Raw genomic sequence first — 57,671 nt, 5'->3', positions numbered from 1 at the left:
TGGCGGAAGGTTTCGCCCGCGCCCACGACGCGCGGGAGGACACGCCGGGCGGGGCCCCGGAGGAGCGGGCGACGAGCTGGGACGTACGGAGAGTGCGGGCCGCGGCCCGGCTCATCGAGGACCGGGGCGGGGCGATCCTCACCTCGGCCGTGCTCGACACGACGGCGGGGGACGCCGTGGTCGGCTACACGGAACTGGTCCTGCGGGACCCGGCGGCCACCCGCGCCGTCCAGTACGACACGGTGGTCGTGCCCTCCCACCGCGGCCGGGGACTGGGCCGCGCGGTCAAGCGCCACCTCCTCGGGACGCTGCACGAACTGCACCCCGGCATACGGGAGATCAGCACGACGGTCGCCGACGGCAACACGTCGATGATCGCGGTGAACGAGGGGCTGGGCTACCGCAGGGAGCGGCCGGTGGGTCTCTTCCAGGCCAAGCTGTAGGCAAGGTACGGCTGTTCAGCCGCAGCCGTTGGACCGGGGCAGCCGGTACGCCGACCCCAGCCGGTACTCACCGGCCTCCGGGACCGTCAGCCGGGTCCAGTCGCCCGCCCGCTCCACACACGCGCCCGGCGCCCTGAGCCAGGGCGAGTAGGCGATCCGTACCGTCACCGAGCCCGCGGCGGGCATCCGCAGCACGAGATCCGCGTCGCCGCCGCGCACCACGGTCGCGGGGGAGGACACCAGCGGCACGGCGTTCCGTACCCGGTAGACCACCCATCCGCTGTCGTGCCACACCGGCTCCAGCCAGTCCGGGAGGTCGTTCCGCAGGAGCGCGGCCTCGGCGGCGGCGGGGCTGTCGGGGCGTGCGGCGGGCAGGACGACGAGCCCCACCGCCCAGCGGTCGAGCCAGGCGCGGTACGTGGCGGGGGAGAAGGTGCCGTCGTAGAAGAGCCGGCCGCGCTCGACGTCGAGCTGTCGGTTCCAGCCGCGGGCCATGGTGACGTACGGGGCGAGGACGTCGGCCTCGCGGTGGTTGCGGGCGGGGACGACCTCGACGCGGGTGCGGTCCGCGCCGAGCCGGTCCAGCGCGGCGATCACGCCTTCGGGATGGGCGGCCCAGGACGGCACGGAGTTGGAGACCCCGAGGTCGTCGTCGGTCTTGTCGATCACCCAGCCGGTGTTCAGGACCACGGCGGCGGCGAGGACGAGGTGGGGGACTAGACGACTCCCGCGTACGAGACCCCTCAGCCGGGACGGTTCGAGGCCGCGGGTCAGCAGCGCCGCGAGGAGCACCGGGGGTCCGCCGATCCCTATCAGCCGCTCCACGTTGGTGCCGATCGGCGAGGCGATCGAGTAGGTCAGGAGCACGCCGGCGGCGTAGACGGCGGCGCCGTACCGCACGGTGCGCCAGCCGCGCGAGCCGCGCGGCGCGGCGAGCCAGACGGCCGCGCAGGCGGTGAGCGGCATGTACAACTTCTCTGTGGCCATGGGCTGTTCGCCGTGGAACGGGAAGAGCAGCGTGACCACGCCGACGGTCAGGAAGGGCGGGACGATCAGCGCGGCGGCCTTCCCCCACTGCCGGTCGAGCAGGTACGCGGCGCCCGCCACGACGAGGAACAGGGCGGCGACGGGGCTGGCGAGCGCGGTGAGAGCGGACAGCGCGCAGGCGAGCCCGACGGTCCGCCGCGTCGTTCCTCCCGGCGACCGGAGGAGCACGAACAGCGCCAGCAGCCCGACGGCGGCACCCCACGCGAAGGTGGTCCGTCCGGACGCCACGTTGCACCAGAGGACGAGCGCGCCCAGGAGCGCGGGCCACACGGCGTGGGGCACTCTCGCCCGTACGAACAGGGCGGCCATGGCCCACGTCCCGGCGAGCCCCGCCAGCACGGAGGTGGTCCTGACGCCGAGGAGCGCCATCAGCGGGGGAGCGAGGACGCTGTAGTTGGCGGTGTGCGTACCGCCGTACCACGAGAGGTTGTACGCGGACCCGGGGTGCCGCGCCATGAACCCGGCCCAGGCGAGCTGGGCGGCGAGGTCGCCCCCACCGGTGGCGAGGACGACGGCCCAGAACACATAGAAGGGAAGGGCAACCCCGACGACGAACAACGGCACCCGCCACGGCGAGTCGGCGCGCGCACCGCCCCCACGACCCGCACGGGCGCCCGGCCCGACGGCCGGGCTCCCGCCCCCACCTCCACGAGCCCCCGAGACGACCCCCACCCCCTCGCCCGAACGCCCGGCGGCCCCGGCGTCCCCGCCCCGGCCGACGGCCTCGGTCCCGCCCGCCGTCCCGGTCCGGGGTGGGGCTCCCGTCGGGCCCGTTGTCCTGGCCCGGAGTGCGGCCGGGCTGGGGTCCTCGGCCGGGGGCACGGACCCAGTCCCGATCCGGCCTGGGGCCTCGGCCCGGCCCGTTGCCCCCGCCCGGAAGGCGGCCGGGGCCGGGTCCTCGACCCGAGATACAGGCCCCGTCTCCGCCCGGGATGCGGGCTCCGTCCTCCTGGCGCGGCGTGGGGCGCGGCTCGGGTCATCGGTCTGGGGGGTGGTTCCTGTCCGGGGCTTGGCCCCGGGACCGGGCCGGGATGTCGTCCTGGCCGGACGTGCGGGATCGGAGCCACGTGCGGCATCGGTTCGGGGTGTCTCGGATTCCGTCCTCCTGCCGGTGGTCCGGGACCCCCCTCCCCTCCCGGACCGGGGCCCCCTCCCGGTCGCGGAAGCCGGTCCCTCCCCCGCCCCGGGCGTCGGTTCCTCTTCCGCCGTCTCCTCGCTCATGCGCACGGCTCTCACCCTAGGGGGTGTGTTGCCGATCATGCCGGGCTCGCGGGGCGGGGTGCCGCACGTACAGACGGGACGGGGGTACGTCCAGCACACGCTCATCACTCCCTCCCCAGGAACCAACAGCGCGCCACCCCGCAGGGCACGAGGTTCTGGCAGCAACCACAGAAAGCCGGCCACGACGGCGGGTGAGCCGACCGATCACCCGCCACGTGTGCCTCGCTCAGCCCCGCACCGGCACCAGCCAAGAAATCTCTGTTCCCACCACCCCGGCCACGTACAGGCCGAGCATGACCCACCCCCGCTCAGTCACCCGCCGACTCCCCCTCAGTCACCCGCCCACCCTCCCTCTGTCGCCCGCCCGCGCCGTCTCCGCCACGCGCCCCGCGCGCAGCTCCAGGTGCGTACCCTCGAAGGACTCGCGGAAGCGGCGGTCGTGCGAGACCACCACCACCGCGCCCGCGTACGGCACCAACGCCTCTTCCAGCTCCTCCACCAGGCTCAGAGCCACATGGTTGGTCGGCTCGTCCAGGATCAGCAGCTCAGCGGGGCTGGCAACCAGGCGGGCCAGTTCCAGGCGCCGCCGCTGGCCGATCGAGAGCGCGGCGACCGGGACCCGTAGATCCGCCTCGCGGAACAGCCCCAGAGAGAGCAATTCGGCCTCGTATTCGTCCGGCGGCCCCGGGCGTCCCGCCGCGAACGCGGACAGCAGCGGCAGCGGAGACGCTGCGGCGGGCAACTCCTGCGGCAGGTAACCGATCCCGCCCCTGCGCACCCGGCCCGACCTGAGCACCGTCCCGGAGTCGTGCCGCAGCTCACCCGCCAGGACCCGCAGCAGCGTGGTCTTCCCCGCCCCGTTCGGACCGGTCACCAACAACCGTGCGCCCGCGCCGATCCGCAGCGCGTCCACCCGCAGCCGGTCGCCGACCGTCACTCGTTCGAGCGAGACGAGTGTCTCGCCGACCACCGCCGGGTCGGGCCCCGCCCGCAGGCCCGCCGTGAACCGCAGCGGTTCCGGCGGCGCGGGCACCGCCTGCCTGCGCAGCCGCCCCAGCCGCTCCCTGGCCGCCCTCACCTGCCCCGACAGCTTCGTCTCGTGCGAGCGGCGGTGCTTGCCGAAGCCCTGGCCCGGGTCCTTGCCGGTGCCCGCGAGCCGCTGTCCCGCGGCGGCCACCTCTTCTTCCGTACGGGACACCTCGGCGACCCACTCGGCGTGGTCCTGGACCCGGCGGCGCCGCTCGGCGGCCTTCGCCGTGCGGTAGCCGGCCCAGCCGTCGCCGTACCGCGTCACGGCCCTGGTGTCGCGGTCGACCTCCAGGATCGTGGTCGCGATCCGCTCCAGGAACACCCGGTCGTGCGTGACGGCCAGGACCGTACCCCTATGCGATCTGAGCCGGTCCTCCAGCCAGGTCGTGGCCCGGACGTCCAGGTGGTTGGTGGGCTCGTCCAGGAGCAGCAGTTCCGGCGCGGGCGCCAGGACACAGGCCAGCGCCAGCCGGGACCGCTCGCCGCCGGACAGCGAGTCCAGGGGGCGGTCGCGGGTCACGTGGGCGAGCCCCAGCGCGTACAGGGCGCTGTCGAGGCGGGCCTCGGCCCGGTAGCCGTCGCGTTCCTCGTACGTCGTCAACAGGTCGCCGTACGCGGCCAGTTCGGAGGGTCCGGCCGACCCGAGGGCCGCCTCGGCGGCGCGCAGCCGCCGTTCCAGGTCGCGCAGGCCGGCGAGGGCGGCGTCGACGGCGTCCTGCACGACACGGTCCCGGCCCACGGGCCGGGAGAGGTCGAGGCTCTGGGTGAGATCCAGGGTCTGGGTGAGATGGCCCACCCCGCCCGGGAAACGGACCGTGATCTCCCCGTCGTCCGGCCGCTCGACCCCGGCGAGCAGCCGGAGCAGCGTGGACTTCCCGGAGCCGTTCTCCCCGATGATCCCGGCCCTCTCGCCGGGCCGTACGGTCAGCGACACCTGGTCGAGGACCGGCCGGTCGCCGTACCCCTTCGAGACGTCCTTCATCGCGAGTTGGGCGCGTTCGCGCATGCTTCTTCATCCCCTGATGGCGGGTGGATTCTTCGGACCTGGAGTGCGGGTCCGGAATCAGACGAAGAAGTAGGGCGCGAACATGACACCGATGCTAACGGCGTCGCCCGGCCGCGCCCAGTGAATTGGACGCGGCCGGGCGGCGCGGGCCAAGCTGTGTGCCGGGCCGGCCGGGGATGGTCCGGCCGGCCCGACCTTTTCGGGACGAGCCCCCGACCGGTTACGGGGAGACCCCGGACCGGCTGCGGGACGAGCCCCGAGCGGTGAGGGGACGAGCCCCGACCGGCTACGGGCAGAGCCCCCACCGGCCACGGGACGAGCCCCGACCGGTCGCCGGACGAGCCCCGACCCGCTACGGGACCAGAGCCGGCGCCGCCGCCTCCGCCGGGTTGCCCACCAGCTGGACCGGCCCGTTCAGGGCGTTCGCGGTGCAGCCGGGGCCCGACAGCGTCAGCCGGTCCTTCGTGTTCACGACGGAGAGCGGCCCGGTCAGCCGCGTACCGCACAGGCTGACCGTACGGGCACCCACCGCCTGGACCGGACCGGTGATGTCCGCGCCCCTGGACACCAGTGAGGCGCCCGCGCGGACCACGACGGGACCGGTCAGTCGGGTGCGGTCGAGGCAGGTGACGCCGGAGGCGACCACCAGCGGTCCGGTGTACGTGCCGGTCAGCGTCTTCGTGCAGGCCGGCGGGACGGCGACCTTGGCCCGGTAGTCCAGCGCGAAGGCGAGCTTGCCGGGCTTCTTGTCCGAGATCGGGAGGCCCAGTTTCGCGAACTCCCCGCCGGTCGGCTTCTTCCCGTCGTTCCACTCGGCCATCCGGCCCGCCTGGTCGGCGGTCAGCCCCGGGGTGATCTCGGTGTCGCCCGGGGTCGCGGACATGGCCTCGGAGGCGGTCCGGACGGCGGAGAGGTACGACGCGGGGTCGCGGAGGTCGTACGAGGCGAGGTCCAGGCGCCCGCGCAGCCAGGTGCCCCAGGAGAACTCCAGGTACTCGGCCGCCTCGGCCGGGGCCTGGTAGCCGATGTCACGGGTGAGGTAGACGAGACTCCGGTACGGGTCGTCGTGGAAGGACGCCAGGCCGAGGCGGGTGGGGAGCTGGTCCACGGTGATCGGGTCGTTCTTCTCGTCCCGCAGCCAGACCCATTTGTTGTCCTGCATGGTCTTCCAGAACGCGGCGGTGGGCAGCGCGCTCAGGTTGCCCGTGACCAGCAGCCGGATGTGCGTCTTGGGTCCGCCGTCGGGCGTCTCCAGGAAGGACGTCAGGGTGTGGTGTCCGTCGGTGAGGTACAGCGCGCCGCCGGGGCCGACCACGACCGTCTTCATCTGGGAGAGCGTGTCGGGCGTCTCGTCGCCGACCGCGACCGTGCAGGTGAAGCTCGACGGGTCGGAGATCCGGGCGCCGGGCTGCGCGGACGCGGCCTCTTCCTGGCCGTTGGTCTCGCACCAGTCGTCGAAGCGCTTGTTGAGGTCGCCGGCCTGCTCGTCCTTGGGGCTGCTGTAGCGGCCGAGCTTGTAGTAGATCTGGTCGAAGCCGATGGCCGGCTGGGTGGGGTGCAGCTGATCCAGCGTCACGTCAAGGAGGTCGCCAGGCCGGGCGCAGAGGGCGGCCGCGTTCGGGCCGGCGCAGCGGGCCGCGTTCGCCGCCGTGGTCGTGCTCGTGGCCCCGGCCGGCCCGCTGGCCGCGAGGGCGGGGCCGCCGCCGGCGAGGACGGTGCCCAGCACCAGGGCTCCGGCCGCCAGACCGCCGCTGAGGCCTCTCGCTCCGTGGGGCTTGGACGGCGTACGGGACGAGCCGCTCATACGGTCTCCACTTGTCTCGGCGTGAGCGCGCACCCGCACGGGAGCGGCGCTGCGGGGGGCGCGGACATCCACTCATCCCTCCGGGCCCGCGGGGTGACGTGAACCTGTCGGGCGGGCGACGGGCGGGTGAACGGTCGCGTCGGGCGCGGCCAAATGCCCTTCAGCGTAGAGCAGTTGCCGCCGCGTCGGCCGGGGAACGGCTGAGGCCGCCACGACGGCGGGGCCCGGGTTCGCGGGGGATATGTCCGGGGTGCGGTTACATCTCCGGAGTGGAACGACGTCCTCGTCCCGGGAGGTGGCGCCTTGTCCGACCCCGTCAGTGCCCCCGAGAGCGCCTCCGATCCTCCGGGCCGGCGCGACGAACCGCTCCAGCGGCTGCTGTTCGGCGGTGTGTACGGAACGGTCCTGGCCAGCGCGCTTGCTGCCGCGCTCGACCACGACACGGGACCCGACGACCCGGGCTACGACGCCCTGTGGATCATGGTGGCGGCGCTGGTCTCGGCGACCGGGCACGGGTACGCGCACGCGATCGCGCACCGTACGGCCGACGAGAAACCCGTCACCGCGAGCACGGTCCGCTCGGTGCTGACGGAGTGGCCCCTGGTCGCGGCGGCCCTCCCGACCGGGGCGGTGCTGCTGGGCTCGTACTGGGGCTGGTGGGGGGAGAACGCGGCGATTGACGCGGCGCTGACGATCAATACGGCGGCGTTGTTCGGCTGGGGGCTTTGGGCTGCGCGGACGGCGGGGCGGGGGTGGGGGTCTGCGTGTCGGGTGGGGGTGGTGGATGTGTTGATCGGTCTGGTGATCGTGGCGGCAAATGTTCTGACGAAGTGAGGGGACGCGGGGGCGGGTGCGGTAGCTGCGTGTCCTGCCTCGCCGGACGGGCGTCTGCGCCCGGGTGGTGGGCGCGGCCCACTGCTTGTCCTCAATCGCCGGACGGGCTCCGTTTGTGGCGCCCGCCCGGGGCGCGGGCGCGACTCAGGGATGTCCTCAAACGCCGGACGGGCTGGGGGTGCCTCCGCCCGGTGCGCGGGCGCGGGTTACTGCGTCCTCAAACGCCGGACAGGCTGGATGCGGCCCCTGGCCATTGTCGAGTGCGGGTCACGGATGTCCTCAATCGCCGGACGGGCTTAAAGACCCGGGGTGGGCCGGGTAGTGACGCGGGCCTGGAAGGGGGACGGGCAGGGGTCGTGTCCGGAACGTAAAGCGTGTTTTGTGTCGCATGGCGATCGTCAATCAATACGACCGGTCGCACGCGACGTAAAACATGCAGTGCAGGACACGACCCCTGACCGGCCCCCGGCAACCGGCCCGCACCCGGGACACCGGGCCGCAGCGGGCAAAATCAAGCCCGTCCGGCGATTGAGGACAATCAGTAGGCCGCGCCCGCGCCCCGGGCAGACGCCACAAACAGAGCCCGTCCGGCGTTTGAGGACATCAGTGAGGCGCGCTCACCGGCGCAGGGTCAGCTCGTCGTCCGGGCCACGCCGATCGGGCACGAGACGCCCGTGCCGCCGATCCCGCAGTAACCCGACGGGTTCTTGTCCAGGTACTGCTGGTGATACCCCTCCGCCGGATAGAACTCGCGGCCCTCCGACCGCTCGATCTCCGTCGTGATCTCCCCGTACCCGGAGTCCGTCAGCACCCGCTGGTACGACGTGCGCGACTCCGCCGCCGCCGCGGCCTGCGCGGGGGAGTGGGTGTAGATCGCCGAGCGGTACTGGCTGCCCACGTCGTTGCCCTGGCGGAAGCCCTGCGTCGGGTTGTGCGACTCCCAGAAGAGCTTCAGCAGCTCCGCGTACGACACGATCTTCGGGTCGAAGACGACCCGCACCGCCTCCGTGTGACCGGTGAGGCCCGAGCAGACCTCTTCGTACGAGGGATTCGGCGTGAAACCGCCCTGGTAGCCGACGAGCGTCGTCCAGACGCCCTCCGTCTGCCAGAAATTGCGCTCGGCGCCCCAGAAGCAGCCGAGGCCGAAGTCGGCGACCTCCAGGCCCTCCGGGTAGGGGCCGGTCAAGGGGTTGCCGAGGACCGTGTGGCGGGCCGGCACCGAGTACTCGGGCTCGGGGCGGCCGGGCAGGGCCTGCTCGGGGGTGGGGAGTACGGGGGTACGGCGTGACACGAACATCTCTCAGGTCTCCTCGGCTGTGGGGTCCTGCCCTGCACAACGTGCGGGGGGTCCGGGACATTCCGTTCCTGCGGGTGGGCGGCAGGGGCACCGGCGCCGGTCGGGGGGCCGGCCCGGCACCGGTCCCGGGGTCACCCCGGCAGCGACGCCGTCGTCCCGCCGTTCGCCTCAAAACCCGCCACCGCCAGCGCCCGGTACACCGTGTACTCCGCCGCCGGGTCGGCCGTGTGTGTCCACGGCAGCGCGCCGACGTGCCCGTCCACCCCCACCAGCTGGTTCATCGCCTCGGACCAGCGTTCCGACCGTACGAGGAAGAGGACCAGCAGGTGCCGTACGTGCGACAGCATCGGGTCGTCGTGACGCGCCGCGTGCACCGCGAACAGGGCGCCCTCCAGCGCCTTCCGCACCACCGCGCTCCGGTAGAAGCCCTGCACCAGATTGACCTCGGGAAGGTGCTCGTACACCGCGAACAGCGGCAGCGCGGCCAGCAGCGAACCCTGCGGGGCCCGCGCGGCGGCGGCCGTCGCGAAGTGGTCGGCCTCCTCGCGGGAGCCGTGCCACGCCTCCGACCAGTACCGGAGCGCCGCCAGGTGCGCCCCCATGTGCGCGGGCGCGCGGTCGATGACCTTCGCCCACACCTGGTCGAACCGCTCGTGGGGGTAGCCGAGGCCCCGGGCCACCGACAGCTCCACGATGTACGGCACCGGGTCGCCGGGCGCCAGCAGCGCCGCCTCGCCGCACAGTGTGCGGGCCTCCTCCAGGATGATCCGGAAGTCGTCCGCGCCGACGGTGGAGGTCCGCCACGCCTGCTGGACCAGGAACTCCGCGTACACGGCCGCCGCCCCCGCGTCCTTGGGCGCCTCGGACCGCCACGTCCGCAGCCAGGTGCCGCCCACCCCGGGCCGCTCCCTGAGCTCCAGCGAGGCGGCGCCCGCGAAGGCCTGCACGCGCTGCCAGCGCAGCTCGCCCTCCTTGGGCGTCGCGGCGAGCAGCCGGGAGGCCGGGCGCCAGTCCTGGGTGGCCTGGACGACGTCGAGCACGTCGAGCAGCTCCTCGTCGGGTCCCGGCAGCCGGATGTCCAGCTCCTCCTGCCGGACGAATCCGTACGCCGCCGGGTCGGCCGCGTCCGGCGAACCGGGCGCGACCAGGCGGGGACCGCCGCGCCGCCGCCTGAGGTAGGGGCTGAAGGCCAGAACCAACAGGCCGATCGCGAACAGGAACCAGAGCATCTCCATGGCCCCATTGTCCCGGACGGCAAGGGCGTTCGGGGTACGGGGTGCGCCGGGCGGCAAGGGCGTTCCGGGCACGGGGTGCGCCGGGCGCCGTACGCGAGGGGCGGCCGTCCGGCGCTACGCTCGGTCCTCATGAGCCACCAGCACAGCGGCGAGCACCGCAACTTCGAAACCGTCGCCATCCACGCGGGGAACACCGCTGATCCCCTCACCGGCGCGGTCGTCCCCCCGATCTACCAGGTCTCCACGTACAAGCAGGACGGGGTGGGCGGGCTGCGGGGTGGTTACGAGTACAGCCGCAGCGCCAACCCGACCCGTACCGCGCTGGAGGAGAACCTGGCGGCCCTGGAGGGCGGCCGGCGCGGGCTCGCCTTCGCGTCGGGGCTCGCCGCCGAGGACTGCCTGCTGCGTACGCTGCTGTCGCCCGGCGACCACGTCGTCATCCCGAACGACGCGTACGGCGGTACGTTCCGCCTCTTCGCGAAGGTCGTCTCGCGCTGGGGCGTCGAGTGGTCCGTCGCGGACACGTCCGACCCGGCGGCGGTGCGGGCCGCGCTGACGCCCCGTACGAAGGCGATCTGGGTCGAGACCCCGTCGAACCCGCTCCTCAACATCAGCGACATTGCCGGGCTCGCGGGCGTCGCGCGCGCCGCCGGCGCGAAGCTGGTCGTCGACAACACGTTCGCCAGCCCCTATCTCCAGCAGCCGCTCGCGCTGGGCGCGGACGTCGTCGTGCACTCCACGACGAAGTACATGGGCGGGCACTCGGACGTCGTCGGCGGCGCGCTGGTCGTGGACGACGCGGACCTGGCGGACGAACTGGCGTACCACCAGAACGCGATGGGCGCGATCGCCGGGCCGTTCGACGCGTGGCTGGTGCTGCGGGGCGTCAAGACGCTCGCGGTACGGATGGACCGGCACAGCGAGAACGCGACCCGGATCACGGAGATGCTGGTCAAGCACCCCCGGGTCACCAAGGTCCTCTACCCGGGCCTGCCCGACCACCCGGGCCACGAGGTCGCCGCGAAGCAGATGAAGGCGTTCGGCGGGATGGTCTCCTTCCAGGTCGAGGGCGGCGAGGAGGCGGCGGTCGCGGTCTGCGACCGGGCGAAGCTCTTCACGCTGGGGGAGTCCCTGGGCGGGGTCGAGTCCCTGATCGAGCACCCCGGCCGGATGACCCACGCGTCGGTGGCGGGCTCGGCGCTGGAGGTGCCGTCGGACCTGGTGCGGCTGTCGGTGGGCCTGGAGTCGGCGGACGACCTGCTGGCCGATCTCCAGCAGGCGCTGGGGTAGGTCGTCGTCCGACCCTTCACCGCCTCCCGGGCCCCTCGGCCCGGGAGGCGGTTCTCGTGGCGGGGCCCGTTGGTGTGAGGGCCGCTCCGGAAGAACCACGTCGGAGGTGTCACCTGTACGTGGGCGGTGCGGAGTTGAGGAGGGTGAGGGACGGCGGCACCGTCCCTCGCCCTCCTCGACCCGCCACGCCGACAAGGAGCACCCCAGAGATGAAGCGGACGAACAGACTTCCCGCGCCCGCCTTCGCACCCACCCCCACCCCGTGCTCGTGTGCTCGTGACCACTGACCACGACGCCGACTTCACCCGCTTCGTCGACGCCCGGTGGCCCCGGCTGGTGCGCTTCGCCCACCTGCTCACCGGTGACTTCCACGACGCCGAGGACCTGGTGCAGACCACGCTGGTCAAGGTGTGCGCCCGGTGGCGGCATCTGCCCGCCGGCGAGGTGGACACGTACGTACGCCGCGCGCTGGTCAACAACCACCGCAGCCGTCTGCGCAGGAGACGCGTGGCGCAGCTGCTCACTCCGTTCGTGCCCCACCGCGCGCTGCGCGGGCACGCGGACGCGGTCGAGACCCGTCTCGCGGTGGCGGAGGCCCTGAGCATGCTCTCCGTACGCCAGCGCGCCACGGTCGTCCTCCGGTTCTGGGAGGACATGACCGAACAGCAGACCGCCCTTGTCCTGGGCTGCTCGACCAGCACGGTCAAAGTCCACACGCGCCGGGCCCTCGCCGTCCTGCGCGCCCACCCCGCCCTGGCCGCCTACGCGAGTGCCGGAGGAGAACGTGATGAATGATCCCACGCAGGCCCAAGAACTGCGGCACGCCCTGGACGGGTACGCCCGGACCGTCGCCCCCACTCCCGCGCCCACCGGGGCCATCCTCGACGCGGTACGGCGGCGCGGGATCCGGCGTCGCGCCGGGGGCGTCGCGGTCTGCGGCGCCGCGCTCACGGCGGCGACGCTCCTGCTGACCGCTCCGGCCGACACCGGCGGGACCGTACGGCCGCTCCCGGCCGGACCGGTCACGGAGGCGACGCCGAGTCCCACCGTGACGGAGCGGGTGAAGGTCGTGGCGCCGCTGGAGAAGGTGAGGGTGTCGGCGAAGCTGACGGTGTGGCTGACCGGGGACGGCCGTCAGTGTTCCCGCCTCGTCCGCCTCACCTCGTGCGACACCTACACCACGGACACGCCGTCCGTGGGCCTGGTCCAGGCATCGACGGAGGGTTCGTCGGAGGCGGGCGCCCGGCAGCACTGGATCGGTGAGTTCACGGCGCGGGGCGTGGCGCGGATGGTGGTGCGTGACGCCCAGGGAACGTACGAGGGCACGGTGGTGCGGCTGGCCGGCGACCCGGGCTGGGGCGCGTGGCACGCCGACGTGAAGCCCACGGGCCGGATCCCGCGAAGCCTCACCCTGTACGACGACGCCGGGAACGTTCTCGTACGGAAGGACCTCACCCGGTGAGCCCGGTGAGGGGCCTCAGCCGCCCTCCAGAGGCGGGGTCGTGCGCATCGGCGGGGGCGACCACGGGTCGGTGACCGACGCCCAGACCGCGAGGACGATCACGGCGGCGATGAGTATCAGCCACAGCAGCCGGCGTACGGTACGGCGCCGGTGGCGCAGGCGGGTGCCTCGGGCGAGGGCCCGGGGCGCGAGGTCGGCGGGGACGACGGGGTGCGGGGTGTCCAGCAGCCGTCTGACCTCGGCCTCCTCCCGATCGGAGCGCGTCATTCCGCCGCCTTCCGTACCGGTGCCGCTTGCGGGATCCGTCCCGCTTCCGGGGTCCGTGCCGCTTCTCGTACTGCGGCCGATTCTCGTGCCGGTGCCGATTCACGTGCCGGTGCCGCTTCCCGTACCCGTGCCGCTTCCCGGACCCGCCTGATGGCCCGGGCGAGGATCACCCGCACCCGGTCCGGCGGCAGACCGATCAGCGCGGCGGTCTGCTCCTCTGGGACTCCCTCGTACAGGCGCAGCACCAGCACCACCCGTTCCTGCGGGCGCAGCGACCCGAGGGGCCCCTCGGTGCGGCGCCGGGTGCGCCACGCGCCGTGCGCGTACCGCAGCGCGAGATCCTGGCGGGTCACGTCGTACGGGTCCCCGCCGCGCAGTTCGTCCCAGCGCGCGTACGTACGGGCCAGCGCGGCGGTCAGCAGCCGCCGGGCGCGCGGGGTGTCGGGGGCGGGTTCGGCGGTGAGCAGGGTGGCCGCATGCAGAAGCCGGCCGGCCGCGCCCGCGACGAACGCCTCGAACTCCCGGGCCCGCCGGCGGTCCATGGCCGCCTGCCGCTGTCGCACGCCCTCATATGAGGCCCGCCGGGGGGCCACGGTCAAGAGGGCGGGTCCGGCCGGAGGCCGGGTCGCGCCGGGTGCGGGCTCGCGCCGGGTGCCGGGTCGCGCCGGGGCCGGGTCGTGCCGGAGGCCGGGTCAGGTGCTGACCCGGCCGGGCGTCAGCGGGCCGTCGGTCCCTGGCCCGTCTCGTCCGGTTCGACGGCCGGGCCGCCCTCCCCGGGCGGCAGTCCCGCCTGCCGGGCCGACAGGGCGGCGTTGAAACGGGTCAGCAGCGTGGCGAAGGCCTCCCGCTCCTCCGCCGCCCAACCGTCCGTGACCTGCGCCATCAGCTCACGCCGTGACGAGCGGACCTCTTCGAGCCGGGCCTGTCCGCGCGCCGACAGCTGGAGCACGACCGCGCGGCCGTCCTCCGGGTGCGAGGTGCGTTTGACCAGACCGGTGTCGACGAGCGGCGCGACCTGCCGGGTGACGGTCGAGGAGTCGATGCCCATCCCGGCGGCCAGGGCCTTGACGCCCATCGGGCCTTCCTGGTGGAGCCGGTTGAGCAGCAGGTAGGCGGCGCGGTCCATCGAGTTGCGGACCTGTCCGATGCCGCCGAGCCGCGTCTGCTCGGCGCGGCGGGCGAAGACGGCCACCTGGTGCTGGAGGGCATCCAGGAGGCTCGCGTCGCCCGAAAGCTCGGTGACCGTCTCCCGGGAGGCCGACGCAGCGGAAGTCATGTCCTGAATGGGGGGCATGGCTAGGGCTCTCTCGTGCGGTGGTCGGTTGGTGGGGGACAGAGTACGCGGCAACACCCCGGACCGTACCTGTCCTGCGGAAACCCGTCGTCGGGGGCAGGTTCCGGGACGGGACCCCGCGCCCGCGGGACGGCGGGAACCGGACACCCATACGCCGGGGAGCTGCGAGACTGGCCCGCATGAGCTTCGGTCCGTCCCGCTTCACCGCAGGCCCCGCGCGCGCCGTGATCCTCGACGACGTCCGGGGGGCGCGGAAGATGCTCGCGGGGGTGGCCAGGACCACCCCGGTCGAGGGCAGCAGGCACCTGACCGAACTGGTCGGCGCCCCGGTCCTGTTCAAGTGCGAGAACCTTCAGCGGACCGGTTCCTTCAAGCTGCGGGGCGCGTACGTCCGGATCGCCGGCCTCTCCCCCGAGGAGCGCGCGGCCGGGGTGGTCGCGGCCAGCGCGGGCAATCACGCGCAGGGGGTCGCCCTGGCCTCCACGCTGCTGGGGGTGCGCTCGACGGTGTTCATGCCGCTGGCCGCGCCGCTGCCGAAGGTCGCGGCCACCCGGGAGTACGGCGCGGAGGTGCGGCTGCACGGCCAGGTCGTGGACGAGACGCTGGCCGCCGCCGAGGAGTACGCCGAGGCGACCGGCGCGGTCTTCATCCACCCCTTCGACCACCCGGACATCATTGCCGGTCAGGGCACGGTCGGCCTGGAGATCCTGGAGCAGTGCCCGGAGGTACGGACGATCGTCGTCGGCCTCGGCGGCGGCGGGCTCGTCGCGGGCATCGCGCTCGCGGTGAAGGCGCTGCGCCCCGACGTGAGGGTGATCGGTGTCCAGGCGGAGGGCGCGGCCGCGTATCCGCCCTCGCTGCGGGCGGGCCGGCCGATGTCGATCGGGTCGCAGCTGACGATGGCGGACGGCATCAAGGTGGGACGCCCCGGCGACCTGACCTTCCCGCTGGTGCGGGAGCTGGTGGACGAGATCCGTACGGTCTCCGAGGACGAGCTGTCCAGTGCGCTGCTGCTCTGTCTGGAGCGGGCGAAGATGGTGGTGGAGCCGGCCGGGGCGAGCCCGGTGGCGGCCCTGCTGAGCGCCCCTGAGGCGTTCCGGGGGCCGGTGGTCGCGGTGCTGTCGGGCGGCAACGTGGACCCGTTGCTGATGCAGCGGATCCTGCGGCACGGCATGGCGGCGGCGGGCCGCTATCTGAGTCTGCGGCTGCGGGTGACGGACCGCCCGGGGGCGCTCGCGACGATGCTCGGGGTGCTGTCGGTGGCCGACGCGAACGTCCTCGACGTGAGTCACGTACGGACCGATCCGAAGCTGGGGCTGACGGAGGCGGACGTCGAGGTGCACCTGGAGACGAAGGGGCCCGCGCACTGCGCGGCGGTCGCGCAGGCGTTGCGGGCGGCGGGATACACCATTCTCGGCTGACGGCCGCGCCGTCGGCTCCACGATGCGCCGGATGCGCCGGATGTGCCGGAACCGCTTGTGACTCGCGATATATCGCGTTAATGTTCCGGCTCCGACCCGATCCTGTCCGGGCCCGTTGGTGATATTCCGGGCGCCGGGAGGCCCGGGCGCCCTAGGCTCTGCGTACGCAGAGCACCGCCATTTCACTCCACTCGGGAGAACCCACATGCCAGGCGCCATCTACGCCGAAGGCCTGGTGAAGACTTTCGGCGACGTACGAGCTCTGGACGGCGTCGATCTCGACGTCCCCGAAGGCACGGTCCTCGGGCTCCTCGGACCGAACGGCGCGGGCAAGACCACCGCCGTACGGGTCCTCACCACCCTTCTCCAGCCCGACAGCGGCCGTGCCGAGGTCGCGGGCATCGACGTCGTGAAGTATCCGAACGAGGTCCGCAGGTCCATCGGCCTGTCCGGGCAGTTCGCGGCCGTCGACGAATACCTGACGGGCCGCGAGAACCTGCGGATGGTCGGGCAGCTCTACCAGATGCGTTCCAAGGCCGCGAAGGTCCGCGCGGACGAATTGCTGGAGCGCTTCAACCTCACCGACGCGGCCGACCGTACGACCAAGACCTACTCGGGCGGCATGCGCAGGCGGCTCGACCTCGCCGCCGCGCTCGTGGTCTCGCCGCCCGTGATGTTCATGGACGAGCCGACCACCGGACTCGACCCGCGCAACCGCCAGCAGTTGTGGGGGATCATCCAGGAACTGGTCGCGGGCGGTACGACCCTGCTGCTCACCACGCAGTATCTGGAGGAGGCCGACCACCTCGCCCACGACATCTGCGTCATCGACCACGGCCAGGTCATCGCGCGCGGCACCGCCGACCAGCTCAAGGCCCAGACCGGCGGCGAGCGCGTCGAGGTCGTCGTACACGAACAGGACCAGATCGGGCCGACCCGTACGGTCCTGGCGGCCTTCGGCAAGGGCGGCGAGGAACTCGTCGCGGTCGCCGAGCACACCCGCAAGCTGACCGTCCCGGTCACCGGCGGCGCCAAGCTGCTCGCCGAGGTCATCAGGGAGCTGGACGGCCGGGGCGTCGAGATCGACGACATCGGGCTGCGCCGGCCGACGCTCGACGACGTCTTCATCTCGCTCACCGGCCACGCGAGTGACGGCCCCAGCGCCGACAGCACCGGCGACGACCCCGCGAGCAGCGACACCACCACCAAGGAGGCCGGGAAGTGACCGCCACCACCGACGCACCGCGGACCACGGCCCCCCGGCCGCGCGGCGGGATCATCCAGTCGGCCGGGGACTCCCTGGTCATCGCCCGCAGGAACCTGATCCGCATGACCCGGATCCCCGAGGTGGTCCTGTTCGGGATCATCCAGCCGGTGATGTTCGTGGTCCTCTTCACGTACGTCTTCGGCGGGTCCATCCAGGTGGGCAACACCACGAACGCCAATGTCTACAAGGACTTCCTGATGGCGGGGATCTTCGCGCAGACCGTCACGTTCGCCACCGCGGGATCCGCGGCCGGCATCGCGGACGACATGCAGAAGGGACTGGTCGACCGGTTCCGCTCGCTGCCGATGGCGCGGGGCGCGGTGATGACGGGACGTACCGTCGCCGACCTCGTACAGACGTGCATCACGCTGCTCGTCCTCGCGATCGTCGCGCTGATCGTGGGCTGGCGCACCGGCTCCGCGGAACCGACCAACTTCGGGCGGGTCCTGGGCGCCTTCGGCCTGCTCCTCCTGCTGGGGTACGCGTTCACCTGGATCGGCGCGCTCATCGGTCTGTCGGTACGGACGCCGGAGGCTGCCACCTCGGGCGGGATCATCTGGCTGTTCCCCGTCACGTTCATCTCGAACGCCTTCGTGGACTCCAGCCAGATGACGCCGTGGCTGCGGCACATCGCCGACTGGAATCCGTTCAGCGCCACCGTGCAGGCGTGCCGGGTGCTGTTCGGGAACCCGGGGGTCTCGACCTCCACGGCGTGGCCGATGGAGCATCCGGTGTGGGCCTCGGTGGTCTGGTCGATCCTGATCATCGTGGTGTTCCGGACGCTGGCGGTACGGAAGTACCGGTCGGCGTCGGTCTGACCCGTCGTACAGCTGACCCGTCGTACAGATGATCCCTCATACAGCTGATCCCTCGTACAGCTGATCCCTCGTACAGCCGACCTTCTGCGCACAGCAGGGCCTTGCCCCGTCACCTCGTGTGACGCGGTAAGGCCCTGCTCGCGTTCGTGTCGCGCTCAGCCCTGGTAGGGCTTGGCCGCGAGGATCTTCACCGCGGCCTTCTTGCCGTTGGGCAGTTCGTACTCCGCGTCGTCGCCGACCTTCTTGCCGTTCACACCCGAGCCCAGCGGGGACTGCGGGGAGTACGTCTCGATGTCGGCGCTCGCGTATTCGCGCGACGCCATGAGGAAGGTCACCGTGTCGTCGGCGTCGCCGTCGAACGCGATGGTCACCACCATGCCCGGCTCGACCACCCCGTCGTCCGCGGGCGCCTCGCCGACCTTCGCCTTCTGGAGGAGCTGGGTCAGCTGTCGGACCCGGAGCTCCTGCTTGCCCTGCTCCTCCTTGGCCGCGTGGTACCCGCCGTTCTCCCGCAGGTCGCCCTCCTCGCGAGCAGCCTCGATCTTCTTGGCGATCTCGGTGCGGGCGGGACCAGACAGGTAGTCCAGCTCGGCCTTCAGCTGGTTGTACGCGTCCTGGGTGAGCCAGGTCACGTTCTCGCTGGTCTGGGTCACAGGTGCTCCTCGTAGGTACTGGGAATACAAAGCAACGCCCTACCCAGAAGATTGTGCCTTCTCGGTGGGGCGAAACCACGAGCCTAACAATTTCAGGGCGTAAGGGGGAGGACGAATGCCATCAGAAATACATCACCGCAGGTCAGAGCCGTAAGGTGCGGTGGGTCGGAACGGGCCGTCGCGGGGGCCGCCGGCCCTGCTCGCGGCCGGCGCGTCAGTCGGTCGTGCAGCCCACGAGTTCCGTGGCGGTGGCGCTCTCGGTCGTCCTGATCGTGACGACCTCGTCGACCCGCGTCTCACCCTTGGTGAAGCGGACCTCCTTGCGGCCGACCTCGGCGCCGCTCTCGGCGAGCGAGCGCAGGGTGCACGTACCGGTGGCGTCCCGCTTCTTGCGGACTTCGAGGTGCGCCTCGACGGAGGTGGCGGAAACCCGCTTGAACTTGATGAGCTCGCCGGAGACACTCTGCCCGGCGATGGAGTGGTAGCCGTACCAGCCGAGCAGGACCACCGCGAGCGCTCCGAGGACGGCGCCGGTGATCCTCAGGCGGCGGTCGGCGCGCTGGTCGGCCGAGCGGCCGTAACGTCCCTGGGGAAGCTGCTCGCGTACCACAGCCATGGTCGTTCCTCCCGGAGTCGGGCGGCCGGAATTTCCTCCCCCCGATATCCGTCACTATAGAAGCCGCCTGATGCGACGAATCACTGAGGATCGAGTCTTGACTGACCAGCTGCGACTGATGGCCGTCCACGCCCACCCCGACGACGAGTCGAGCAAGGGCGCCGCCACCATGGCCAAGTACGTGTCCGAGGGGGTGGACGTGCTGGTCGTGACCTGCACCGGAGGCGAGCGCGGCTCCATCCTCAACCCCAAGCTCCAGGGGGACTCCTACATCGAGGAGCACATCCACGAGGTGCGCAAGAAGGAGATGGCCGAGGCGCGCGAGATCCTCGGCGTGAAGCAGGAGTGGCTCGGGTTCGTCGACTCGGGGCTGCCCGAGGGCGACCCGCTGCCGCCGCTGCCCGAGGGGTGCTTCGCCCTGGAGGACGCGGACGTGGCGGCGGGGCGGCTCGTCCGGCTGATCCGCTCGTTCCGGCCGCAGGTCATCACGACGTACGACGAGAACGGCGGGTACCCGCACCCGGACCACATCATGACGCACACCATCTCGGTGATCGCGTTCGACGGCGCCACGGACACCGAGAAGTACCCCGAGGCGGAGTTCGGCCCGGTCTGGCAGCCGCGGAAGCTCTACTACAACCAGGGCTTCAACCTCCAGCGCACGGTCGCGTTGCACGAGGCGCTGGAGGCGCGCGGCCTGGAGTCGCCGTACGGGGACTGGCTGGCGCGCTGGGACGAGTTCGAGCGCAAGGCGCGGACGCTGACCACGCACGTCCCGTGCGCGGACTTCTTCGAGATCCGTGACAAGGCGCTGATCGCGCACGCCACGCAGATCGACCCGGACGGCGGGTGGTTCCGGGTGCCGATGGATCTCCAGCGGGAGGTCTGGCCGACCGAGGAGTACGAGCTGGCGAAGTCGCTCGTCGATACCTCCCTCCCCGAGAGCGACCTCTTCGCGGGCATCCGCGACAATGCCTGATATGGATGCGACCCAGGCAGTGACACACGTTGTTCCGCTCGCGCAGGAGCTCGACGAGAACAAGGTGACTCCCGGCGTTCTCGGCTTCGTCGTCTTCGCGGTGATGGCGGCGGGGCTGTGGTGGCTGATGAAGTCGATGAACCGGCACATGGGGAAGGTCGACTTCAAGGAGGCGCCGGAGGACGGGGCGTCTCCGGCGGCTTCGGCGCCTGCGGATCAGCCGGCGGACGCGGTGGGCGCGGGGGCGGCCACGGGTGCGCCGGCGGACCGGGTGCCGGGCGAGAAGAAGTAACCGGAGCCGGTCCGCGCCCCACACGTGGCGCGTACCGGCCCCGTACCCGGTCGTCCTCGCGTGGCGTGCGCGGTCAACAGGTCGAGCCGTGAGGGAAAGATCTGCCGGCGCCGTCAGATGGCCCCGAGGTCGACAATGACGGAGAAGGGCACGGCGGCCTTGATCGTGCCGGTGAACATCTCGCCGTCCCTGTAGGCCCTGGTGGCGGGGTCGAGGACGTAGGTGTAGATGAGGGGAACACCGGTCGCGGCCTGTTCGACGCGCCAGTAGAAGGCGATGCCGGCCTTGGCGTACTGGTCCACCTTCACGATTCGGTCGGTGGTCTCGGAGCCCGGCGACACGACCTCGACCACCAGGAGCAGGTGCTCGGGGCGGGTGGGCGTGAGGTCGATGGTGTCCGCCCGGTAGACGACGACATCCGGACGCCGGTTGACGAGCGGCACGTCCTGCAGGCGGACATCGAAGTCCGTGTCGGCGTTCCATTCGGGTCCCGCGGCGGCGTCCAGGGCATTGGCCAGGATCCGGGCCAGCCGGTTGTGCCGTTTGGACGCACTCGGACCCGCGACGACCATCCCGTCCACGATCTCGATGCCGGCGCACTGTTCCGCGGACCAGGCGTCGTACTGCTCCGCGGTGATCTGCTCGTGCATCCACGCGGGTGCGACCATATCGGCGGTCATGGCGTCCCTCCTCCTGCCCGGATGCTTGGCGGTTCCGGCGCCGCACGGCCCATCGTACGGTCCGGCACCTGCCTGGGCCTCGGCCTGCGCGGTGTCGGCGGCGAGGCGCGTCCCGGTGTCGGGGGGCCTTGTGGGGCGCGGCCCTCGGGCAGGATGGGGGCATGGTGAACCGACTCGCCCATGAGACCTCTCCGTACCTCCTCCAGCACGCCGACAACCCCGTCGACTGGTGGCCCTGGTCGCCGGAGGCGTTCGCGGCGGCGCGTAAGCGGGATGTGCCGGTGCTGCTCAGCGTGGGGTACAGCAGTTGCCACTGGTGTCACGTCATGGCGCACGAGAGTTTCGAGGACCCGACCACCGCCACGTACATGAACCGGCACTTCGTCAACATCAAGGTCGACCGCGAGGAGCGGCCCGATGTGGATGCCGTCTACATGGAGGCCGTGCAGGCCGCCACCGGGCACGGCGGGTGGCCCATGACCGTGTTCCTGAACGCCGACGGGGAGCCCTTCTACTTCGGTACGTACTTTCCGCCCGCGCCCCGCCAGGGCATGCCCTCCTTCCCGCAGGTCCTCGAAGGGGTGACCTCCGCCTGGACCGAGCGGCGGGACGAGGTCACCGAGGTGGCCGGGCGGATCGTCGGGGAGCTGGCCGGGCGGTCGCTCGCGCAGGGTGGGGATGGGGTTCCCGGGGACGAGGAGCTGGCGCAGGCGCTGCTCGGGCTGACCCGGGAGTACGACGAGCGGCGCGGCGGGTTCGGGGGCGCGCCCAAGTTCCCGCCGTCGATGGTGCTGGAGTTCCTGCTGCGCCACCACGGGCGTACGGGGGCCGAGGGCGCGCTCCAGATGGCCGCCGACACCTGTGAGGCGATGGCCAGGGGCGGGATCTACGACCAGCTCGGCGGCGGCTTCGCCCGGTACTCGGTGGACCGGGAGTGGGTGGTGCCCCACTTCGAGAAGATGCTCTACGACAACGCGCTGCTGTGCCGCGTGTACGCCCACCTCTGGCGCGCCACCGGATCCGACCTGGCGCGCCGCGTCGCCGTCGAGACCGCCGACTTCATGGTCCGTGAACTGCGCACCGCCGAGGGCGGGTTCGCCTCCGCGCTGGACGCCGACAGCGAGGACCCGGCGAGCGGGAAGCACGTCGAGGGGGCGTTCTACGTCTGGACCCCGGAGCAGCTGCGCGACGTACTGGGCGACGCGGACGGGGAGTTCGCCGCCCGGTACTTCGGCGTGACCGAGGAGGGCACCTTCGAGGAGGGGGCGTCCGTGCTTCAACTGCCCCTGGGCGAAGGGGTGGTGGACGCCGGGAAGGTTGAGGGGGTACGGCGGCGGCTGCTCGACGCGCGTGACGAACGGCCCCGCCCCGGCCGCGACGACAAGATCGTCGCCGCCTGGAACGGGCTCGCGATCGCCGCGCTGGCCGAGACCGGCGCGTACTTCGACCGGCCCGACCTGGTGGAGCGCGCCACCGAGGCCGCCGACCTGCTCGTACGGCTGCACATGGACGACGCCGCGCGGCTCGCCCGTACGTCCAGGGACGGCACGGCCGGCGCCAACGCCGGAGTGCTGGAGGACTACGCCGATGTGGCGGAAGGGTTCCTCGCGCTGGCTGGGGTGACCGGTGAGGGAGCGTGGCTGGAATTCGCCGGTTTCTTGCTGGACATTGTGCTGGACCAGTTCGTCGCGCGGGACGGCGAGGGCGGGCGCGGCACGCTGTACGACACCGCCCACGACGCCGAACGGCTCATCCGGCGCCCCCAGGACCCGACGGACAACGCGACCCCTTCCGGCTGGACGGCCGCCGCCGGCGCCCTGCTCTCGTACGCCGCCCACACCGGCTCCGCACGCCACCGGGCGGCCGCCGAAGGGGCGTTGGGTGTGGTGAAGGCCCTCGGCCCGCGCGCGCCGCGCTTCATCGGCTGGGGGCTCGCCGTCGCCGAGGCGGTCCTCGACGGCCCGCGCGAGATCGCGGTCGTCGGACCATCCTCCGGCCCCGACGGCTCCTCCTCCGGCCCCGACGGCTCCTCCTCCGGCCCCGCCGGCGACGCGCGGACGGCCGAGCTGCACCGTACGGCCCTGCTGGCGACCGCACCCGGCGCGGTCGTGGCCGCCGGAACGGCCGGCAGCGACGAGTTCCCCCTCCTCGCGGACCGGCCGCTGGTCGCGGGACAGGCCGCCGCCTACGTCTGCCGGCACTTCGTCTGCGCCGCCCCGACCACCGAAGTGGCCGCGCTCAAAGGCGAGTTGGGGGCATTTGACCGGTAAGCCCCCGGCCGTGGCCGGATTGTGACGCGACGCGAATCGGCCTGAAACGCAGTATTCACCAAAACGGCCCTCCGACCGTCACAGGTCCCCCCTAGTCTCTTCACGAGAGACACAAGGGGTACGCAGGGGGGACCTGCGTCCCGGGGGGTTTGACGGGCAGCCGGCGGCCAAGGGGGGCCTTGCCGCGGTGCGCCCAGGCCGAGGGGGGCCGTGTGGTCACGTCCGTGTTCATTGCCACCGTTTCACTTGCACTTTTCTGGATGGCCGCGTTCACGCTGTGGTGGCAGATGCATGCCTGGAGAACGCCGGAGACGCTGGCCTCGACCAGCTTCGACCGGCCCGACGGCGGCCGGGCGGGCTCGTTCTCCCTGCTCCTGCCGGCCCGTCACGAACAGGCGGTGCTGGAGCAGACCATCAAGCGGTTGCTGGAGTCCAGCCACACCGACTTCGAGATCATCGTCATCGTCGGGCACGACGACCCGGGGACGGCCGAGGTCGCCGAGCGCGCCGCGGCCCGCGACCCCGGGCGGGTCAGGGTCGTCGTCGACACCCACGAGGCGAAGAACAAACCGAAGGCGCTCAACACCGCCCTGCCGTACTGCACCGGCGAGGTCGTCGGGGTCTTCGACGCCGAGGACCAGGTCCACCCCGAGCTGCTCACCCACGTCGACCACGCCTTCCGCACCACAGGCGCCGACGTGGTCCAGGGCGGCGTCCAGCTGATCAACTTCCACTCCAGCTGGTACAGCCTGCGCAACTGCCTCGAATACTTCTTCTGGTTCCGCAGCAGGCTCCACCTGCACGCCCAGAAGGGCTTCATCCCGCTCGGCGGCAACACCGTCTTCGTACGGACCGACGTCCTGCGCGAGGCCGGCGGCTGGGATCCCCACTGCCTCGCCGAGGACTGCGACCTGGGCGTACGGCTCTCCAGCGTCGGCAAGAAGGTCGTCGTCGCGTACGACTCGGACATGGTGACCCGGGAGGAGACCCCGGGCTCCCTGATGTCCCTGCTCAAGCAGCGCACCCGCTGGAACCAGGGCTTCCTCCAGGTCTACCGCAAGAAGGACTGGAAGCAACTCCCCACGGCCGGCCAGCGGATGCTCGCCCGCTACACCCTCATGACCCCGTTCCTCCAGGCGTTCACCGGCGTGGTCATCCCGCTCAACGTGGCGATCGCGCTGTTCCTCGACGTATCCGTGGCGATCGCCTTCATCACCTTCCTGCCGCTCGTCACCGCCATGGTCACCTTCGTCTTCGAGGTGGTCGGGCTGCACGACTTCGGCAAGCAGTACGGGCTGCGCGTCCGCTTCTGGCACTACCTGAAGCTCGTCGTCGGCGGCCCCTTCTACCAGGTACTCCTCGCCGGCGCGGCGATCCGGGCCGTCTACCGCGAGCAGCGGGGGCGCGGTGACTGGGAGCTGACCAGTCACGTCGGCGCGCATCTCATCCGAGAGGACGTCCACGCGTGACCTCCACCCTCCCCGCGGTGACGCCAGAAACGGCCGTCCCCGCGCAGCGAAGGCCTGCCCCCGGACGACCCGGCGGCGCGAAGCACGACGGCGGGAAGCACGACGGCGGCAGAAGGAACAAGCGGCACCTCACAGTCCGCCCGGTGGTGCGGTTCCGGAGTTCGCGGTCCGACCTGCTGCTGTGCGGTGTGCTGCTCGTCGCGATCCTGATCGTCCAGGGCTGGAACATCCAGCACTACCCCACCCTCAGCGACGACGAGGGCACCTACCTCGCCCAGGCCTGGGCCGTCCAGGAGGGCAAGGGCCTCGCCCACTACACGTACTGGTACGACCATCCGCCGCTCGGCTGGATGCAGATCGCGTTCCTGACCTGGCTGCCGTCGCTCGTCTCACCCGAGTCGATGACCGTCGCGCCGATGCGCTTCTCGATGCTGGTCGTCAGCGCCGCCAGCGCCGTTCTGCTCTACATACTCGCCCGCCGGCTGTGGCTGCCGCGCTGGGCGGCCGGCCTGGCGATGGTCCTGTTCGGGCTGTCCCCGCTGTCCGTGGTGCTCCAGCGGGAGATCTTCCTCGACAACATCGCCGTGATGTGGATGCTGCTCGCGTTCTGCCTCGCGGCGTCGCCCAACCGGCACCTCTGGCACCACTTCGCCGCCGGCCTCGCCGCCGCCGTCGCGGTGCTCACCAAGGAGACCATGCTGGTCATCCTGCCCGCACTGCTGCTGACGATGTGGCGGCACAGCCATCGCGACACCCGTAAGTTCGCACTCACGGGCGCCATCACCGCGTGCGCGCTGATCGGGCTGTCGTACCCCCTCTTCGCCCTGCTCAAGGGGGAGTTGCTGGCGGGCGCCGGGCACGTGTCACTGTGGGACGGCATCGTCTACCAGATGAGCCGCCCCGGCTCCGGATTCGTACTCGACAGCGGTACGGGCTCCAACGGCGTCCTGCGCTCCTGGCTCTACTACGACCGGATCCTGCCGCTCGGCGGGATCGCCGGCGCCGTCCTGCTCATGCTCACCCTGCGCTGGTCCGTCACCGCCCGCGCGCTCGCCGGACCGGCACTCGCCGTGGTGATCCTCACCCTCGTCGCGCTGCGCCCGACCGGCTACCTGCCCGCGATGTACGTCATCCAGGGGCTGCCGTTCCTCGCCCTGGTGCTGGCGGGCGGCGCCGCGAGCATCACCCACGCGATCCTGCGCAAACGACGCGGGCCCCAGGAGGGCCGCACGCTGACCGCCGCCCGCTGGACGGCCCTCGCCGTGCTCGCCGCGACCTCGCTCGTGTACGTCGTACCGCGGTGGTACGAGGGCAACCACACCGCGATCACCACCGACGCCAACGCCCCCTACCGGGCGGCCGCTTCGTGGATGGCGAAGGAAGTGCCCGACCCGTCCTCGGCCCGGGTGCTGGTCGACGACGCGCTGTGGCTCGACCTGGTCCACGCCGGGTACGAACCGGGTCTGGGCGTGATCTGGTTCTACAAGGCGGACCTCGACCCCGCCGTGACCAGGACCATGCCGGGAGGGTGGCGCGACCTCGACTACGTCGTCGCCTCCCCGACCGTACGGCGCGACGCGCGCGACCTGCCCAACGTGCGGGACGCCCTCAACCATTCGACCGCCGTCGCCGTGTTCGGCGCGGGCGAGGACCGGATCGAGATCCGGCAGATCGTGGGAGGCAAGCGATGAGCATTCTTCCCCCCGTCGGAGCCGGCGAGCTCGGCGACCCGGAGCTGGAAGCGACGGCCGTGGCCGAGCCCGGAGCCGTCACCGTCATCATCCCGACCTTCAACGAGTCGGGGAACGTACGGGAGTTGCTGCGCCAGCTCACCGACGCCGTCCCGGCCAGACTGCCCTGCGAAGTCCTCTTCGTCGACGACTCGACGGACGACACACCCGCGGTGATCACCGCCGCCGCGCAGGACTGCCCCTTCCCCGTCAGCGTCATCCACCGGGAGACCCCGGACGGCGGACTCGGCGGAGCCGTCGTCGTCGGCCTCAAGGCCGCGGGCTCCGAGTGGATCGTCGTCATGGACGCCGACCTCCAGCACCCGCCCGCGCTCGTGCCCGACCTGGTCGCGGCGGGCGAGCGGGAGGCCGCGGACCTCGTCGTCGCCAGCCGCTACATCGACGGCGGCAGCCGGGCGGGACTGGCCGGCGGCTACCGCGTCGCCGTCTCCCGTGCCGCGACCTGGCTCACCAAGGGCGTCTTCCCGGGGCGCCTGCGCGGCATCAGCGACCCGATGAGCGGATTCTTCGCGATCCGGCGCAGCGCCGTCACCTCCGACGCGCTGCGGCCGCTCGGCTACAAGATCCTGCTGGAGCTGGCCGTACGGTGCCGGCCCGAGCAGCCCACCGAGGTGCCGTTCGTCTTCCGTGACCGGTTCGCCGGCGAGTCCAAGTCGTCCGCCAAGGAGGGCCTGCGCTTCCTGCGCCACCTGGTGGAGCTGCGGACGGCCTCACCGGTCGCCCGGATGCTGGCCTTCGGATTCATCGGGCTGACCGGTTTCGTACCGAACCTGCTCGCGCTGTCCGGACTGACGGCGGCCGGGCTGCACTACCTGCCGGCCGAGGTGCTGGCCAACCAGTTCGGTGTGCTGTGGAACTTCGTCCTCATCGAGGTGCTGCTCTTCCGCAGCCGGCGGGTCCACCGGCACTGGGCGGACCGGGTGGGCCGCTTCGCGCTGCTCGCCAACGCCGACCTGCTGCTGCGCATCCCGCTGATCGCGCTGTTCGTGTCGCAGTTCTCCATGGGGGTGCTGACGGCGACGGCGTGCGCGCTGCTGGCGACGTTCGTCCTGCGGTTCGCGGGGACGGAGGCGCTGGTGTATCTGCCGAAGCGGGAGCGGCGGGGTGCCGCGGCGGGGCGGACGGTGGCGCGGAGCCGGGTGGCCGTGGCGCGTGCCCGTACGGAGAGGATCAGCCGGTGAGGTTTCCGAGAACGAGCCGTGTCCGCAAGGGATTTCGTACGCCTGCGGGCAACGCGTTCCGTACGCGGCTGAGCAACGGCTTCCGTACGCCCCCGCGCCCCCGGCGCCGTACCGCGCTGCTCGCCGTCGCCGCGCTGACCGCCGGGCTGTTCCTCAGCGCCCAGCAGCCGGCGGCGGCCGGGACGAACCTCATCAAGAACCCCGGCTTCGAGACCGCCGGGACGGGCGGCGACACCATGCCGTACTGCTGGGAGCAGTCCGGCTGGGGCGACAACGACTTCACCTTCGCCACCGTCGCGGACGCCCACTCCGGCACCACGGCCCTCAAGGTGGAGCTGACCCGCCGGGCCGACGGCGACCGCAAGGCGCTGATCACGGAGACGGCGGCGTGCGCCCCGGCCGTGCAACCCGACAAGCAGTACGACCTCTCGCTCTGGTACAAGTCCACCACCCCCGACGTGTCGGTCACGCTCTTCCGGCACGACACCACGGCCGGCTGGCAGTACTGGACCGACCTCAAAACCCTTGACCTGAGCGCCGGTTACCAGCGCGCGGAGGTCCGTACCCCCGAGATCCCGCCCGGCACCGACCGGATCACCTGGGGCGTCTCCGTGTACGGCACGGGCAGTGTGACCACCGACGACTACGTCATGGAGGAGGTCGCCCCGCCCACCGTGGAGCCGACCTGCACCGGCACCACCGTGGAGTGCGCCGACGGCAGGTGGGAGGTCCTGCCCACCGACAACCCGGTGCGCTCGATGCATTCGGTGGTCCTCAAGAACGGCAAGGTCCTGCTCATCGCGGGCTCGGGCAACAGCACGGAGAACTTCGAGGCCGGTACGTTCACCTCGGCTGTCTACGACCCCGAGACGGGCACGTACCGTACGATCCCCACCCCCGACGACATGTTCTGCTCCGGTCACGTCCAACTGGCCGACGGCCGGGTGCTGGTGATGAGCGGCAACAAGGGCTACCCGTCGGCGGACGGCACGATCGGCTACCAGGGGCTCAAGGACTCGTACGTCTTCGACCCCGACACGGAGACGTACACCAGGACCAACGACCTGAACGACGGCCACTGGTACCCGTCCGCGACGGTCATGGGCAACGGTGACGTGCTGTCGTTCGGCGGCCTGCGCGAGGACTCCAGCGGATCGGTCACCGCCGAGCGCTGGTCGGCCGCGCAGAACCAGTGGCTGCCGCTCTGGCAGGTCAACCAGACCTGGTCGTACTGGGGTCTCTACCCGTCGATGATCCTCATGCAGGACGGCCGCCTCTTCTACTCCGGCAGCCACGTCTTCGGCAACGGCACCCCGGGCACCGGATCCGCGGTCTACGACTACGTCACCAACACCGTCACGGACATCCCCGGCCTGCGGAACAAGGACGAACGTGACCAGTCGGCCAGCGTGTTGCTGCCGCCCGCGCAGGACCAGCGGGTGCTGACCATCGGCGGCGGCAACATCGACTCCAACCCGGAGGCGAACCGCATCACCGACCTGATCGACCTCAAGGCGCCGAGCCCGCAGTACGTCGCGGGGCCGCCGCTGCCCCAGGGCACGGTCGACCTCGGCGCGGGGCCGCAGCCGCAGACCGGCGCTCAGGGCAAGATGTACGGCTCCGCCGTGCTGCTGCCCGACGGCAAGGTGCTGGAGACGGGCGGGGCGCTGCACAACCGCGCCAACCCGGTGTACGAGTCGTCCCTCTTCGACCCCGTGACCAACACCTTCGACCCGGTCACGGCCGACCCGGAGGCGCGCGGCTACCACTCGTCCGCGTTCCTGCTCCCCGACGGCCGCGTCATGACGACGGGCGACAACCCGGGCAACGGCACCTGGAACCACGCCGTTTCGCTCTACACACCGCCGTACCTGCTCAAGGGCCCGCGCCCGCGGATCACTTCGCTGATCGACACCGAGTGGCTGTACGGCGACACGCAGCGCATCACGGTCGACCGGCCCATCGCCAAGGCGGAGTTGATCCGGCCGGCGGCGGTGACGCACTCGTCGGATCCCAACCAGCGGTTCGTGGACCTGCCGTTGACGGTCGACGGGAACAACATCGACCTGAACGTGACGAGCAATCCCAATCTGGCGCCGCCCGGCTGGTACATGCTGTTCGCGGTCGACGCGAACGGCGTTCCCTCCGTCGCCAAGTGGGTGCACCTGGGCGGCCCGCCGGCGCTCGCCGCGAAGGCGGCGGACTCGGCCCACGTCCACGACTTCGCCGGTGACCTGGCGAAGCCCGCCAAGAAGCCGCAGAAGAAGCGGACGTCGGCGCCGGTGAGCAAGCAGATCGCGGGCTGCGACCGGCACTACGGCTCGGCGAACGTTTGCGTCCCGACCGTCTTCCCCGACACGGTGAAGGCGACGACGAAGGCGCGCTGCGCCTGGCTGGCGGCGAACGAGTACGGCCGGCTGAAGGTCAACGGCAAGGACGACCCGCTCAGGCTCGACCCGAACAGGGACGGCCTGGCGTGCGGGAAGGGAGACGTGAAGAGCGTCAGGTCCTGAGACCGGGGCCAGTTGTTCATGACGGCTTCCACCGGGAGTCGTACGTCCGCCTATGGCCGCGTTCCGGGCACGGTCCTACGATGGGGCGGCGATCGTGGCCGTGATCGTGACACCGTGACGGTGTGGCTGTGATCGACGGACCGGACCGACGGGGGGACCGCGGTGATATGCCCGCACTGCCAGGAGAACGTGCTTTACAAGGAACGCCCTTCCTACACCTGCTCCAAGTGCCACAAGGCGTTCGCCCTGGAGCCCAGGGCCAATTCCCTGCGGCTCCATGACGCCCGCTTCCTGCGCGTGGCCACGAAGCTGACCGACAACGGCCGGTTGAAGGTCACCGAGAGCCAGCTCTGGTTCGCGCTGTCCCGCAGGACGCTGGGCTCCGTGCGCGGCCCCAGGAGCGGGGTCCCCTCGGCGATCGGATGCCTGGCGTTCGGGCTGCCGGTCGGGGGCGGGCTGGCCGTCGCGGGGGTGGCCATCGGCGGTGAGGGATACATCCTGACCGGGTTCGGTGTGCTTCTCGCCGTCGCGGCCGTCATCGCCGCGGTGGGGAACGTACGGGACGGCAGGAAGCGGTACGACACGCTCCCGCTGAGCCCCTTCCGCGAACAGGCCCTGGCCCGCTGGAAGTTCGCGTACGGCGAGCTGCCGCCCGGGATCGTGGACGACGCGGTCCTGCGCCGCACGGCCCGCCCCGAACAGCCTCGGGCCGGACTCCTCTGCCCGGACCTTGCCGTGGCGTCCTTCCTGGCCGCCAACGGCATTCCGCGGCGGTACGGAGTCGAGATCGCCACCACCGTCCAGGCGCTCCCGGACGACGTGCCCGTCGTCGTGCTGCACGACGCGGGAGCCGTCGGCAGCGCGCGGGTGCTCGCCACCCGGGACGCGCTGCCGGGACGGCGCGTGGTCGACGCGGGACTGCGCCCGCGTGCCGTCATGAACGCGCCGGGCGCGGTGGTGGCCCACGGGACCGCCCCCCAGCCGGAGGTCGTCGCCCGGCTGCGAGCCGCCGGCGCGCTGACGCCCGAGGAGTTGGTCTGGCTGCTCGACGGCTGGTGGAGCCCGCTGGTCGGCGTGCGGCCCGCGACCCTCCTGAAGGCCGTCTCGGCCGTGCTCGAACGGGTCACGGGCCCGGGGGGCGACCCGGACCGGCGCAAGGCCGAGGCGCTGGGCTTTCTCACGTGGCCGGACGGGGGCGCGGCATGACGGGGGCGCGGCATGACGGGGACGCGGGCGTGACAGGGGCGCGCACGGCGGGGGCGCGGGCATGACGGGGGCGCGCACGACGGGGGGCGCGGGCATGACGGGGGCGCGGCATGAGCTTCGTACCGGACCAGGCAAGCTGAACGAGAGGGGACGCTGATGTCCCACATGGACGTCGGCCCCGGCAGGCAGGGGCAGGAGCAGGGACCGCGGAACCGGTCGCGGGGCGGGGTGCGGGACATGGAGCGGCTCGCCCAGCGCCTCCCCTTCGGCGTGGAGGTGTTCCGGCTCGGCGCCGACGGCCGGGTGCTGTTCGCGGACCGGGAGGGGGCGCGGGAGCTGGGCCCGCGGGAGGAGTTCCTGCCGTTCATCGACGACGGGCAGTTCGCCCACTACCTGGTGGGGGACGCGGGGACCTCCCCGGAGCGCCCGTCGAACGCCACCTTCAAACTCGGAGTGGTCGGCCCGCGCAGCGCGTTCACCCCGCACGCGCACGGCGGCGAGCACGTCGTTCTCAGCCTCGGGCACGCGTCCTGCGGTCTGTACGACGCCGCGCGCGGCCGGGTCACCGAGATCCGGCTGGTCCCGGGGGCGATGATCCGGATCCCGGAGATGATGCCCCACTCCTTCGCCAACCGGGGCGGGCGCCCGCTGAACATCCTCGCCGCCAACACCGGCTTCGGCATCGACCACGAGGACTACGCGATCACGGCGTCGGAGGCCGAACGCCGGGCCACCGAGGACATCGTGCGCGAACCGCGCCGGGCCGTGGGCACGGTCAGCCGCGTCGGGACGGACTTCGGGCTGCTCGCGGCCGCCCTGCGGGACATCGAACGGGTCCAGCGGGTCGAGGGCGTGGGGGCCACCACCGTGCGCGAGCGCCTGGCGGCGGGGCTGCGGCGGGTGGCGGCGGCGCTGGAGGGGCCTCGGTGACGGGGGGAGCGCCGGGGGGAGCGGGTGTACGGGGCGGGGGTGGCGCGCCCGGCGTGCGCGGTGCGTCCGGCGTGCGCGGGCGGCTCCTCGGCCGGGCGCTCGACACCGCCGTCGCGCGCGCCGGGGCGCCCGGGCGGATCCTGTTCACCGAGCGGCAGCTGTACTACGAGCTGTGCCGGGTGGTACGTCCCGTCGGCTGGGTCCCGCGCGCGCTCCCGTTCACGCCGGCGCCGCCCGTACCGTACGAACGGTTCGAGGAGGCCCTGGCCCGGCGGCGGGGTGAGGCGCCGGGGCTGCTGGGGTTGCTGGGGCCGGATCCGGGGCCCGGTTTTGGGGCGCCGGGCGATGCGTCCCCCGAGCCCGACCTCTACGACTACGGCCTGCCCCGTCTGCTCGTCTGCCAGAGCCGTTCCGTTGCGCGCATGCTCCTCGCCAACGACCTGCACCTGGAGGCCGCGTGCCCCGTGCTCGCCGCCGACGACCTGCCGCTCGACCCCCGGCTGCTGGCTGGCCTCGCGCGGGTGGAGGGCGCCACGGTCCATGTCCTGCACGACGCGAGCGTGGCCGGGATCGCGCTGACCGCGCGCCTGCGCGCCGACCATCCGGGGGTACGGGTGGCCTCGCTGGGGCTCGTCCCGCGCCACGCGATCGCCATGCGGCTCAACGCGGCGCGCGACCCGGCGCCGGTGCCGCACGGGGGCGCGTCTCCCCGCGAGGCCGTGCTCCCGGCCGGGCTGGACCGGCACGAGCGGGAGTGGCTGGCGCGGGGGCGTTCGGCCGAGGTGGAGGCCGTGCACCCGGCGCGGCTGCTCCGTACGGTCCAGCGCCTGGTGCGCGGGCCGCGCACGCCCGACCACTCGATGTGGACGGGCCTGCGGGAGCTTCGTACGGCGGGGTTCATGACCTGGCCGGCGAACTGACCGCCCCGGCGGGAAACCGAGCGGGCCAACCGAGGACCGGGCGGACGACGACCAGGCGAACGAGGACCAGGCGAACCGAGGACCAGAGACGATGAACCGGCCACGCGAAATCCCTTACAGAGACAGCCTGCTCGCCGACGGCACCGTCTACCGCGTCTACGCGGACACCGAAGACGGCGACTACGACGGCGACTTCCAGCGTGGGCGCCAGGAGTGGCGGCGGCGCGACGGCGCCAAGGTGCGCTGGCGCGACAACCACGGCGCCTCCGGCACCGACGAACTCCTCGGCGACCGCATCATCAAACGGGTCCACGAGGACGGGCGGGTGACCTACGGCCGGGACATCGGCTACGGCCGTACGGTCTGGGGCCAGGGCGAGACGGTCATGGTGAACCGGAGTTCCTTCGGCGGGCGCGTCGGCGCCCTGGTCGGCGGACTGGGCCTCGCCACCCTCGCGGTCACCGCCGCCCAATTCCCGCCGGAGAGCCTCACCCCCGAAGAGGAGGAGGAACTGCGGCAGCGGCAGGAGGCCTCACAGAGCTCGTCGGGCGGGGACTCCGGCGGCGGGTACGTGGACACGGGCGACTGGGACTCCGACGACGGCGACGGCTGGAACGACGACGACTTCGGGTGAGCCGGCCGGCTCCGAACGCGCCCTGCGGAAAGGCGGGTTCGCGGTGGTCCTCGGGGACGTACGGAACGACGAGCGGGAGAGGTGACCATGGCGCGGTTCTGCGCCTGCCTGGCGGCGGAGCCCGGACGGGCCAGGGACCAACTGGCGGCGATGGGCGTCCCGGTGCGCGACGGCGCGCCCGCGCTGGCGCTGATCGAGGACGAACCCGGTTACGCCACCGGCCCGTTCAGCGCGTACGGGCGTACCGCCGTCGGTGAGGTCACGCTCCACAACCGGCCTGCGCTGTTCGCCGCCCTCGCCGGGGCCGGTGCGCCCGCCCCGCCCGAGTGCCCGGACGGGGAGCTGCTGTTGCGCTGCTGGGTGCGGCTCGGCGCGGCCGGGATCCTCGCGGCGGAGGGCATGTTCGCGCTCGCCGTGGAGGAGGACGGTCAACTCGTCCTGATCCGCGACCAGGTGGGTGCCCGTACCCTCTTCTACGCCCGCGCCGGGGACTGCTGGGCCGCCTCGACCTCGCTGCGGGCCCTGCGCCGCTGGCCCGCGCTCGGCACGGGCCTCGAACTGGCCGCCGTACGGTCGTTCCTCACCTTCGCCTACCTTCCCGGTGAGGAGACGCTGCTGCGAGGGGTACGGGAAGTGCTGCCCGGCCGCTGTCTGCGGCTCGCGGCCGACGGCTCGGTCGCGGAGGAGCACTACTGGGAGCCGGAGGAGAGACTCGGACCTGAAGCGGCTTCCGCCGAGTCGTACGCCCTGCGGCTGCGGGAGTTGCTGGAGGAGGCGACCGCCATGCGGCTGCCCGACGCCGAGGCCGTGGGAGTGCTGCTCTCCGGCGGTGTGGACAGCTCGCTGGTGACCGCCCTCGCCGCCAAGCTGCACGCGCACCCCGTGCACACGTACTCCATCAGCTTCGGCGCCGAACTCCCCAACGAATTGGGGTACTCGGGCCTCGTCGCCGCCCACTGCGGGACCCGGCACCAGGTGCTCTCGGTGTCCGGGGACGCGGTCGCCGCGCGCCTCGCCGAGGCGGCGGCCCTGCTCGACAGCCCGGTGGGCGACCCGCTGACCGTCCCCAATCTGATGCTCGCCGAGGCCGTCGCGGGCGACGGGCTGCGGGTGGTCCTCAACGGGGAGGGCGGGGACCCGGTGTTCGGCGGCCCGAAGAACCTGCCGATGCTGGTGAACGAGATGCACCGCCGCCAACTGCCGGGCGGGGAGGCCGAGGACGCGCGCGAGACCGCGTACCTGCGCTCGTACCGCAAGTGCTTCACCGACCTGCCCGACCTGCTGACCCCCGGCGCGCTGGACGCCCTGGCCACCGCCCCCGCGCCCCAGCGCTTCGTCACGCCCTACCTGCGGCCCGCGCCCAGGGACGGCCGGATGGACCACCTCCTCAACCAGCTGCTCCACTGCAACCTGCGGACCAAGGGCGCCCACCACATCCTCACCAAGGTCGAACGGCTGACCTCCTCGCAGTCCGTCCAGGGCCGCTCCCCGCTCTTCGACCGCCGCGTGGTGGACCACGCGTTCGCGACGCCGCCCCGGTGGAAACTGAACGGGGCGGTGGAGAAGTGGGTGCTCAAGGAGGCCGTACGGGACCTGCTGCCCGCCACCGTCGTGGACCGGCCCAAGAGCGGCATGCGGGTCCCGGTCCAGCAGTGGCTCGGCGGGCCGCTGCGCGAACTGGCCGGTGACCTGCTGCTCGGCCGGGAGGCGCGCGCCCGGGGGCTCTTCCGGGAGGACACCGTCCGCGCGTGGATGCGGGGCGAGGGCGCGCTGCTGCCCCGGCAGGGCGGCAAGCTCTGGCTCGTACTGACCCTCGAACTGTGGCTGCGGGCCTACGACATCAGCTGACGGAGGACACGATGGATGCCACCCAGGGCGTTGCGGACGGCGACTTCGCCGAACCGGTCCCGCTGCTCGACCCCCGTACCGGACAGGTACGGGGCAGCTCCGCCGCCGCGCGGCAGCGGCGCGTCGCCGCCGTGGTCGCCGCCGGCCGCCTCGCCCACGCGGGCTGGCGCGCCCTGACGCCGAGAGAGCGCTCCCGGCGCCTCGACCGCCTCGCGGGCCTGATCGAGGAGCACGCGGAGCGGTACGTCGCCGCCGAACGGGCGGGCACGGGCAAGCCGTTCCACGAGGCGGCCGGCGAGGTGGAGAACGCGGCGGACCTCTTCCGCTTCTACGCCTGGGCGGCGCGCACCCAGTCCTCCCCGGCGGCGGGCGGCCTGGTCGCGGGCCACGAGAGCTGGGTCCGCTGGGAGCCCCTAGGGGTCGCCGCCGTGGTCGTGCCCTGGAACTACCCGCTGATGATGGCCGCTTGGCGCTGCGCCCCGGCCGTCGCCGCCGGGAACGCGGTCGTCGTCAAGCCCGCCGAGACGACGCCCGACTCGCTGCTGCTCCTCGCCGAGCACGCGCGCGAAACGCTCGGCGACGGCGTGGTGCAGACGTTGCCGGGCGACCGGGACACCGGGCGGCTGCTGGTGGCGGCGGACGTGGACCTGATCGCGTTCACCGGCAGCGCGGTCGCCGGGGCGGAGGTCGCGGCGCGGGCCGGCACGCGGCGCGTCAGCCTCGAACTGGGCGGCAACAGCCCGGTGGTGGTCCTGCCGGACGCCCCGGAGGACACCTGGAAGGAGCTGGCCGAGGCGACCACGTACAACGCCGGGCAGAGCTGCGCCGTACCCGCCCGGGTGATCACCCTGCGCGAGAACCACGCTTCGGTGGTCGCCCAGTTGGCCGGGGCGATGCGCGAGCGGGAGGCGGGGCGGGACTTCGGTCCGCTCAACAACGCGGACCAGGCGGCGCGTTACGACCGTATCGTCGCCCGCTCGGCGGCGAAGGTGTCGGCCGCCGGCCAACTCGGCCCGGCGGAAGGGGAGGAGGGCGGCTACTGGCGTGCGGCGCGGGTGCTCTCCGAGCTGCCCGACGACGATCCGGCGGTGGTGGAGGAGGTGTTCGGCCCGCTCCTGACCGTACAGGCGGCGGAGAGTGTCGAGGCAGCCGTCGCGCTGGCGAACGGGGTGCCGCAGGCGCTGGCCGCGAGCGTGTGGACGCGGGACATCGCGGCGGGGCTCGACCTGGCGGCGCGGCTGAACGCGGGGGAGGCGTGGCTCAACTGCCACCTGGTCCAGACGGCGGAGCTGCCGCACGGGGGCCGGGGGGCGTCGGGGCACGGTACGGATCTCAGCACGCTGGCGCTGCACGAGTACCAGCGGCCCAAGACGATCACGGCGAGGGTACGGCTGACGCCCCGGTTCGGGTGAGGGGGGAAGGGCGGGTGTTACGTACGGTCACGGCTGCCGTTCTCGGAGCCGTAGACCGCTCTCCAGCGTGTCGAACGCACGTTCGGCCAGGGTGAGCAGGTCGTCGCGGCAGCCGCGCTCGCCCCAGGAGAGGGTCGCCTCGCCGAGCGCGCCCAGGACCGCCGCCGTGAGGACGCGCAGCTCCAGGTCACCGGCGTCCCGGCCGGTGCGCTCGGCCAGCACGGCGGTGAGCAGCCGGCCCGTCACCGCCCTGGTCCCGGCCGTCCGGGCGCGGATCGCGGGGACCTCCACCGTCAGCCGGGTGCGCTGGACCAGCGCGTCGCGGTCCTCCGCCAGGAGCGTGCGCAGGGCGTCGGTGAGGGCGAATCGCAACGCGTCGAAGGGTGACTCCCCGGCGGGCCGCGCGCGCAACCCGGCCGCCAGGACGGAGTCGTACTCGTCGGAGAGGACGATGTCCTCCTTGGCCGGGAAGTAGCGGAAGACCGTGGAGGGGGAGACCTCGGCCGCCCGCGCGATCTGCTCGACGGTGGTCGCCTCGTACCCCTGCTCGGCGATGAGCCGGTAGGTGGCCCGGCGGATCCCGGCCCTGGTCCTGAGCTTCTTGCGCTCGCGGAGGCCGGGGCGCGGCGGGGGGTCCTGGTGCGGGTGGTGTGTGGGGGCGGCCATGAAGCCCATTGTCCGGGCAGGGGGATCAGGAGGCGGTCAGCAAGCGGATCAGTACTACCCGTATCAGCGGATCAGTACTACCTGTATCAGGAGTACTCGTACGCGACGAGCGAGATCCCGATGAAGTGCACGATAAACGCGGCCAGGGTGAGGGAGTGGAACACCTCGTGGAAGCCGAACCAGCGCGGTGACGGGTTCGGGCGCTTGAGGCCGTAGATGACCCCGCCCGCGCTGTAGAGGACCCCGCCGACGATCACCAGGACGAGGACGGCGATGCCGCCGGCCCGCATGAAGTCGGGCAGGAAGAAGACGGCGGCCCAGCCGAGCGCGATGTAGCAGGGGGTGTACAGCCAGCGCGGGGCGCCGACCCAGAACACCCGGAAGGCTATGCCGGCCAGCGCGGCGACCCAGACGGCCCAGAGCAGGGCGCGGCCCGACGCGTCGGGGAGCAGCAGCATGGTCAGCGGGGTGTAGGTGCCCGCGATGATCAGGAAGATGTTGGCGTGGTCGAGCCGGCGCAGGACGGCTTCGCCGCGCGGCCCCCACGTACCCCGGTGGTATATGGCGCTGACGCCGAAGAGCAGGCAGGCGGTCAGGACGTAGATCCCGCAGGCGACCCGGGCCCGTACCGAGTCCGTCAGGACGATCAGGGTCACTCCCGCGACCAGGACGGCGGGGAACATGCCCGCGTGCAGCCAGCCGCGCAGCTTGGGCTTGACCGGGCTCGGCAGCTGGATCTCGACCGGTCCCCCTTCGGCGGGCTGTGGGGGGTTCGCGAAGGAGTCGGGTGCGGCGGGAGTCATACGGTCATGCTACCTACGCCACCGTAGGTTACGTTTCCGTACAAAGCGGGCGGGTGGGTGACCAGGAGGTGGCTCGCGGGCGCCGGTGGGCGCCGCGCGGCAGTGGTCATGCTCACATGTGAGGCCCTATGGACAGATGGGCGCTATCGTCGGATGATCAAATGAGTGTGGTCGGCACCGGATGAGCGGGCTACGAAGTCGTCCGGGTCGAGGCCCCCACGGGGCAGACAACTCAAACCCCTCCTTTAGGAGCAATCGTGGCGCGCGACATCGCGGCTCCCTCCACCTCCACCTCCACCTCCACCTCCTCCGCCTTCCCGACACCGGCCCCCAGCACCTCCGTCTCCACCCTCTCCACCGCCCCGTCCCCCCACCGTGAGCTGAACCGCTGGGTCGAGGAGATCGCCGCTCTCACCCAGCCGGACCGGGTGGTCTGGTGCGACGGATCCGAGGCGGAGTACGAGCGCCTGTGCGGGGAGCTCGTCGCCCAGGGCACGTTCACCAAGCTCGACGCCGTCAAGCGGCCGAACTCGTACTACGCCGCCTCGGACCCGTCCGACGTGGCGCGCGTCGAGGACCGTACGTTCATCTGCTCCGAGAAGGAGGAGGACGCGGGCCCGACCAACCACTGGAAGGCCCCCGCCGAGATGCGGGCCGTCTTCGCCGGCGAGGACGGGATCTTCCGGGGCGCGATGCGCGGCAGGACGATGTACGTCGTGCCGTTCTGCATGGGCCCGATCGGTTCACCGCTCTCGGCGATGGGCGTCGAGATCACCGACTCCGCGTACGTCGCCGTCTCGATGCGCACGATGACCCGCATGGGCAGCGCCGTACTCCAAGAGCTGGGCGAGGACGGCGACTTCGTCAAGGCCGTCCACACGCTGGGCGCGCCGCTCGCCCCCGGCGAGGCGGACGTGCCGTGGCCGTGCAACTCCACCAAGTACATCTCGCACTTCCCCGAGGACCGCGAGATCTGGTCGTACGGCTCCGGCTACGGCGGCAACGCCCTTCTGGGCAAGAAGTGTTACGCGCTGCGCATCGCGTCCGTCATGGCGCGCGACGAGGGGTGGCTCGCGGAGCACATGCTGATCCTCAAACTCACCCCGCCCCGGGGGGAGTCGAAGTACGTGGCGGCCGCGTTCCCGTCCGCGTGCGGCAAGACGAACCTCGCGATGCTGGAGCCGACCGTCCCCGGGTGGACGGTGGAGACCATCGGCGACGACATCGCGTGGATGCGGTTCGGGGAGGACGGCAGGCTGTACGCGATCAACCCCGAGGCGGGCTTCTTCGGCGTGGCGCCCGGCACGGGCGAACACACCAACGCCAACGCGATGAAGACGCTGTGGGGCAACTCCGTCTTCACGAACGTGGCGCTCACCGACGACGGTGACATCTGGTGGGAGGGCATGACGGAGGAGGCGCCCGCGCACCTCACCGACTGGAAGGGCCAGGACTGGACACCGGAGTCGGACACCCCGGCCGCCCACCCCAACGCCCGCTTCACCGTCCCGGCGGGCCAGTGCCCGATCATCGCGCCGGAGTGGGAGGACCCGCGGGGCGTACCGATCTCGGCGATCCTCTTCGGCGGCCGCCGCGCCTCCGCCGTACCCCTGGTGACGGAGTCGTTCGACTGGCGGCACGGTGTCTTCCTGGGCGCGAACGTGGCGTCGGAGAAGACGGCGGCGGCCGAGGGCAAGGTCGGCGAACTGCGCCGCGACCCCTTCGCGATGCTGCCGTTCTGCGGCTACAACATGGGTGACTACATGGCCCATTGGCTGGAGGTGGCGGAGGACAAGGACCCGGCGCTCCTGCCGAAGATCTACTACGTGAACTGGTTCCGCAAGGACGACGACGGCCACTTCGTGTGGCCGGGCTTCGGCGAGAACAGCCGCGTCCTGAAGTGGATCGTGGAACGCCTGGAGGGCACGGCGGAAGGCGTGGAAACCCCCATCGGCATCCTCCCGACCCGCAGCTCCCTGGACACGGAGGGCCTGCGACTCTCCGAATCCCAGCTGGACTTGCTCCTCTCGGTGGACAAGGAGGTCTGGCGGGACGAGGCATCCCTGATCCCCCGCCACCTCAACACCTTCGGCGACCACACGCCAAAGGCCCTCTGGGACGAGTACGACGCCCTGGTGAACCGCCTGACCTGACGCCGCCGAAACCCCCGCCCGGCCAGCACAACCCCGACGGCCGGCGGGGGCTTTTCCATGTCGCTTGAGGAATGGTTAAAATGGCAGGCGTGGAATTGTCTGAATTGAGCGGCGTGAGCTTTCCGGATATGCGGCGCAACGTCGTCTCGGCGGTCCGCGCCCTCGCGGATGAAGAATATCAACACCGAGTTTGGGTTGGGCGGATTTATCCGCAGGAAGGCTTCTATGACGACCTTTCCGTGAACCTCAACATCCTGTACGACGACACCTTGGTGCTGGACGATCCCCCCTCGGCACTGGGGACTGTTCTCACTTCCGAGGCAGAGGTCGCGGCAATGGTGGAACTGGCGTCTGCTGTCGATGACTTGCTGCGGCGAGAGGGAAACGACAAGACGGACGCCGAATATGTGGCATCCCCGCTGTGGGGTGCTGTTCTGCGGTCGGCCTCGACTGCATTGGTGATTCTGTCCCGCACTGGGTGACGAGGGGCGCTGGTAATGGCTCTGCTTCGTAGTTGATGGTGAACCGCGGTGGAGCGGGATGGGCTCAGGCCGGCGCGACGCGGCGGTGGATGTCCGTGAGTAGGTTTTCCATCCCGGGCAGGTGGTTCAGGTAGGTGTGGAGAGACGGCGAGAGGGCGGGGGTGTCGGCCGCCGCCAGCTGCGCCTCGGTGTAGGTGCCGAACATCCAGTCCCGACCTCCGTTCCGAGGACGGCCGCGAGACCGTGGTCCTCGCCCATGTGAAGGGCGACGGCATCGAGCGGGACGAGAACGCGAAGGCCGTGATCGACGCCTACGAGGGGCCGTAACCCGGACCGAATGACAACACGCTCACGGTCCAGGTGGGTAGCGCCGCCACCGTGGCGGCCGCGCTGGTGGTGCTCCTGGTGTTCCCGCAGTACTTCCTGCGCTCGTTCGGCTACGCCGGGATCGGCGTGGTGGTCATCGCCGCACTCAGCACGCTGGTTGTCATGCCGGCCCTGTTCGTCGTCCTGGGCCACAGGATCAACAGCGGTCGCCTGCCCTGGGTGAACACGAAGCGCCCCGACAGTGGCCGGGCACCCCTGTGGGGCCGACTGGCAGGCACGGTCATGCGGCGGCCCGCACTCACCGCGCTGCCGGTGCTCACCGTCCTGCTGATGGCCGCGAGCCCGCTGCTTGGCATCACCTTCGGAACGCCGGACGAACGGGTGCTGCCGACGGAGGCGCAGAGCCGCCAGGTGTCGTCGGTGCTGAGAGAGAAGTTCAACGGCAACGACGACGCGGCGATGCGGGTGGTCATCGACAAGCCGCTGGAACAGGCAGAGTTGGAGGCATACGCGACTGAACTGTCCACATCCAGGGCGTGATCCGCGTAGAGACGAGCGCGGGCACGTGCACCAAAGGGCGGCCCGCGGCATCCACCCCCGCCGCAGCGTCCCTGGCCCATCCCGATGCCCAACAACTCAACGTGGTGAGCACCCTGCCCCCGAAGTCGGACGAGGCTCAGAGCTTGGTCGGGAAGGTACGAGCGGTCGCCCGCCCGTCGCAACTCACCCGCTGGTGGGCGGAGTTGACGCCGAACTGGTCGACTCGAAGGCATCCATAGCCGACCGGCTTCCGCTGGCCGTGACGTTGGTCGCGGTCACGACCTTCCTGCTCCTCTTCCTGTTCACGGGCAGCATCGTCCAGCCACTCCGCGTGCTGGTCCTCAACATGCTCAGCCTGGGTGCGACGCTCGGCGTGATGACCTGGATGTCCCAAGACGGTCATCTGTCCTCCCTGCTCGGCTTCACCGCCCAGCCCATGGAGGTGTCCATGACCGTGCTGATGTTCTGCATGGCGTTCGGCCTGTCGATGGACTACGAGGTGTTCGTCATCAGCCGCATCAAGGAACTGCACGACCAGGGCGAGGACAACGAGTCCGCCGTCACCCACGGCCCCGGCCACACGGGCCGCATCGTCACGGCGGCGGCCTGCCTGCTCGCGGTGAGCTTCTTCGCCTTCGGCACGGCGAAGCTCAGCTTCATGTAGATGTTCGGCCTGGGCAGCGGCCTGGCGATCCTGATCGACGCGGTGACGGTACGAGGAAGCCTGGTCCCGGCGGCAACGCGCCTCCTGGGCGGCTCGGCCTGGTACGCCCCGGGCTTCCTCCGCAAGGTGCACGCCCGCTACGGCCTCAGCGAGACGGCCCCGGAGGCCGCGCAGCAGCCTGCGGCAGATGCGGCATACGCGAAGAACTAGCCGCACTACGGCCCCCCTCACACCGTGCCCGCCTCCACCCCGCCGGAGGCGGGCACGCCGTGCTGCTCCAGCCGGACTTCTTCATCGGCGCTGGTCAACCGCTCGGACGGGCGAGGTGGCCGAAATCGACGCCGCCTCGACGGAGGAACACCACGCACCCCTACCGGCCCTCTCTTTGCCGGAATGGGCTGCGTGTCATCCCCAGCAAACGCGTCTGCGCGACAACTCCCCTGTCTCCCCCAACAGTTCACTCGTTCAGCATCAACGCTCCGGAACGTTCGCCGCCTCGCATCAATGGACCAAAGGAGGCATACCGATAGATTTATGGCGAACAGATCATGCGCCATGGAAACTCGCGCCAGGCGTGTGCATGGTGGCGCCAAAGCCACAGATTCGACGGGCAGTGGAAGAACGGATCGCGCCATTCGGTCATCCGGTCGTGTATCTGGTGAGTACCAACAGGAAGATTCGGGAGGAAAGCCCTCAAATCGCTCGAAAGTAAAAGCCTTGAATCCATCAAAATGAACCATGTTCAACGCGTGTCCTAGATCACCATTGACAGCGCAACGCAACCGGAACTTAACTCTGCGAAGTTATGTGGTTTCTGTGATGTCGGGGTGGGGTTGTTGAAGTTGACGCGCGGGAAACGTGGAGTGGGCAGAGGTAGACGAAGGACGCGCCTGCCCTTGGTGGGAGCAACCGCCTGGGGGCTCGCCGTCGTTCTTGCCGCTGGGATTGTTCCGGCGGCGGCACGCCCGTCCGTAGCGCAATCGTCGGTTGTTCCCGCCGAAACAACCCAAGCCGATGACGGGAATCCCAGCCAGGAGACCACTGACGAAGCCCTCGCTGAGGCGAAACGACTGAACCGACCGGTGGAGATCGGCTCGCTGCGGCGAGAGAGCAGTGACGTGTACGCCACCCCCGAGGGCGATCTGGAGTCGCGCGAATATCTGCGCCCGGTCCGGACCAGGAGCGAGGGTCGGTGGCAGCCGATCGACACCGAGTTGGTGACGTCATCGGATGGATCGGTTGTCCCGAAGGCGACCACGGTTGCTCTGGAGTTCTCGGACGGCGGCAATGCCCCGCTTGTGCGCATGTCCAAGGCGGGCCGGGATGTTGCCCTGTCCTGGCCGGGAGACCTTCCGGCCCCAGAACTCTCCGGTTCCACGGCTACGTACCGTGAGGTTCTTCCCGGTGTTGACCTGCGCATGGGTGCGCAGGAAGACGGATTTACGCAGTTGCTCGTCGTGAAGACGGCCCAGGCGGCGTCCAGCGAGAAGCTGGCAGAACTGCGCATGGACCTGGCGGCGGACGGCGTCGACGTGCGTGAGACCACGGAGGGCGGTCTGGAAGCCGTCGATCGTGGTGCGGGAGGGACGGTTTTCGAGGCGCCCAGACCGATGATGTGGGATTCCAGTACGGGCTCGGACCCTGCCGCGAGTGCCAGAGCGCTGAGCAAGGGCGTCGCGATCAGCGACTCCGAGGAGCCAGCGGCCGGCGAGTCCGGGAAACTGGCTCCGGTTGAGGTGGAAGTGGCCACCGGGGGTGGGGAACTGGTCCTTACGCCGGACGCTGAGGTGCTCAAGGGAAAAGACACCTCGTATCCGGTATTCATTGATCCCCAGTGGTACACGTCCCGTGCCTCGGCATGGACGGTGGCCTCGAAGTACTGGGCATCGTCGCCGCAGTGGAAGTTCAATGGTGACTCTGATTCAGGCATGGGCTACTGCAACTGGACCTACTGCCAGCCGAACGATACCAAGCGCGTCTTCTACCGTATTCCGACCTCGACATACGCGGGTAAATCCGTGCTCAGTGCCGAGTTTGTGGTGCGGAACACGTGGTCTGCTTCGTGTTCGGCGCGCAGCGTGGAGTTGTGGCGTACGAAGGACATCTCGTCGTCAACAACTTGGAACTCTCAGAACGCGTCCGGCTTCTGGATCAAAAAACTGGCGTCGGAGTCGTTCGCATACGGATTCCAGGGTTGCTCGGCCAAGGACGCGGAGTTCGACGTGAAGGCCGCGGTGCAGGAAGCCGCGAACGCGAAGTCGTCGACAATGACCTTCGGACTGCAAGCCGCAAGCGAATCGGATGAATACGGCTGGAAGCGTTTTTCCGACAAGGCATTTCTGAGGGTCAAATATAATCGCCCGCCGCCTCAGATCAAGATGTCGCAGTTGACGATGGAGTACGGCGGGATGTGTAAAAGCCCGTCGAGCGCGGCGCGCGTGCGTACTCTGGGAAAGATCAACTTGAACTCCATCACGGATCCCGATGGTGACAATATCGCCGTACAAATTCAGGCCGTCTGGGATTCCGGTGACGGTAAAGGTTCCATTGTTCGGTGGAAGCCTGCGCTGACCCCTTACAAGAAGTCAGGTTCCAGCTTCTCCATCAGCCTGCCTTCCTCTATCACGCCGAACAAGCAGGTCTACTGGTACGCGAGGTCCTACGACAGTGGTCAATATTCGCCATGGTCAACGGTCGGTGAAGGTCCTACGGGCTGCTATTTCGTCTACGACACGAACGTTCCCAAGGCTCCGTCGATAACGTCCGGCGACTACCCTGCTTCCGATCCGGAGAACCCTGAGGACCCTTGGTTCGACGGAGTCGGCAAGTATGGTGAGTTCACTATCAAAGGCTCCGACGCCGATGTGAACAAGTACTGGTACGGCGTCAATGGTGACCCGTCGTCGAAGAACGTCATCACTACGACAGCCGGCGCGGCGAAGACGATTCAGATTCTTCCTTCGACGCCTGGCCTGCGTTTCATCACCGCACGAGCCTACGACGCTGCCGGAATCGCGAGTGAGGTACGTACGTACCAGTACCGGGTCAAGGCGGGGCAGCCGGAGCGGGCAGCATGGAAACTGGACGACTCTCCTGGCGCTGGTCAAGCGCAGGGCGAGGCGGGCAGCCGGGGTGCTGAACTGCACGGTGGCGCCACTCCTGGTGTCCAGGGCGTGACGGGCACAGCGGTGTCCTTCGACGGAGTCGACGACTACGCACAGACCGATATCCCCACGGTGGAGACGGACGGCGGGTTCTCGGTGTCGGCGTGGGTGAAACCGTCGAGGATACCGGATGCCGCGGCGATCATCGCGGCACAGCCTGGAAACCACAGTCCTGGTTTCGAGCTCTATTACTCCGCCACCTATGAGCGATGGGCATTCAACCAGTACACATCCGACACCGTGGACGCGCCCATTGTGCGAGCCATGTCGCCAACACCAGGGGGAGTGACGGCCGGAGCATGGACGCATCTGGTCGGAGTCTACAACTCGGGTACAGACCAATTGCAGCTCTACGTCGGAGGGCAATTGGTAGGCAGTACCACCTACGCGACGCCCTGGGACGCGCGGCGAGGACTACAGATCGGTGCCGGCTCCTACAGCGGGCAGATCAAGTCGTTCTTCCCCGGCGCTATTGACGATGTCCGAATCTACGACAAGCCGCTCTCCGGTCAGGAAGTGACGATCCTTTACGAGAAGCAGCCGGTTGGACTGGGCCGACCGCCGCGCGCGGTCTTCCCGTTGGACGAGGCCGCAGGGGCCACCCGAATAACTGGCCAGGCAGAGGTCCGCCCCGCGGTTCTCAAGGGCGGTGCCGTCCTGGGCCAAGCCGGCATGGACGGAACGGCCCTCACCCTGGACGGCACGGACGACTACGCCACCACAGGTGCGCCGCACCTGAACAACCAGCGCAGCTTCACGGTATCCGCATGGGCCAAACTCCCCAAGACCAAGCCGGATCACGCCGCGATCATCGCGACCCAGGCCAGTGCGCACAAATCCGGATTCGAGCTGTACTACTCAAGTTCGTACGACCGCTGGGTATTCAACCAGTACGTCTCCGACACACCGGACTCCGCGGCGATCCGAGCCATTCAGGCCGAGGGAAAGACAGCCTTCGGAGGCGAATGGGTACATCTGGTCGGTGTGCACGACACCGTAGCCAAGCAACTGACCCTCTACGTCAACGGTGTCGAGGCCGGCAAGGCCGACGTTGCCCAGACCTGGTACGCGGGCGGCCCGGTGCAGATCGGCGCGGGTTCCTACGAGGGGAGCCCCGGCTCTTTCTTCCCCGGTCAGATCGACGACGTGAAGCTCTTCGACCGTGCCGTCTCCGCGGACGAGGTACAGCAGATGTTCAAGCAACGTCCGCTGGTCAAGGGACGGTGGAAGTTCGAGGACATGAGCAGCACCGTCCCCATCACTGTCCCTGACGATTCGATCGAGGCCAACGCGATGACGCTGCGGGGAGGCGCGAAACCCGGCTTCGGTTTCGTGGACATGGGGGCGGTGGAGTTGGACGGCGTCACCGGATACGGTGCCACCACTCGCATGCCGGTGGACACGGCCGGTAGTTTCACCGTGACGGCATGGGCCCAGGCCGCGTCGACTCCTAGTGGCCAACGTGCCTTGATCAGCGCGGACTCGACCCGGAACAGTGCTTTCGCGGTGCGCTACGTGCCTGATCCCGCCCATCCCGAGGGACTGGGCAAGTGGAGTCTGAGCCTGCCGGCCGATGACGCTGACGCGGCCGCTGTGACCGAAGCCAACAGTGGGACGTTCAACGACGTCCGTGACTGGAACCACCTGGCTGTGGTGTACGACGGCTTCGCCAAACAGGTGCGGCTGTACGTGAACGGCAACCTGGAGGAAGTCGCCTGTCCCGATGACGACGGCGACGGAACCGCGGACGACCCGGCCTGCACCGATCTGGTGCCGTGGGCGGAGAACGCGCTGGCGTTCAAAGCGTCCGGTGTCCTGCAGGTCGGCCGGGCCAAGAAGGCCGGCACATTCGGTGAGTACTTCCCCGGTCTGGTGGACGACGTCTGGGCATTCGCGGGTCCCCTGACGGACGCCCAGGTCGAGATGCTCGCCGGCAGCTGGTTCGACGTGCCGACCAAGGTGCCTGGCAGCTGACTTCGCCCGGGGGCACTGAGCGTGTGCCCCCGGGCGAGACAGCTTGCATCAGAGAGCTTTCCGCCGCGTTGCGCGGCGCAGACCTGAGCCGATCCCAGAGGGAAACGAGAAGCAGATGAGTGGCAGACCGGGCAGGTATCTCTCCTTGCTGCGCAGTCGCGTCGCATTGACGACGGCCGCAGTCATGGTGGGGACGTTGCTCCAGGTGGCGGCAACCCCGGTTGTCCAGGCGGACAACGGCCTGCGCGATGCGGCTCTGGCCGCTGCGGAGAAGCCCGTCAAGGGCAGCGCGAGCGGGACAAAGGTCAAGCCGCGCAAGGTGACCAAAAGTGCGCGAACGCCGCAGAAGGCGCCTGCGGCGGCGTGGCCCACGAGTGCGTCGGCCGTCCTCACGCTGCCCAAACGCACATCGAGTTCCTCGAAGGCAGTCAAAGCGCAAGGACTGCCGCTCACGTTGCGGCAGGATGCCAAGACGCCCGCCGCCGAGAGTGCCACCGGTAAGGTCATAGCACAGCTGGTTGACCGCAAGGCAGCATCAAGAACCGGTGTCGACGGCCCGCTGTTCACTCTTCAGCCTCAGGCCGGCTCGGCCTCCGGTGCTGTCGGTACCACCCTGGACTACTCCGGCTTCGGGGAGGCGTTCGGTGGTGGCTACGGATCCCGGCTCACTCTCGTCGAGCTGCCGCAGTGCGCTCTCACCACCCCCGAGAAGAAGCAGTGCCGTACCGGAAAACCGGTCAAGACGGTCAATGACCCGGAGAGGCGCACTCTCACAACTGACAGTGTCGAACTCCGAGCAGGAGCGAGCACCGTTCTCGCTGCTGTGGCCGCCGAGGCCGGTGGTGGCGGGGACTTCACCGCCACCTCGCTCTCTCCTTCGGCGACTTGGAAGACCAACCTCAACACCGGCGACTTCACCTGGTCGTACGACATGCCGGTACCCGGTGTACCCGGAGGACTGAAGCCTTCTGTGGCCCTGTCCTACTCGTCGGGGTCGATCGACGGCCGCACCGGTAACACCAACAACCAGTCGTCGTGGGTCGGTGACGGATTCGACCTGTCGCCGGGCTTCATCGAGCGGCGCTACAAGCCCTGTGCGGAGGACGGAGTCACCGGCGAGGACGGCAACAAGCCGGGGGATTCCTGCTGGGCCTACGACAATGCCTTCCTCACCTTCAACGGCAAGGGCGGAGAACTTGTTCCGGCCGGGAACAACCAGTGGAAGCTCAGGAAGGACGACGGGACCCGCGTCAAGCGTCTGACCAAGACCGACCGGGTCACCGGCAACGGCGATGACAACGACGAGCACTGGGAACTGACCGTACCCGGCGGCACGCGCTACTACTTCGGCTACAACCGACTGCCGGGCTGGGCGGACGGCAAGGGAACCACCGGTTCGACCTGGACGGTCCCCGTCTTCGGCGACGACACGAACGAGCCCTGCCACGCCGCCACCTTCGCGGCTTCCTGGTGCCAGCAGGCATGGCGCTGGAACCTGGACTACGCCGTCGACGTACGCGGCAACGCCGTGGCCTACTACTACAACCAGGAGAAGAACTCCTACGGCCGCAACCTCAAAGCCGCCGACGACACCCGCTACACCCGCGGCGGCTACCTGGACCGTATCGAGTACGGTCTCAAGTCGACGTCGGTGTACAGCGCCAAGGCGTTGGCGAAGGTCACCTTCGGCAGCTCCGAGCGGTGCCTGCCCGATGCCCAGACCACCTGCTCGTCCATCACCAGCGACGCGTTCCACTGGTACGACACGCCGTGGGACCTCAACTGTGACGAGGGAAAGGACTGCGACGAAGGTCGGTTCGCGGCGTCTTTCTGGACCCGCAAGCGCCTGACATCCGTCACCACCGAGGTACTGAAGACCGACGGAAGCTACAACCCCGTCGACTCCTGGAAGCTGACACACCGCTGGGGCATGGCCGACACGGACTACCAGTTGCTGCTGGACTCCGTGCAGCGCACTGGGCACACCGCTACCCCGGCTGTCACCCTGCCGAAGACGACGTTCACGTACACGCAGCTCGAAAACCGCCTGGACAAAACCGGCGACGGCTATGCACCGTTCATCAAGTCACGCCTGTCCGATGTCTCGGACGAGTCGGGCGGACAGATAGACGTGACCTACTCAGCGCCCGCGTGCGACTGGAACAATCTGCCCACCCCGCAGACCAACACCACGCGGTGTTTCCCGCAGTTCATCGGTGGCAGTTCCAGCGAGGATCCTGATCAGCAGTGGTTCAACAAGTACGTGGTCAGTGCGGTCATTGCCACGGACCGCACCGGCGGGGCTCCTGATCAGGTCACCTCGTACGAGTACAAGGACGGGGCAGCCTGGCACTTCGACGACGACGACGGCCTGACCAAGGAGAAATTCAAAACCTGGTCGCAGTGGCGAGGGTACGGGCACGTCCGCGTCAAGACCGGTGGTCCCGGCGGCGGGGACGCCGTGAAGTCGCAGAACGACACATATTTCTTGCGTGGTATGGACGGGGACAAGAAGGCGGTCACCGGGAACGCTACGAAATCGGTGAGCGTCAGTCTCGGCGAGGGGGAAGGCGATCCCCTCACAGATGACGAGGCGGCGGCAGGTTTCGCCTACAAGACCGAGAGCTATTCCGGCCCCGACGGAAAGATCCTCGCGAAGAGCGTCAACCGTCCCTGGCACCACGAGACCGCGAAGAAGGTCCGTGACTGGGGTACGGTCACGGCCAACTTCACGGGAACTGCCGAAAGTAAGACCTGGGCTTCCACGGACAATGGCACCGGGGCCAAGTGGAGGATCACCGCCTCCAGCACCACGTTCGACACCGTCGCGGGTCGGCCCACGCAGGTGGACAACCTGGGCGACACCGCCTCCGCCCGCGACGACCGCTGCACCCGCACCACCTACGTGCCCAACACGGCGGACACGCTGTTCAACCTTGCCTCCCGGGTCGAAACCGTCGCCGTGAAGTGCGACGCCACTCCCGCCCGCGCGAAGGACGTCGTCTCTGACGAACGCATCGCCTATGACGGCCTCGCTTACGGCGCGACGCCGACCAAGGGTGATGCGACGGCATCGGCTGTCCTCAAGAAGCACGACGGCACTACGGCCACCTACCTGGAGTCCGGGACCACCTTCGACTCCTACGGCCGCCCGCTGACCAGCACAGACCTCACTGCGAACGTGACCGCGACGGTTACCGGCGCCCCAGTGCGTACCCCGCGCACCGACGGCCGGACCTCCGCAATGGCCTACGCGCCCACCACCGGGTTCGCCACAACGGTGACGGCCACGACGCCGCCGGCGACCGCCGGGAACGCCGCGACTGCGCAGAAGACCGTCACCACTCTGGACCCGCTGCGCGGCCAGCCCATGGACGTCACGGACACCAACACCAATAAGACGAAAATCACGTACGACGCGCTTGGCCGCAAGTACAAGATATGGACCGCCGATCGGTCCACGACCAGCAACAGCCTCCCCAACTTCCAGTTCGACTACCAGGTGGAGGAGAACAAGCCGGTCGCGGTCGTCACACGCACGCTCAGCGCGGAGGGCGGCTCTCTGGTCCCCGCCTACACCATCTACGACGGATTTCTGCGTAAGCGCCAGACCCAGTCTCCGGGTCCGGACGGCGGGCTTCTGTTGACCGACCTCTTCTACGACGAACGCGGACAGGCAGCCAAGGAGTTCGCCACCTACTACACGCTGGACGCAAAACCGGGCGAGGTGTTCCAGCCGGCTGACGCCCTCAGCGTCGAAACGCAGACGCTCCACGCGTTCGACGGTCTGGGTCGGGAGACCGAGACGAAGCAGATCGCCGGTGACGCTGGCGGCGGCAAGGTTCTCGGCATCACCAAGACGATCTACGGAGGCGACCGGGTCACGGTCATCCCGCCCGAGGGTGGCACGGCTACCACCACCCTTGTCGACGGACGAGGCCAGACCACCGAACTCCGACAGCACCACGAGCGCGCCGCCGACTCCACTTATGACACAACGGCCTACGAGCACAACAACCAAGGCGCGCTGGCCAAGCTCACCGACCCGGCGGGCAACACCTGGAACTACACCTACGACCAGCTCGGCCGACAGACCAAGGCTGACGACCCGGACAAGGGCATCACCGACAGCGTCTACGACGACCGCGGCCAGCTCGTGTCGACGGATGACGCCCGACCCGGCAACAGCCTCTTCTACATCTACGACGACCTCGGCCGACAGACCGAACTGCACAAGAACTCGGCAACGGGGCCACTGAGCGCCAAATGGGTCTACGACACCGTCACCAACGGCAAGGGAGAACTGGCGGAAAGCACCCGCTATGACGGCTCCAACGCGTACACCTACAAGGTCACCCAGTACGACCGGCTCTATCAGGCCGTACGCAGCTCCGTGACGATCCCGGCAGTGGAGATCGGCCTCGCCGGTACGTACCAGACCGGAGTTTCGTACAAGCCCTCCGGTCTGGTGGGAGCGGTGAGCTACTCAGCCGCAGGCGCCCTGCCCGGTGGGAGCTACAGCTTCACGTACGACACGAACACCCTGCGCCCCGTGGCCATGCTCGGGAACGGTTACAGCACGACCACCTCGTACAGCCTCACCGGCAAGCCGCTCGTTCATGAACTCGGCGACACCAGCGGCGGCACCAGGACGCTGATCACCAATGAGTACGAGGGGGGAACCCAACGGCTGGCGAACACGCGCGTCGACCGGGAGCCCATCCCCGGCGTCGACAAGTACCTCTCGTACCGCTACGACCAGATCGGCAACATTCTTTCCGCCGCGGACGTTTCCCGGTCGGGCACGGACAACCAGTGCTACACCTACGACCATCTGCGCCGCCTGACCGAGGCCTGGACCGAACCCGACACCACCTGCGCCACCACACCGGTCGGCCAGACCATCGGCGGACCGGCTCCGTACTGGAACAGCTACACCTACGACAAGACCGGCAACAGGCTCACCGAGACCCGTCACGACACCACCGGTGACAGCGGCAAGGATCTCAAGAGCACCTACGACTACCCCGACGCGGGCCAGCCTCGGCCCCACGCCCTGGACTCCGTGACGACCACTGGTCCCTCTGTCACCTCGCAGGACAGCTACACGTACGACGAGACGGGCAACACCATCGCCCGCATCGTCTCCGGAGACACCCAGAGTCTCCTCTGGGATGCGGAAGGACGCCTCGCCAAGGTCACCGAAACAGGTGAGGGCGGTGACAAGGTCACCGACTACCTCTACGACGCCGACGGTAACCGTCTGATCGGCCGCACTCCCACCGAGACCACTCTCTATCTCGGACACACCGAAATCACCGTCGCCAAGGGCACCACCACCCCCAAGGCCACCCGCTACATCGACATAGGCGAAGGGAACCAGGCTGTCCAGGACAACAACGGCGCCGTCTCCTTCACCATCGCCGACCACCAGGGCACCGGCCAGCTCGCGGTCACCTCCAACAGCCAGACCCTCACACAGCGCCGCACCCAGCCTTTCGGCAGCCCTCGCGGCACGCAACCCGCCACCTGGCCAGGAACCAAGAGCTTCGTCGGCGGCACCGACGACACATCCACCGGCCTGACCCACCTCGGTGCCCGCGAATACGACTCCGGCACGGGCCGCTTCCTCTCCGTCGACCCGCTACTGGACACGGCTAACCCCCAGCAGTTGAACGGCTACTCCTACGCGGAGAACAGCCCCATCACCCAGAGCGACCCCAGCGGCCTCATGGCCTGCGCCTCGCCGGCTGAATGTGGCGGCGGCCTCCAGTACGGAAACAGCCCGGCAGCCCAAAGCGGAAAACCCCTGAACGACCCCTCCTGGGGCTGCCCCGGTTGCGACGGCGACAGCTACGACGACGGCTGGTGGGAGAGCAGCGGCTGGAGCGCTGCACCCATCAGCCCCAGCATCAAACCCGGCACGGTCATGGTCTTTCCAGGCGTCAACGTACCCGCCGACTGGAAATACGCAGACAAACTCAAACAACAACTCAACGCAACAATTAATCGGAACCAATATTACGGAGGTCAAACTTCCGCCTGGGTCACCAACCCAGAATTTGAAGACCAGCCGGAAAAGGCCATGGAGGATGTCCAGCGTGCTTCGTACATAATTTGCGGAAATATTGAGGGCGGGTGTCCGAAATCAGTCACTTCCGCTAAAGCCTTCGCGAAGGCGGGCCTCTCGGCACAGATAGCAGCAGGCGGCGGAGAAGGCAGCAGCGGAAAGTGGTTCGGTGCAAGAGGTCGGAACAGTTCCCCATGTGAAGCCAACAGCTTCATCCCCGGCACAAAAGTCCTCCTCGCAGACGGCACTGCCAAGCCCATTGAGGAACTAAAGGTCGGCGACAGGGTACTTGCCACTGACCCCGAAACCGGCAAGACCGCAGAGAAAAGGGTGACTGCCGAGATCGAGGGGCAAGGCCTCAAGAATCTCGTCAAGATCACCCTCCGTATCAGCAATAAGAACGGCTCGAGCACTACAACCGTCACCGCAACCGACGGTCACCCGTTCTGGGTCCCCGAACTCCAAGAGTGGATCGACGCCGCCGACCTCCGCGCGGGACAGCACCTCCAGAGCAGTACCGGATCAGGCGTACAGGTCACAGCCCTACACCGCTGGACCCGACCCGCAACGGTCTACAACCTCACTGTCGCCGACCTCCACACGTATTATGTGCTGGCGGGGGCCACGCCGGTCCTCGTTCACAACTGCGGTGGATCTCTCTATGAAGCTGGTGGGAAGCACGGTACTTCGGCCCGCGGAAGTTCCAGGGGAACAAATAGCGCTGAGCCGCTGAATGGCCAGGCTGCCTTGGATAACTCGGTCCCGGTAAAGGGGACCTCTCCTCGGAGAGTCGGGGTCGACGTCGAAAACGGAGAGATTGTTGTCCTGGATCGTACGGTCCAGCGGCCGTGCAAGTGTGGTGGCGGCGGAACGAATGATATTTATCACGGGCACGTCCGCGAATGGGGCGATCTCCATATCGACATGCAGAATTCCCTTAGGAGAGCGGGTCTCGTCGACAGGAGAGGGAGGGTCACAGGGTGAGGTCACAAGATTCTGCACGGGCTGATCGAGAGTGGCGCGCTGAAATGCTGGCCGTAGTTGCTAACGGTTCAGTGGATCAAGCGACGGAGGCACTCTTGTCGTTGACGTTCAATGACCCGGACGGCGCTTGGGTCGAGAGCGTTCTCTTGGATTGCCTTGATGGGGACTTCGACGATCAAGTGAAACTCCTTGCAGTCACCTGTTTCGGGCATCTAGCCCGGATTCATGGGGAAATCTGTAATCCTCGTACAGTGATGCAGGTGAAACGTATGACGGAAGTGCCGGGGTTTGAAGGGCGGGCGCAGGATGCGCTTGATGACTTCGAGACATTTCTTTAGGGCATCCTTCCGGAGCTGGCGGCCGTAGAGCCCGAGCGGTGTTCGCAGGAGTGAAACAGGAGCCCGCCAGGCAGGGCCTGGCGGGCCTCCTGTCTGCAGTGTCGGCACTCGTTGGCGGCAAGGTCAGTGGACGGTGGCTCCGCATTGCGCCAGGTCGTTACCGTCGTTTCGTGGGCCGATTCATCGTTGCCAGGACCGTCAACGGCCGTACTGATGGTGCGTGCGGGAGGCGAAGTCGGACATGCGCTGAGATGGTGGCGGTGACGCCGATGTGGGTACGGCCGAGTAGTTCCTTGGGCACGACGAGTTCGACACCTTGCTCGAGGGTCAGGGTGGGCAATGGAATGCCGGACATCGTGGAAGCGAATGTGACGTGCCTGGCCTTGCGGAGGGGCGTGGTGAAGGCGCGGGTGGGGTTGGTCGGTCGATGGTCCCTGCCGTGTGGTGTAGTGAACACGTGCCCGTTGTGCAGCCACTCGGTGCCTACCATGTGACGGTCACGCTGCTGCTGTTCGTGGTGGTGCTTCAGCGACTTGATGCAGCGGGTTGGGAGGGTGGTGCGGCGTTCGAAGGACCGGGTCTTGGTGGACAACGTGGTCAGTTCCTCCCGTGCTACTGAACTTGATTGAGTGATGTCGGGTCCCGCCGCAGGGTGGCAGGGGCCAGCTCGCGCCTTCCCGGTGTGGCCGGAGCACGAGGATGATGGTTGCGTGATCCGAGACTTCCCGCCGTTGCCGTTGCCCCAGTACGCCGTGGTCCGTATCGGCTGCTCATCAGAGCTGCCTGCCGAGATCGCCGCCGATCTGCGGGAAGTCGGCGTCCCGGCAGGGCTGATCGGTTATGAGTACCAACCGCTGACTGAGGCGACGCTCCTGGACGGGATCGGTGAGGGCGGGTTGGTCGTCTTTGGGTCCAGCGGCCTGTTCGGTCGTCTCGGCGTCGATGTGGCTTCGCGTCGCGTCGTGCAGATCCCCAAGATCGGGTCCGCGACCGCCTGGCATGTGAACAGGGACCTCAGGGCCTTCCACCGGTGCGTCGCGGGCATCATCGCTCGCTTCCCCTTCTACGAGGAAGACGAGGAGGACAGGTTCCAGGAGGTGGCGGACGAGCTTCGACGGCTCCTCGCTGCTCTGGATGCCACCGCACTCGCAGACAACGGGTTGTGGGAGACCTTGTGCGATGACGTGGCGATGGGCGACTACGCGAACTGGGAGGAGGAATGAGTCACGGTCAGTCCTCCGGGATCAGGCCGGTGGTTGCGAGGCAGCCGCCGACGAGTTCTGGACGGTACTGAATCCTCTTGAGCCAACTTTTCACGGCTCGGGCGATCTGAGTGAGGTCCGCGGCGGCGAGGTTGCCGATCGCGCGTTTGACCAGTGGCCAGATGACTCCTGTGGGTTGAGGTCCGGGGCGTAGGTGGGCAGGTGGAACACGGTGAGCCACTCGGCGTTCGCCTCGATGAACACACGCATGCCGGCCGTCAGGTGCAGGCGGAGGTTGTCCCAGACCAGGACGATCGGGCCGCCAAGCTGAATGCGGGCGCGGACGATCAGGTCGCGGAAGTCGCGCCAGCCGAAGCCCTTCGATTCGCCCTTGCGGCCGCGATACTCGCGGATCGCGTCGATCAGCCGGGACCGCTCGTCTGGCTTATAGCAGGTCATGCCAGCCATCGACACCCGCCCGGAGCCGCGGCCCCTCACCCTCACGACCGGGGTCTGGCCGATCCGGCCCCAGATTCTGGCGCGCGGCGGAGTCATTGACTGCCCGGCCTCGTCTTCGAAGACGATCCAGGCCCCGCGCTCCGCCGCGATGCTCTTACCCGCGGTCAGGGCTCCTTCTTCCATACCTCGACCGCGTCGTCATCGCGCTCGATCGCCCGCCGAGTGGGCTGCTGCCAGCTCCAGCCGTGCCGCTTCAGCAGCCGCCAGGTGTCCTCGACCGTGTAGGAGACGTGGAACAGCCGGCCGATAAGCGTCTTGATCCGTGCCAGCGTCCACCGCTGGGCCGTCCAGCCGTGAGCCAGCGGACCACGCTCCAACTCCCGTTCCAGCCTGGCGACCTGGACTTCGTTGAGCCTAGGTGTATTGCCCTGTGAGGTTGGGGATGCGGCTGGCGGGTGGTTTGCCTGCGAGTGCGGTGTGTCCGCGGTGGTGATTGTAGGTGTGCTGCCAGCGGGGGAAGGCGTCGCGTCGTTCCTGCTCTGAGCGGTAGGGGCGGGCGTAGGCCCATTCGTCGAGCAGTGTGCGGTTGAGGCGTTCGACTTTGCCGTTGGTCTGGGGTCGGTAGGGCCGGGTTCGCTTGTGGGTGATCCCGGCCGTGGCGAGCAGGTCGCGCCAGGCGTGGGACTTGTAGCAGGCGCCGTTGTCGGTCAGGACGCGTTCGACGGTGATCCCGCAGTCGGTGAAGAAGGCCTGGGC

General features: G+C 69.8%; 43 protein-coding genes and 1 pseudogene (1 of these 44 running past the window's edge). 27 read left to right on the top strand and 17 right to left on the bottom strand.

Features of this window, described 5'->3' with window-relative positions:
- Nucleotides 1-443: the end of a GNAT family N-acetyltransferase gene (locus ACIODU_RS20335; RefSeq protein WP_401769236.1), read on the top strand. 541 nt of this gene lie to the left of the window's left edge; only the last 443 of its 984 coding nucleotides appear in the window; its start codon lies off the left edge, out of view; the stop codon is at nucleotides 441-443.
- 15 nt (nucleotides 444-458) lie between these two features.
- On the opposite strand, the gene ACIODU_RS20330 is transcribed toward ACIODU_RS20335, so the two are convergent.
- The 3 genes from ACIODU_RS20330 to ACIODU_RS20320 form a co-directional block, all read right to left on the bottom strand.
- A complete protein-coding gene (locus ACIODU_RS20330) occupies nucleotides 459-2,054 on the bottom strand; it encodes a hypothetical protein (RefSeq protein ID WP_401769234.1) in 1,596 nt (531 codons plus the stop codon).
- A 991-nt stretch (nucleotides 2,055-3,045) separates the two neighbouring features.
- Entirely contained in the window at nucleotides 3,046-4,746 is a 1,701-nt protein-coding gene (abc-f, locus tag ACIODU_RS20325; RefSeq protein ID WP_401769232.1) for a ribosomal protection-like ABC-F family protein, read from the bottom strand.
- Nucleotides 4,747-5,098: 352 nt separating this feature from the next.
- Nucleotides 5,099-6,550 carry a ParB/Srx family N-terminal domain-containing protein gene (locus ACIODU_RS20320; RefSeq protein ID WP_401769230.1) on the bottom strand — a complete coding sequence of 484 codons (1,452 nt, stop codon included), beginning with the start codon at nucleotides 6,548-6,550 and terminating at the stop codon, nucleotides 5,099-5,101.
- Nucleotides 6,551-6,853: 303 nt separating this feature from the next.
- On the opposite strand from ACIODU_RS20320, the gene ACIODU_RS20315 reads away from it, so the two are divergent.
- Nucleotides 6,854-7,384 (top strand): hypothetical protein, encoded by a 531-nt coding sequence (locus ACIODU_RS20315; RefSeq protein WP_356428152.1) that lies wholly within the window; start codon nucleotides 6,854-6,856, stop codon nucleotides 7,382-7,384.
- A gap of 631 nt (nucleotides 7,385-8,015) precedes the next feature.
- Here the strand turns inward: ACIODU_RS20315 and msrA are convergent.
- Nucleotides 8,016-8,681 carry a peptide-methionine (S)-S-oxide reductase MsrA gene (gene msrA / locus ACIODU_RS20310; protein ID WP_401769228.1) on the bottom strand — a complete coding sequence of 222 codons (666 nt, stop codon included), beginning with the start codon at nucleotides 8,679-8,681 and terminating at the stop codon, nucleotides 8,016-8,018.
- Between the two features lie 131 nt (nucleotides 8,682-8,812).
- A complete protein-coding gene (locus tag ACIODU_RS20305; protein WP_401769227.1) occupies nucleotides 8,813-9,916 on the bottom strand; it encodes a hypothetical protein in 1,104 nt (367 codons plus the stop codon).
- A 129-nt stretch (nucleotides 9,917-10,045) separates the two neighbouring features.
- On the opposite strand from ACIODU_RS20305, the gene ACIODU_RS20300 reads away from it, so the two are divergent.
- From ACIODU_RS20300 to ACIODU_RS20290, 3 genes are all read left to right on the top strand, one after another.
- Entirely contained in the window at nucleotides 10,046-11,206 is a 1,161-nt protein-coding gene (locus tag ACIODU_RS20300) for a cystathionine gamma-synthase (RefSeq protein WP_356428144.1), read from the top strand.
- A 276-nt stretch (nucleotides 11,207-11,482) separates the two neighbouring features.
- On the top strand, nucleotides 11,483-12,001 hold the full coding sequence (locus ACIODU_RS20295; protein ID WP_401769225.1) for a SigE family RNA polymerase sigma factor: 519 nt from the start codon (nucleotides 11,483-11,485) through the stop codon (nucleotides 11,999-12,001).
- On the top strand, nucleotides 11,994-12,668 hold the full coding sequence (locus ACIODU_RS20290) for a hypothetical protein (RefSeq protein ID WP_401769223.1): 675 nt from the start codon (nucleotides 11,994-11,996) through the stop codon (nucleotides 12,666-12,668). The genes ACIODU_RS20295 and ACIODU_RS20290 overlap by 8 nt, the downstream gene beginning before the upstream one ends.
- A gap of 15 nt (nucleotides 12,669-12,683) precedes the next feature.
- Here ACIODU_RS20290 and ACIODU_RS20285 read toward each other — a convergent pair whose 3' ends face one another.
- The 3 genes from ACIODU_RS20285 to ACIODU_RS20275 all read right to left on the bottom strand — a co-directional run bounded on the left by ACIODU_RS20285 (nucleotide 12,684) and on the right by ACIODU_RS20275 (nucleotide 14,211).
- Nucleotides 12,684-12,935, bottom strand: a complete 252-nt coding sequence (locus ACIODU_RS20285; protein WP_356428141.1) for a hypothetical protein — start codon at nucleotides 12,933-12,935, stop codon at nucleotides 12,684-12,686.
- Entirely contained in the window at nucleotides 12,932-13,498 is a 567-nt protein-coding gene (locus tag ACIODU_RS20280) for a sigma factor-like helix-turn-helix DNA-binding protein (RefSeq protein WP_401769221.1), read from the bottom strand. Before ACIODU_RS20280 ends, ACIODU_RS20285 begins: the two co-directional genes overlap by 4 nt.
- A 152-nt stretch (nucleotides 13,499-13,650) precedes the next feature.
- Nucleotides 13,651-14,211, bottom strand: coding sequence for a MarR family winged helix-turn-helix transcriptional regulator (locus tag ACIODU_RS20275; protein ID WP_401769219.1), 561 nt, complete (start codon nucleotides 14,209-14,211; stop codon nucleotides 13,651-13,653).
- A 197-nt stretch (nucleotides 14,212-14,408) separates the two neighbouring features.
- On the opposite strand from ACIODU_RS20275, the gene ilvA reads away from it, so the two are divergent.
- The 3 genes from ilvA (at nucleotide 14,409) to ACIODU_RS20260 (ending at nucleotide 17,735) form a co-directional block, all read left to right on the top strand.
- On the top strand, nucleotides 14,409-15,650 hold the full coding sequence (ilvA, locus tag ACIODU_RS20270) for a threonine ammonia-lyase (RefSeq protein ID WP_356428133.1): 1,242 nt from the start codon (nucleotides 14,409-14,411) through the stop codon (nucleotides 15,648-15,650).
- A gap of 205 nt (nucleotides 15,651-15,855) precedes the next feature.
- Entirely contained in the window at nucleotides 15,856-16,875 is a 1,020-nt protein-coding gene (locus ACIODU_RS20265) for an ATP-binding cassette domain-containing protein (RefSeq protein ID WP_356428130.1), read from the top strand.
- Nucleotides 16,872-17,735, top strand: coding sequence for an ABC transporter permease (locus tag ACIODU_RS20260; protein ID WP_401769216.1), 864 nt, complete (start codon nucleotides 16,872-16,874; stop codon nucleotides 17,733-17,735). The genes ACIODU_RS20265 and ACIODU_RS20260 overlap by 4 nt, the downstream gene beginning before the upstream one ends.
- Before the next feature lie 155 nt (nucleotides 17,736-17,890).
- Here ACIODU_RS20260 and greA read toward each other — a convergent pair whose 3' ends face one another.
- Nucleotides 17,891-18,388 (bottom strand): transcription elongation factor GreA, encoded by a 498-nt coding sequence (gene greA, locus ACIODU_RS20255; protein ID WP_161310259.1) that lies wholly within the window; start codon nucleotides 18,386-18,388, stop codon nucleotides 17,891-17,893.
- A gap of 214 nt (nucleotides 18,389-18,602) precedes the next feature.
- Entirely contained in the window at nucleotides 18,603-19,004 is a 402-nt protein-coding gene (locus ACIODU_RS20250) for a DUF4307 domain-containing protein (RefSeq protein ID WP_356428125.1), read from the bottom strand.
- A gap of 97 nt (nucleotides 19,005-19,101) precedes the next feature.
- Between ACIODU_RS20250 and mca the strand changes: the two genes are divergently transcribed.
- Nucleotides 19,102-19,983, top strand: coding sequence for a mycothiol conjugate amidase Mca (gene mca, locus ACIODU_RS20245; RefSeq protein WP_356428122.1), 882 nt, complete (start codon nucleotides 19,102-19,104; stop codon nucleotides 19,981-19,983).
- A 1-nt stretch (nucleotide 19,984) separates the two neighbouring features.
- Nucleotides 19,985-20,275 (top strand): hypothetical protein, encoded by a 291-nt coding sequence (locus ACIODU_RS20240; RefSeq protein WP_401769213.1) that lies wholly within the window; start codon nucleotides 19,985-19,987, stop codon nucleotides 20,273-20,275.
- A 113-nt stretch (nucleotides 20,276-20,388) separates the two neighbouring features.
- Here the strand turns inward: ACIODU_RS20240 and ACIODU_RS20235 are convergent, their stop codons facing one another.
- Nucleotides 20,389-20,955 carry a Uma2 family endonuclease gene (locus tag ACIODU_RS20235; protein ID WP_401769211.1) on the bottom strand — a complete coding sequence of 189 codons (567 nt, stop codon included), beginning with the start codon at nucleotides 20,953-20,955 and terminating at the stop codon, nucleotides 20,389-20,391.
- Between the two features lie 161 nt (nucleotides 20,956-21,116).
- Between ACIODU_RS20235 and ACIODU_RS20230 the strand changes: the two genes are divergently transcribed.
- The 11 genes from ACIODU_RS20230 to ACIODU_RS20180 all read left to right on the top strand — a co-directional run bounded on the left by ACIODU_RS20230 (nucleotide 21,117) and on the right by ACIODU_RS20180 (nucleotide 37,089).
- On the top strand, nucleotides 21,117-23,225 hold the full coding sequence (locus ACIODU_RS20230; RefSeq protein ID WP_401769209.1) for a thioredoxin domain-containing protein: 2,109 nt from the start codon (nucleotides 21,117-21,119) through the stop codon (nucleotides 23,223-23,225).
- A 212-nt stretch (nucleotides 23,226-23,437) separates the two neighbouring features.
- A complete protein-coding gene (locus tag ACIODU_RS20225) occupies nucleotides 23,438-24,694 on the top strand; it encodes a glycosyltransferase (RefSeq protein ID WP_356428111.1) in 1,257 nt (418 codons plus the stop codon).
- Nucleotides 24,691-26,385, top strand: coding sequence for a phospholipid carrier-dependent glycosyltransferase (locus ACIODU_RS20220; protein WP_356428108.1), 1,695 nt, complete (start codon nucleotides 24,691-24,693; stop codon nucleotides 26,383-26,385). The genes ACIODU_RS20225 and ACIODU_RS20220 overlap by 4 nt, the downstream gene beginning before the upstream one ends.
- Complete coding sequence (locus ACIODU_RS20215; RefSeq protein ID WP_401769206.1) at nucleotides 26,382-27,626, top strand: glycosyltransferase; 1,245 nt, start codon at nucleotides 26,382-26,384, stop codon at nucleotides 27,624-27,626. The genes ACIODU_RS20220 and ACIODU_RS20215 overlap by 4 nt, the downstream gene beginning before the upstream one ends.
- A 68-nt stretch (nucleotides 27,627-27,694) precedes the next feature.
- Nucleotides 27,695-30,139, top strand: coding sequence for a galactose oxidase-like domain-containing protein (locus tag ACIODU_RS20210; protein WP_401769512.1), 2,445 nt, complete (start codon nucleotides 27,695-27,697; stop codon nucleotides 30,137-30,139).
- 189 nt (nucleotides 30,140-30,328) lie between these two features.
- Entirely contained in the window at nucleotides 30,329-31,345 is a 1,017-nt protein-coding gene (locus ACIODU_RS20205) for a hypothetical protein (protein WP_401769204.1), read from the top strand.
- Between the two features lie 156 nt (nucleotides 31,346-31,501).
- Entirely contained in the window at nucleotides 31,502-32,275 is a 774-nt protein-coding gene (locus ACIODU_RS20200; protein WP_356428100.1) for a cupin domain-containing protein, read from the top strand.
- Nucleotides 32,276-32,328: 53 nt separating this feature from the next.
- Nucleotides 32,329-33,195: a hypothetical protein gene (locus tag ACIODU_RS20195; protein WP_401769202.1), complete on the top strand. Its 867-nt coding sequence runs from the start codon at nucleotides 32,329-32,331 to the stop codon at nucleotides 33,193-33,195.
- A 91-nt stretch (nucleotides 33,196-33,286) separates the two neighbouring features.
- A complete protein-coding gene (locus tag ACIODU_RS20190; RefSeq protein ID WP_401769200.1) occupies nucleotides 33,287-33,829 on the top strand; it encodes a hypothetical protein in 543 nt (180 codons plus the stop codon).
- An 87-nt stretch (nucleotides 33,830-33,916) separates the two neighbouring features.
- Nucleotides 33,917-35,677 (top strand): asparagine synthetase B family protein, encoded by a 1,761-nt coding sequence (locus ACIODU_RS20185; protein WP_401769198.1) that lies wholly within the window; start codon nucleotides 33,917-33,919, stop codon nucleotides 35,675-35,677.
- Between the two features lie 11 nt (nucleotides 35,678-35,688).
- On the top strand, nucleotides 35,689-37,089 hold the full coding sequence (locus ACIODU_RS20180) for an aldehyde dehydrogenase family protein (RefSeq protein WP_401769197.1): 1,401 nt from the start codon (nucleotides 35,689-35,691) through the stop codon (nucleotides 37,087-37,089).
- A gap of 27 nt (nucleotides 37,090-37,116) precedes the next feature.
- Here ACIODU_RS20180 and ACIODU_RS20175 read toward each other — a convergent pair whose 3' ends face one another.
- Nucleotides 37,117-37,755 carry a TetR/AcrR family transcriptional regulator gene (locus ACIODU_RS20175; RefSeq protein WP_401769195.1) on the bottom strand — a complete coding sequence of 213 codons (639 nt, stop codon included), beginning with the start codon at nucleotides 37,753-37,755 and terminating at the stop codon, nucleotides 37,117-37,119.
- A gap of 86 nt (nucleotides 37,756-37,841) precedes the next feature.
- On the bottom strand, nucleotides 37,842-38,558 hold the full coding sequence (locus ACIODU_RS20170) for a hemolysin III family protein (protein WP_356428083.1): 717 nt from the start codon (nucleotides 38,556-38,558) through the stop codon (nucleotides 37,842-37,844).
- A gap of 257 nt (nucleotides 38,559-38,815) precedes the next feature.
- Between ACIODU_RS20170 and ACIODU_RS20165 the strand changes: the two genes are divergently transcribed.
- Together ACIODU_RS20165 and ACIODU_RS20160 are read left to right on the top strand one after the other, a co-directional pair.
- On the top strand, nucleotides 38,816-40,711 hold the full coding sequence (locus ACIODU_RS20165; RefSeq protein WP_401769193.1) for a phosphoenolpyruvate carboxykinase (GTP): 1,896 nt from the start codon (nucleotides 38,816-38,818) through the stop codon (nucleotides 40,709-40,711).
- Between the two features lie 80 nt (nucleotides 40,712-40,791).
- Entirely contained in the window at nucleotides 40,792-41,193 is a 402-nt protein-coding gene (locus ACIODU_RS20160) for a hypothetical protein (protein ID WP_401769191.1), read from the top strand.
- Between the two features lie 64 nt (nucleotides 41,194-41,257).
- Here ACIODU_RS20160 and ACIODU_RS20155 read toward each other — a convergent pair whose 3' ends face one another.
- The gene (locus ACIODU_RS20155) at nucleotides 41,258-41,398 is read right to left on the bottom strand and encodes a hypothetical protein (protein ID WP_401769189.1); all 141 of its coding nucleotides are present in this window, start codon (nucleotides 41,396-41,398) and stop codon (nucleotides 41,258-41,260) included.
- Nucleotides 41,399-41,559: 161 nt separating this feature from the next.
- On the opposite strand from ACIODU_RS20155, the pseudogene ACIODU_RS20150 reads away from it, so the two are divergent.
- The 4 genes and pseudogenes from ACIODU_RS20150 to ACIODU_RS20135 form a co-directional block, all read left to right on the top strand.
- Nucleotides 41,560-42,934, top strand: a pseudogene (locus ACIODU_RS20150) (MMPL family transporter); the annotation flags it as partial.
- 689 nt (nucleotides 42,935-43,623) lie between these two features.
- Nucleotides 43,624-47,862, top strand: a complete 4,239-nt coding sequence (locus tag ACIODU_RS20145; RefSeq protein WP_401769511.1) for a LamG-like jellyroll fold domain-containing protein — start codon at nucleotides 43,624-43,626, stop codon at nucleotides 47,860-47,862.
- A 115-nt stretch (nucleotides 47,863-47,977) separates the two neighbouring features.
- Nucleotides 47,978-54,916, top strand: coding sequence for a polymorphic toxin-type HINT domain-containing protein (locus ACIODU_RS20140; RefSeq protein ID WP_401769187.1), 6,939 nt, complete (start codon nucleotides 47,978-47,980; stop codon nucleotides 54,914-54,916).
- Nucleotides 54,917-55,964: 1,048 nt separating this feature from the next.
- A complete protein-coding gene (locus tag ACIODU_RS20135; protein ID WP_401769185.1) occupies nucleotides 55,965-56,477 on the top strand; it encodes an SUKH-4 family immunity protein in 513 nt (170 codons plus the stop codon).
- A gap of 90 nt (nucleotides 56,478-56,567) precedes the next feature.
- On the opposite strand, the gene ACIODU_RS20130 is transcribed toward ACIODU_RS20135, so the two are convergent.
- The 3 genes from ACIODU_RS20130 to ACIODU_RS20120 all read right to left on the bottom strand — a co-directional run.
- Nucleotides 56,568-57,098: a transposase gene (locus ACIODU_RS20130; protein WP_401769183.1), complete on the bottom strand. Its 531-nt coding sequence runs from the start codon at nucleotides 57,096-57,098 to the stop codon at nucleotides 56,568-56,570.
- Nucleotides 57,080-57,292 carry a winged helix-turn-helix domain-containing protein gene (locus tag ACIODU_RS20125; protein ID WP_401769181.1) on the bottom strand — a complete coding sequence of 71 codons (213 nt, stop codon included), beginning with the start codon at nucleotides 57,290-57,292 and terminating at the stop codon, nucleotides 57,080-57,082. Before ACIODU_RS20125 ends, ACIODU_RS20130 begins: the two co-directional genes overlap by 19 nt.
- Nucleotides 57,293-57,329: 37 nt before the next feature.
- On the bottom strand, nucleotides 57,330-57,671 hold a 342-nt coding region (locus ACIODU_RS20120), incomplete at its 5' end, for an integrase core domain-containing protein (RefSeq protein WP_401769179.1).

The sequence above is a fragment of the Streptomyces sp. NPDC088261 genome, assembly GCF_044740805.1.
In the GTDB taxonomy this organism is placed as follows: domain Bacteria; phylum Actinomycetota; class Actinomycetes; order Streptomycetales; family Streptomycetaceae; genus Streptomyces.
Note: the sequence above shows the minus strand (reverse complement) of the source record. Positions and strands in the feature narration are given on the sequence as shown.

What these genes read in the sequence shown, in the direction of transcription:
- ACIODU_RS20305 (WP_401769227.1), bottom strand. Translation starts at nt 9,916, where the DNA reads ATGGAGATGCTCTGGTTCCTGTTCGCGATCGGCCTGTTGGTTCTGGCC.
- ACIODU_RS20130 (WP_401769183.1), bottom strand. Translation starts at nt 57,098, where the DNA reads ATGGAAGAAGGAGCCCTGACCGCGGGTAAGAGCATCGCGGCGGAGCGC.
- ACIODU_RS20180 (WP_401769197.1), top strand. Translation starts at nt 35,689, where the DNA reads ATGGATGCCACCCAGGGCGTTGCGGACGGCGACTTCGCCGAACCGGTC.
- ACIODU_RS20320 (WP_401769230.1), bottom strand. Translation starts at nt 6,550, where the DNA reads ATGAGCGGCTCGTCCCGTACGCCGTCCAAGCCCCACGGAGCGAGAGGC.
- ACIODU_RS20200 (WP_356428100.1), top strand. Translation starts at nt 31,502, where the DNA reads ATGTCCCACATGGACGTCGGCCCCGGCAGGCAGGGGCAGGAGCAGGGA.
- ACIODU_RS20215 (WP_401769206.1), top strand. Translation starts at nt 26,382, where the DNA reads ATGAGCATTCTTCCCCCCGTCGGAGCCGGCGAGCTCGGCGACCCGGAG.
- abc-f (WP_401769232.1), bottom strand. Translation starts at nt 4,746, where the DNA reads ATGCGCGAACGCGCCCAACTCGCGATGAAGGACGTCTCGAAGGGGTAC.
- ACIODU_RS20175 (WP_401769195.1), bottom strand. Translation starts at nt 37,755, where the DNA reads ATGGCCGCCCCCACACACCACCCGCACCAGGACCCCCCGCCGCGCCCC.
- ACIODU_RS20290 (WP_401769223.1), top strand. Translation starts at nt 11,994, where the DNA reads ATGAATGATCCCACGCAGGCCCAAGAACTGCGGCACGCCCTGGACGGG.
- ilvA (WP_356428133.1), top strand. Translation starts at nt 14,409, where the DNA reads ATGAGCTTCGGTCCGTCCCGCTTCACCGCAGGCCCCGCGCGCGCCGTG.
- ACIODU_RS20185 (WP_401769198.1), top strand. Translation starts at nt 33,917, where the DNA reads ATGGCGCGGTTCTGCGCCTGCCTGGCGGCGGAGCCCGGACGGGCCAGG.
- ACIODU_RS20250 (WP_356428125.1), bottom strand. Translation starts at nt 19,004, where the DNA reads ATGGCTGTGGTACGCGAGCAGCTTCCCCAGGGACGTTACGGCCGCTCG.
- ACIODU_RS20155 (WP_401769189.1), bottom strand. Translation starts at nt 41,398, where the DNA reads ATGTTCGGCACCTACACCGAGGCGCAGCTGGCGGCGGCCGACACCCCC.
- ACIODU_RS20230 (WP_401769209.1), top strand. Translation starts at nt 21,117, where the DNA reads ATGGTGAACCGACTCGCCCATGAGACCTCTCCGTACCTCCTCCAGCAC.
- ACIODU_RS20140 (WP_401769187.1), top strand. Translation starts at nt 47,978, where the DNA reads ATGAGTGGCAGACCGGGCAGGTATCTCTCCTTGCTGCGCAGTCGCGTC.
- ACIODU_RS20285 (WP_356428141.1), bottom strand. Translation starts at nt 12,935, where the DNA reads ATGACGCGCTCCGATCGGGAGGAGGCCGAGGTCAGACGGCTGCTGGAC.
- ACIODU_RS20300 (WP_356428144.1), top strand. Translation starts at nt 10,046, where the DNA reads ATGAGCCACCAGCACAGCGGCGAGCACCGCAACTTCGAAACCGTCGCC.
- ACIODU_RS20265 (WP_356428130.1), top strand. Translation starts at nt 15,856, where the DNA reads ATGCCAGGCGCCATCTACGCCGAAGGCCTGGTGAAGACTTTCGGCGAC.
- ACIODU_RS20240 (WP_401769213.1), top strand. Translation starts at nt 19,985, where the DNA reads ATGGATGCGACCCAGGCAGTGACACACGTTGTTCCGCTCGCGCAGGAG.
- ACIODU_RS20275 (WP_401769219.1), bottom strand. Translation starts at nt 14,211, where the DNA reads ATGACTTCCGCTGCGTCGGCCTCCCGGGAGACGGTCACCGAGCTTTCG.
- ACIODU_RS20190 (WP_401769200.1), top strand. Translation starts at nt 33,287, where the DNA reads ATGAACCGGCCACGCGAAATCCCTTACAGAGACAGCCTGCTCGCCGAC.
- ACIODU_RS20170 (WP_356428083.1), bottom strand. Translation starts at nt 38,558, where the DNA reads ATGACTCCCGCCGCACCCGACTCCTTCGCGAACCCCCCACAGCCCGCC.
- msrA (WP_401769228.1), bottom strand. Translation starts at nt 8,681, where the DNA reads ATGTTCGTGTCACGCCGTACCCCCGTACTCCCCACCCCCGAGCAGGCC.
- ACIODU_RS20160 (WP_401769191.1), top strand. Translation starts at nt 40,792, where the DNA reads ATGGCAGGCGTGGAATTGTCTGAATTGAGCGGCGTGAGCTTTCCGGAT.
- ACIODU_RS20235 (WP_401769211.1), bottom strand. Translation starts at nt 20,955, where the DNA reads ATGACCGCCGATATGGTCGCACCCGCGTGGATGCACGAGCAGATCACC.